Source organism: Emergencia timonensis (assembly GCF_900086585.1).
Taxonomy (GTDB): domain Bacteria; phylum Bacillota; class Clostridia; order Peptostreptococcales; family Anaerovoracaceae; genus Senimuribacter; species Senimuribacter timonensis.
In genome coordinates, this window is sequence record NZ_FLKM01000009.1 from 1 (window position 1) to 57,671 (window position 57,671).

Sequence of the window (57,671 nt, forward strand, 5' to 3'; positions counted from 1 at the left end):
GGCCGGAGGTGGAAGCATGGCAACATGCGGAGCTGACCGGTACTAATAGGTCGAGCACTTGACCAGTGGTTTCAAGGAGAGTGTAGGTAGGATAGACGTTGTTCAGTATTGAGGGTATCCTCAGAAACAGAATATCTGCGGAGGGATCTGCATGGCATGGTGTGAGGCAGCCGATGACGGCGAGTGCATGTACTGACGGTACATAAACGAGGCGGAGGAAGGCGGCAGCGCAGCAGGGCGGGCAGATAACCGGCAGAGAGAAATCCGGTGACAACAGCGGGGAGGGCACACCTGTTCCCATCTCGAACACAGCAGTTAAGCTCCCCAGCGCTGATGATACTTGGCGGGCAGCCGCCTGGGAAAGTAGGACGTTGCCGGTTTTCTTAAAGAAGCAAGCTACATTCGTGGCTTGCTTTTTTCGTGCTAACGGCCGCATAACCAGAACACTTGAATCTCTACTTTTCTCAAAGGTGTATTTATGGTATAATGGTTCTACGATTTTACGGCGTTGCCGCAAAGTAAGAACCATTGAATCGCATGCTGCGATTGTATATATAGAGGAATGCACGCGGTATAATGGTTCTACGATTTTACGGCGTTGCCGCAAAGTAAGAACCATTGAATCGCATGCTGCGATTGTATATATAGAGGAATGCACGCGGTATAATGGTTCTATGATTTTACGACGTTGTCGCAAGGTAAGAACCATTGAATGAAATTAATTTGATTATTTTGGGTGAAAGGGAGGTATAGTTAAATGATGCTGTTTTTAAAAGTGATATTTTGTGTACTGCTCTGTTGCCCGCTCGCTTATGTTGTAACATATCTTTTTACAAAAATCGTTGATGATGCCACAAACAAGCATTAGGAGATACATTATGGACAAAGGACTTTTTATCACTTTGGAGGGACCAGATGGTTCAGGAAAGTCAACGCAAATAGAATATTTAAGAGAATACTTTCATGGTAAGGGGATTGAAACGGTGCTTACCAGAGAACCTGGTGGGACAGAGATTGGAGAAAAGCTTCGAGATATCATTTTGGACAAAGGAAACTGCGAGATGTGTGATATGACTGAAGCGCTGCTCTATGCAGCTTCGAGAGCTCAACACGTAAATCAACTGATAAAACCATCATTAGAAGCAGGAAAAGTCGTAGTCTGTGACCGGTTTATCGATTCTAGTATTGCCTATCAGGGATATGGCAGAAAACTTGGCGATGCAGTGCGCGTTATCAATGAGCTTGCTGTAGACGGATGCATGCCGGATTTGACTTTTTTGATGGAGATTTCTCCTGAGATTGGAAAGTCGAGGATTAAATCAGAAAGCCAGGATAGGCTGGAACAAGAAAAGATTGAATTTCACAACAGAGTTTATGCGGGATACAGAGAAATCGCCAGGTTCTATCCGGCGCGATTTGCAGAAATTGACGCGGCGAGAGATAAGCTTTCTATAAAGAAAGACATCCTTAGGCGAATCGAAAAAATTTTAAACGACAGAGGTTTTTAATGTCATTACGAGACTATAATGAATATAAAAGGCTGATCGAAAGAATCAGCAAGGCAATTATAAATGCCAACGTTTCTCATGCATATATCATTGAAGGTGACAGCTGTATCGACAAAGAGGCCTTTGCTAAGGACTTTATCAAAGCCGTCCTCTGCTTGGAGGAACCGGGGTTCGGATGTGACAGATGTGTAAACTGCCGGAAGATTGACCATGATAATTATGAAGATATGTACATTCTGCGGGCAGACGAGTTATCTCTAAAGGATGCTGCAGTTTCTGGACTGCAGGAAAATCTAAAGAATAAACCCTCTGCCGGCAATCGAAATATTGCCATTATAGAAGGGGCAGACTCTATGACGCCAAGGGCGCAAAACAGATTGCTGAAGACTTTGGAAGAACCCAATCCGGGAACCATTATCATTTTGCTCTCAGAGAATACGGAGAATTTACTGCAGACGATTACGTCTCGCTGTATCATCTATCGTTTGGGGAATTTTGTACAAAGTAATCAAAACGACAAGCTGGCCTTTGCGCAGAAAATCATAGACATGGTCTTAGAAGGCTGCTATTTCTGTGATTTGAAGGAAACGCTGACCAAAGGCGTGAAAGACCGAAAGGAAGCCTTTATGCTGTTAGATGGTCTTGAGAGGCTGTTTAGCGGAGACATGGCAGGAGACGACACCGGGGCGATGAGAAAAGAAAAAATTATTGAGAATGTAAGATACGTAGAGGAAGCGAGAAGAGACTTGCTGGCTAACGTAAACTATAAATATGCAATCAGAAATTTAATTCTGAAAATTGGAGGATAAAATAGATGGTAAGAGTAGCAGGGGTAAGGTTTAAGAATGCCGGAAAAGTATATTACTTTGATCCCGATCAGTTTGAAGTAAAATTAAATGACAATGTAATCGTAGAAACCGCCAGAGGACTGGAGTTTGGCACGGTTACAATGGAGATAACAGAGATTAAGGAAGACGACGTGGTACAGCCGCTGAAGAAGATTGTCAGAATCGCAGGCGAAGAGGACGAAAAGCGTCACGAAGAGAATGAGAAAAAAAAGTCTAAGGCCTTAAACCTTTGTCAGGAAAAAATTGAAAAACATGGATTAGAGATGAAACTGATCGACGTTGAATATACTTTTGACAACAATAAGATTATTTTCTATTTCACGGCAGATGGGAGAGTCGACTTTAGAGAGCTGGTAAAAGATTTGGCCAGTGTATTTAAGATGAGAATTGAGCTGAGACAGATTGGCGTCAGAGATGAAGCGAAAATGCTGGGAGGGATCGGTTCCTGCGGCAAAAGCCTTTGCTGCAGCACATGGCTTTCTGACTTTGAGCCGGTTTCTATCAAAATGGCTAAGGTGCAGAATCTTCCTCTCAACCCGACCAAAATATCGGGTATCTGCGGAAGACTGATGTGCTGTTTAAAGTATGAAAACGATGTATATATGGAACTGCGCAAGGGCCTGCCTGACCATGGAGAAAAAGTAAAGACCAAAGACGGCATGGGAAAAGTAGTGGACACCAATATACTGGAGAGTAAGGTCAAAGTCAGACTATATACCAATGAAAAAGACGACGACGGTGAACAGAAGCTGGGAACTGATATTTATACTTACAAAAAAGATGAAATTAAGAGATTGGGACAGCACAAGAAACATAATAATAGTAATACGAATACCAACAATATTCTGGAAGAAGTCGATGAGGAGTATATCGACGAGTTGAAAGAATTAATAAAGGAATAGCAATATGAATTTACGTCTGGATGAGACCGGATTTGGAAGCCTGAAGATCTTTCAAAATCCAGAGGAATTTTGTTATGGAGTGGATGCGGTTTTGTTGGCAGGCTTTGCGGCTGAAGCAGCAGCTAAAAAGCGGCGCCAATGCAAAATCATGGATCTGGGGACTGGTACAGGGATTGTACCTCTGATTCTCTCCCACAAAACGGAAGCAGACTTTATAGGCGGTATTGAAGTACAGAAAAATTCCTGGCAGATAGCCGTAAAAAATGCAGAATACAACAACTTGACAGATCGGCTTCGTTTTTTCCACAGCGACGTCAAAGGGTTTGGCAGAGGAAATGGGAAAGGGACCTTTGACGTGGTCACTTCAAATCCTCCTTATACAGCTGGCGCAGGCGGTATAGAGAGCAGCAACAAAGCGAAGTCCATTGCCAGACATGAGACAACCGCGTCTTTAGACGATTTTGTTAGGACCGCATCAGTTTTGCTCAGGGACAAAGGGGACTTCTACATGGTTCATAGGCCGACGCGCTTGGTGGACATCTGCACCAGCTGCAGGAGGCACCATCTTGAGCCCAAAGAACTCTGTTTCGTCAGTGGCAAACCTTTTGAGAAATCGAACATCATATTAATTCACTGTACAAAGTATGGGAATCCGGAATTACGCATATTAGACCCATTATTTGTACATAATGAAGATGGAAGTTATTCACAAGAAATTCTAAAATTATATGAGAAATTACCTTGAAACGGTTGCTATTATATGGTAAAAACGGTATAATACTCCATAGACGGGATAAGGAGGTTCTGACTATGATAACAATCAATGTAAAATCAGCATTAATTTACCTGCTGTTCATTGCACTCATTATTTTGGTCATTTATCTTACTTTGTTGGCAAAGAACCTGATTAAGACAATAAAGGAAACGAATAAGATATTGGCGGATACTTCAGTCATATCTGGGATTGCGGCAGACAAGGCGACACAAGTTGATGCAATTGTTGACGACGTGCAGTCGGCAGTTTCTGATTTGTCGCAAGCCGTGAAGGGGCAGCAGAACTTCGTTGGCGCCCTTTCTAATATAGTAAAGGCAATTGGCTCTTTGGTCGCAATCTTTAAGAAAGATGCGGATGATGGAGAGACCGCCCAAAAGAGAAAAAAGTAGTGTATTCGGTTTGAAAGGAGTTTTGTTATGAAAGCAACAGGGATTGTAAGACCAGTGGATGCCCTCGGAAGAGTGGTAATACCAGTAGAACTTAGAAGAAATTTAGGAATTAAAACAGAGGATTCTTTAGAAATTTTTGTAGATGGCCAGTACATCATGCTGAAGAAGTATGAACCATCGTGTGTATTCTGCGGTGAAGTAAATGATGTAAAGCTTATCCATGGCAAGACAGTTTGTTCTAAGTGTATCGAGGAAATGAAGAAGTTATAAATTGTTAGCAAAAAAGCCTGAACAGCCAGGCTTTTTTTCATCTTTTGTTGAAATAAAGGGGAATAATTAGTATACTATTAATATGATGATTCCATCGTCTTTCAGCATCATTCTAAGGTCGGAATCATTGAATCATGAATTTGGTGGTATTTTATAGGAATATTCATGATATAATAGTTCCAGGATCTTCCGGCGTTGCCGTAAGGTAGGAACTATTGAATCATGACGCACGATTCTAATTTCAGAGGAAGAGTCATGGTATAATGAACGCACGATTTTAACAGCGTTGCTGCAAGGAAGCGTTCATTGAATCATGACATCCGATTCTAATTTTAGAGGAAGTGTCATGGTATAATAGCTAATGGAGGAGAGAAGTGGCGAAATTTTTAGTTCAGAAAAGTGAGCCATTAAATGGAGAAGTAGTAATCAGTGGCGCAAAAAACGCAGTACTTCCGTTGATGGCAGCTGCCATTTTGGCAGAGGACAAATGTGTAATCAGAGACGTGCCGGCACTTCGTGACGTAGATGTCATGAAAGAAATCTTAAAGTCTCTTGGTTCCAAAATTAAAGAAATAGAAGAATCAGTAATTGAGATAGAAACAAAAGAAATCCTGAGCAACGAGGCAGATTTTGACTTGGTTAGCAAAATGAGAGCGTCCTTTTTAGTGATGGGGCCTTTGCTTGCGAGAGTTGGAAGAGCAAAGGTTCATTCCCCCGGAGGATGTACAATCGGCGCCAGACCAATCGATTTGCACTTAAAAGGATTTGAAGCCTTAGGTGCGGAGATCATTGTAAAAGACAATTACGTAGAAGCAGTTGCAGGTGAAGAAGGACTCATTGGAAGCAGCATCTATTTGGACTTTCCAAGTGTAGGAGCGACAGAAAATATTATGACTGCCGCTGTGCTAGCCAAGGGAACAACCTACATCGAAAATGCAGCGGAAGAACCGGAAATTGTCGACCTTGCAAATTTTCTCAATAAAATGGGCGCAAGGATCAAAGGTGCTGGTACAGATACCATCAAAATCGAAGGGGTAGAGCATTTAAGAGGCTCTGAACATACGGTTATTCCAGACAGAATTGAAACTGGTACATTTATGCTGGCGGCAGCAATTACTCACGGACAGATGCTCATTAGAAATGTGGTTCCAGATCATGTGAAACCGATTACAGCCAAACTCCGTGAATGCGGCGTTACCGTAGAGATGTCGGACGAAGGCATGTATGTGTTAGCAGATGACCGAGATTTGGCTGCGACGGATATCAAGACGCTTCCCTATCCGGGTTTCCCTACAGACATACAGTCTCCGTTTATGGCTTTCCTGACAACGGTAGAGGGTTCTAGCAATGTTATCGAAACTGTTTTTGAAAACAGATTCATGCATGTTGCAGAACTAAACCGTATGGGGGCCAACATCAAAACGGAAGGCAATCGTGCGATGATTCAAGGCGGAAAAATGCTGGAAGGCGCCCAAGTGATTGCGACTGATCTAAGAGCTGGGGCGGCACTAGTTCTTGCAGGATTAGTAGCGCAGGGAACTACAGAGATTTCCGAAATTTACCACATAGAACGTGGATACGAGAAATTTGTGGAAAAATTCAGAGCTTTAGGAGCAAATATCCTCAGGCTGGAAGATTAACGGATAAACGAGCAGACCGGATACGGTCTGCTTTTTATAACATAGGAAATATTGTCCGAAGGACGTATTTCCGTATGTTTCAAAGAACGTACCTTACGAAGCGTCGCCCCTTGTGGGCGACATGAGTGCATAGGAGCGACGCTCCGTTATGCACTCGTTTTTTACTTGCTAACCGTCGTTCCCTTATAATAATGAGTCAGTATTTCTTTATAATCTTTGCCCTTTTTAGCCAGGCCGTTGGCTCCATATTGACTCATACCTACACCGTGGCCTGAACCGCTGCTGGTAATCGTAATTTTTTGCCCTTTGAAGGATATTTTGAACCTTGCCGAATAAAGTCCTAACGCACTTCTCACATCGGCCCCAGAGATGATTTTCTGGCCTACTTTGATGGATTTTACTCTCCCGCCCTTAGAGTGAGACTTGATTCGAATATTTGAGCGTTTAATCTTGCCGAAATTGAGTTCTGGCATATGCTCCTTTATTTTGGAGGAAAATGTGCTGATAGACATGGTCTGCTTTTCCTTTTTATGCGTGGCGCCCGGTTCATAAGAACTGGATACGCTGACGAGATAAGGAAAGGAGCCGGAGAACACTTCTTCCGAGTTTTCGGTCTTACCGGCGCTGGAGGCAAAGTAAAGTGCGTGGGATGCCAGCTTACCGTCATATAAAAGCACCTGGCCTTTTGTTTCGTTTACCGCGTCTTTGACCTTGGCAGAGATATTATCGCTTCTATATACCTGACAATGTACGGTGTCGCATAATTTTGCACCTGAATTGATACGCCCCAAAGCATACGTACGGCTGGCTACAGACTGCGCTTTCAGCGCTTCAGGTTCAAAGGCAGAGGGCATTTCTGAGGCGGTGACACCTTGGACGTATTTTTCAAAGGGAATGGTCTCATATTTCTTTTTCTCAGTGATGTAGACCTTCACTGTCTTGGGTATTTCGCCTTTATAGGCGATACCGTCTTCGTGTTCGACGAGGCTGGGGAATAATTTGATGCTGACATAAGGCAGAAGTACGACGAGGAACAGCATACTCGCTATGTAAATTGCCACATGACGCATATTGATTTTTCTTTGGTGAAACATAAAGCTTATCCTCCTGCTTTAGTTTATGCTGATGTGGACAAAATAGACGTAAAAGTATATAATTAAATGGACAATGATTTATTCAAACGAAAGGAAGTATAAATGGCTGATATTAAATTCCTGGAACTGCTTTCAAAAGACTATCCCAACGTCAAAGCAGCTACAGCTGAAATTATCAATTTGAGTGCAATCCTTGCATTGCCAAAGGGAACAGAGTATTTCTTAAGTGACCTTCATGGGGAGCACGAGGCGTTTATCCATATGTTGAAGAGCGCTTCGGGTACGATTAAGAGCAAAATAGACGAACATTATGGCGGAGTACTCAGCGAGTCAGACCGAGACGATCTGGCAGCGCTGATTTATAACCCGCAAGCTGAAATAAATAGAAGAAAGAAGGGGGAAGGGGATTTTAACAAATGGTGTACGACGGTGATTTATCGTCTAGTCACCATCTGCAAATCAGTTTCAACCAAATATACGAGATCAAAGGTGAGGAGAAGGCTGCCTAAGCATTTGGATTATGCCATGGATGAGCTGCTCCACGCAGACGACGAAGAAAACAGGGCTCACTATTACAGCGCCATTATCAGTACGGTAGTGGAGTCCGGCATTGCAGAAGATTTCATCATTGAAATGGCCGACGCCATCAGCAATCTGGCTGTGGATCATCTACATATCATAGGTGATATCTTCGACAGGGGCGCTCACCCTGATACGATCATGGACTTCTTGATGAATTATCACGATGTGGATTTTCAATGGGGAAATCATGACATCGTATGGATGGGAGCAGCCACCGGCAACTGGGCGTGTATTGCCAATATCCTGAGAATGAATATCAGCTATAATAATTTTGACATGCTGGAAATCGGCTATGGAATCAATCTAAGGCCGCTGGCAGTCTTTGCAGAGAAAGTTTACGGCAACGATCCTTGCGAATTCTTTGCACCCCATATTCTCGACAGAAACCAATACGACCCTATCGATGAGAAGCTGACTGCCAAGATGCATAAGGCCATCGCTATCTGCCAGTTTAAAGCGGAGGGGCAGCGCATTATGGCCCATCCTGAATACAAGCTGGATCAGCGACTGCTGCTCGATAAGATCAACTGGCAGGAGGGGACGGTAACGGTGGAAGGGAACGTTTATCCACTGCGTGATACCAACTTCCCCACTGTCGATCCAGAAAACCCCTATGCATTCACAGAAGAAGAGCAGGAGGTCATGAACTCTCTGGAGGCTTCGATTTTGAATTCTGATAAGCTGCAGGAACACATCAGGTTCTTATACAGTCATGGTGCGTTATATACTAAAGCAAACGGGAATCTGTTGTACCACGGCTGTATTCCAATGACCGATGAAGGGGAGTTTGAAGAGGTCGAAATTAACGGCAGCCGTTACAAAGGGAAAGGACTGATGGATTATCTGGATGATCAGGTAAGAAAAGCTTATTTTTCTCCTTCAGAGGCCAAGGAAAGCGGCAGGCTGGGGGATTTGATGTGGTATCTCTGGCTGGGCGGCAACTCGCCGCTTTTCGGCAAAGATAAAATGACCACCTTTGAAAGACTGTTCATCGCTGACAAAGCTTCTCACAAGGAGCATGTAAGACCGTATTACAAGTTGATTAAGGAAAGAGGTCCTTGTGAAAAGATTCTCCGCGAGTTCGGATTGGATCCGTCCCGTTCGAAGATTCTCAACGGTCACGTACCCGTCAAAATCAAGGACGGGGAGAGTCCGATCAAAGGAGGCGGTCTATTGTATGTCATCGACGGAGGAATTTCCAAAGCTTACCAGAAGCAGACTGGAATTGCAGGGTATACATTTATCTTCAACTCCAGGTTTATGGCCTTGGCTGAACACAAGCCGTATAAACCATTAAAAGAAGATGGAACGCAGGAGTTCCAGTCTCCGGTCGTAAAGACGGTGGAGGTGCTGCCTGAGAGGATGATGGTTCTCGATACTGACCAGGGCGTTGAATTGGTAGAGCAAGTGGATAACATAAAACAACTGGTAGAGGCGTATCGCAAGGGTATTATCAAAGAACAGTATTAAAAGCAAGAAAAAAGCAAGGTGCTTGTCGGCGCCTTGCTTTTGTTAGTTTATTTGCTTGGTTTGTAATCTTTTCTGCAGATTTCTTCATCGTTAGGGTCTACGCAGACTACCCGAACCGTAACGCCTTCAATTTTTGTTTCTTTTTCCAGTGTGTCTGCCAAAGTCTCATAGTTTGATGACAATGTTTCTAAGTATTGCTCAAGGTACTCTTTGATTGCATTCATATCCTCGCCTTTGTACATATCCCCGAGCTTAAGTGTATAGATTACCTGGTTTTCTTTGATGTCTATCGTCGCGCTCATTCCTGATTGTGCAAGGGTTACATTGGCTTTGTCAAGTTCCGAATCCATCGCCTCCTGCTCTTTTGGATTATCGTTAATATATTCCTCAAGTGTTGGTGTTCCACCACATCCGGTGAGCAGTGCCATGACTGATAGGGTCAGTATCAACATTAGGCTGGTTAATACAACTTTTGGTGTTCTTTTCTTCATATCGCTTTCTCCTTTGTATAAATAATGATACGTTCAATATTACCAGATTTTTCTTACAAAATTGCCAATAGTGCCGTTTCTATTTAAATCCTTCATTATTTACCTGCATCAAATTCTCTGTTGTAAATCTCCGAATCATCGCCATTCTTATAGGTTATACGAACCTTTACACCCTTAATCTCTGATTTTTCCTCCATTTCTTTTGCAATAGATTGGAAGGTACTAGCGGCTGTGTCTAGATATTTTTCAAAATACTCCGCCATTGCGCCTTTTTCTTTGTCAGTAAAAGTCTTATCATATTTAAATGTGTAAATAATAGTGTTTTCTTTAACTTTTGTAGATACATCCATCCCTTTCTGTGAGGACTGATTTAACTTTTCTAGCTCTTGTTTTGCTTCATTATTGTCATTAATATACTCTTCTAAAGTTGACGGACCTCCGCAGCCGGTAAGTAAAGCCATTACAGACAAGGTTAGTACGAGAACGACACTTGTCAGCAAAGTCTTAGTATTTCTTTTCTTCATATTACTTTCTCCTTTGTATATAAATATAATTGTATTCATATTATAAATTTGGGACAGGTTTTTTACAAGACTTTTTTCTAGCTGGAATTTATTTCGTATACCCAATAACCATAAATTAACCATATTTTAAAAATTTACAAATAACCTTTGACAAATTTACTTGTTTTATATATAATAATATAGTACGAATTAAATAACAAGTACATGCGCCATTAGCTCAATTGGATAGAGTCGCGCACTACGAATGCGAAGGTTGGGGGTTCGAGTCCCTCATGGCGCACCAAAAATATCCCAATACCATCAGGTGTTGGGATATTTTTATGTGCGAATGACGAAAAGGGGACTCGAACCCGAAAGGGCGCGAACGTGAAATGAGCCAGCCCGGTGAGCTGGCGAATAGAGAGCGGGGCGCAGCCGACCGAAAGGGGAGGCAAGGCCGATGGATGCGAAGCGTCCATAAAGTCCCTCATGGCGCACCAAAAACCCTGTAATTGCAACGATTACAGGGTTTTGTTTTGCTCGTATTTAACTAAGAAATCATTTGTTACACCATTTTTACAACATCTCTCTGCCGATTAGCCTTCTTTCCTAATTATCCCCGAAAGTAATTCCACCGCTTTTTTCTTCTCATTTGCAGATACATTGATATAATATTTAGCACTCTGATATTTATCATCTCCCTCTCGAATACGTCGCTGCATCAGCATTACAGAAGCTCTATAACAGCCTTGATTGCCCTACGTCTGCACTTCAATCCATAAATAAGTTAATGCGAAGATTTTACAAGTATGTGGCCTAATGAGGATAAAATCACATATATTATGAGTCATTATGATGAAATGATTACAGAACTTAAAAAAAAGCCGAGTCTTAAACCTTTTTTGGATATGACGTTTGCCCCATTTCCTGAAGGAGAATTTACGGTTGAAGATGTATTATCTATGGTAGTCAGATTTTATATACAGGCTCTTCAGGAAAAAGAAGAACGAGGATTTCGACGATATAAAATTCAACAACTTTTTATGAGCATAGTCGAAGATTATCTTCCTAAAATGGATAAGATGCGTACAATAGAGGGAGCATATAAAGAAATTAAAGAACAAGACCCTGATACGGCTATAACAAAGTATCGCATCAGAAAAACCGTCACAGAGGGGTATGTTCCAAGTAGAAAGGCGGGCAATAAATATCTCGTCAATGTTGCGAAATTACTTGGTTACTTTGCCAGTGATTCCTTAGGCACTAGGCGTAAGTTTGATGAATATTTAAAAACCACTAGTAATGCATAGTATATGGTAATATATAAGGGGTAACGATTTTGTAATCAAGTCTACATATCAAAACTTGCACTGACAGGTATCAGCTTTGATACTGACTTATAATTTAATTCTAAATCTTAGTATCGTTTCTGATACCATTGCACCAAAAAAACGATACCGCAGCCTGGAAATTTCATTTAAGGTTAGTTGTATTCTACAGAAACAATTGACGTAGTAGTACGAGTATGATATGATGGACTTGTCCGAAAGGATATAGGAACAGAATAGGAACGAAAGCGGTTAGCGTCTTGACATCAAAAGGTATGGCGATTAGAAGGAAGGAGACGCTTTATGATAAGAGTGACGATTACCATCAAAAGGGTAAGGATTACGATAACCATAAAAAAATAACCGCCTCCGTAGCAAGTGTGCGGTTATTTTTTAACTAAACATAGCTAACCGTTTTCAACGGTCTTCTTTCTGTTCCTATTATACCACTGAAAGGAAGTGGTTGCAATAACAAAAACTAAGACAAGTACAGAGGTGAAACGGCGATATAACGAGAAAGTTTATAAAAGAATTGTAGCAGATATACCCAAAGAAACCGCAATTAGATTTAAAGAGAAGTGCGAAAAAACAGGTATATCTCAGAGAAAAGTAATTCTTGATGCCGTTGAAGAGTTTTTAGGGGATAGCAAATAGTCCCTAAAAACTATACATACTCGTACTAGTATGTATAGCACTTGTCTTAGCAAAAAGAAAGGAGGTATAAACTAGTGAAAATCAGTGAAATTGCTTCTACGATTGAAGAACTTAGTTATGATGCCAGAACAATAAACAGCATACAGGAAGTCTTTTTTCAAGCAATCTTTCGTGGAGAGACAACACCTGAATCCTTTGATTGGGCTTTTGATGCTTTTGGAAAGTTCGCGTTCTGCTTTTCAAATAAGATGGCGAAATTAAGAGATGACACCTATGAACAAATGTCAAAGGAACGGAGTGAAGAGATTGTAGAAAATTAAAAGCCCTCAGATAAAGCAGTAATGCACATATCAGAGGACTATTTGGGGTAGTATCAGGTACACCCTTAATTCACACTCTGAGTGTACCTTTTCCCTCCCCAAATTGTCAAGAGAAATGTTAAGAATTGTTATGGTACAAAACCGACGAATAGCAACGTTTTGAAAGGTAACGCACGCAAAAAACGGCTAAATTGCACATTTTAACGATGTTGTAAAGCGTTGTACAAAACAACATAACGGCGAACGTTGTAAAAGTATGATGGTTTTTGATTGTAATAGGAGATGCTAACATTTGCTAACATAGAATAAACCCTACAAAACCCAACATTGGCGTAATAAAAAACCTGTCAAAACCTGATATCCGTACACATATAGCAGAACTTCATAAAACTTAAGGCATTGCAAATATTAGGTTATAAAGGCTGTACGAAAAACGGCAAAATACTTTAGGTCATAAAGATAATTTTCTGAAGTTTATAAATATTTCCCTACTATAAAAAAGCTTGTACCTATTGATATATCTAAGATTCATTTATAAAAAGTTACACCATTTTTACAACAAAACTTGCCATATCAGACTCTAAATCACGATAAAACAGTACAAGATAGTAAACACTAATAACAGAACATAAGTGTTGAAATTTCAACATAATATTGGATATAGTTGAAATTCAAACATTAGCATAATTACATCAAGACCATGCGAAGGTTGGGGGTTCGAGTCCCTCATGGCGCACCATGCATTATACGTTCCTTTTTATATATGTAATGGCTAAAAATAAGCACCACCTTTGTTGCGAAATAACTATAATTTATTGCAAATTTAATACAGACAACGCATTGTTTTTAGTATATTCTAGAAATAAAGGGATGATATTATTCAATCAGCTACTGCCTATCGTGTTGTTCGAAAGGAGAAAAAAATGAAGAAGAGGACGTTAATGAAAAAGATATGCGTTTTTGCAATGCTTTGTGTACTGACAATGACAATGTTTCTGGAACCATCTTTCGCAGGGACGTATAAAGTGAACGATGGTGGAATAGAGACTGTGGCATCAATTCCACGTTCTGATGCATGTGATAAGATGACAATAATGTCGCAAATGACATGGACGCTTCCTGAGACTTTGTATTATTGCACCTTGCAATCAGGAGGCGCATTAACCAAAGCATCAGAGGTCAAGTTGTATAAATATAAAGATGGGAAATCGGCAAATGGCGTAATTACACGTAAAGGAATACCTTATTCCCAGGTTGATAGGGAATATAGTTTTCCATCAGGAACTTTTACGCTAAACTTTGGCAATAAAACGCTCATTGATGATGGTATAACTTATCGATCGGTTCATGGAACGGACTGTGCTTCATCGGTTGCATTTGCATGGAGGAAAGGAACAGGAAATAATAGTGCATCAAGTAATTTCCTGAAGAGAACTAATACAAACCATGCAATTTATACAACAGAAAACATGTTTAACGATGCCGTAAGAGAAAGTACAGACACCTATACAGGCGATTTTCTCAAAGTAGTAGGAGATTATGGGAAATATAATAAAAAAACGGCGGCTAATACTAGAAATGTAGTTGATGCTCTTTCTGCAGCAGGTAATTATGGGGCAGGTAAGGACATATACAGCGAAGTATATGCGAAGATAAAACCAGGTGATGCACTGCTGTTTAGAGGTAGCAGTGGACATGTGCGTCTGGTTACAGGCGTTCATATCGTATATACAGATACAGCAAAGACACAGGTTGATCCTGAAGCAAGTTATGTTAATTGTATTGAACAGACAGGATTTAGAAAATATAAGAAGGATGCGGATGCAACTGAAAAGAAGATAGCCTCTAACTGGTCGACATCATGGATTCCAAATGAAGAGACCGTTCAAGAGGGAACCTATGCAGGACAAAAGAAATTTACGGGAATGTATACTTTTAACCAGCTTACAGGCAAGACCCCAAGTCCGACAGTAAACGGAGGTGACTCGTATAATCGTTATATTCCTATCAGACTGAATGTTTGGAGTTAAATAAAGATACACAAAAGAGACAGGCCCAACCGGCCAATGTCATTAAGTTAGTGGAAAGTAAAAAAAGACTTCATACTAAAAAAAGTATGGGTTTTTTTTTTCTTTAGGCTATTGACAAACCTCGCAAAATGTGCGGCCGCTTTTACCAGCAAAGAAACGATGGTAAAAGCGGCCCTTGTAATTAGTAGATCATTCAAATCAAACAAAATTACAAGGAGGTTACATTATGAAAATCGATAGTATTTACCAGAAAATCGGGTCTTGCATCAAACAAATTGACGCAAGCAAAGAAAACCATGTGCATTGTCCTGCAAAGGACTTTACCCGCAGCAGAAAAATTTCTTTTTCTGACTGTATGATGTCCGTTGTCTGTATGCACGGCGGAACCCTCTTCTCTGAGATTTTGGAATATTTTCCCCGTAATATGGATGTGCCCACTGTGTCTGCATATTTGCAGCAACGGGCAAAGATTAAACAAAGTGCTTTCGGGGAACTGTTTAACGCCACCATAACCCTGCATCAGGAGGCAAAATCTTATCGGGGGTACAGGCTTTTAGCCGCTGACGGAAGTGATGTGCAAATCCCTACAAATCCTAATGATACGGACACATTTTTCCCCGGCACCAATGGGCAGAAACCATATAACCTTGTCCATCTTAATGCCCTTTACGATATTTTATCCAATACTTATCAGGACGCCGTGGTACAGGACAGACTCAAATTTGCCGAACATGAAGCGTTGAATCAAATGGTGGACCGCTCTCGGATAACGCGGGCCATTTTAACTGCAGACCGTGGATATGAGTCCTGCAATATAATGGCACATCTGCAGGAAAAGCGCTGGCTCTACCTGATACGGGTGCGGGACATCGATAAAGGCGGAATCATCAGCAGACTTGATCTTCCTGGCGATGAAGAATTTGATCTCGATATCGATCTGCAGATGACAAGGAAAGCCTCGAAGAAGACGAAAGAACTTTTTGAGGATAGAAATCATTATCGGTATATACCGCCTAATTCAAGACTGGATTATCTTCCCCTACGCTCAGAATATACCCAGGATGCCGCTTTTTACCGGATTCCTTTTAGGGTGGTGAGATTTAAAATTACACATGGCCAATACGAAACCGTAGTAACAAACCTCTCGGCAAGTGAATTTCCAGCATTGGAACTGAAAAAGCTTTATGCTATGCGCTGGGGAATTGAAACCTCATTCAGAACATTGAAATACAATGTGGGGATGATTTACTTCCATTCTGTCAGAAAAGACCTGGTGCTGCAGGAACTTTTTTCAAGATTGGCTTTTTTCAATATTGTGGCGGTTGTATCAGAAGGACTTTGCAGCACGCACTCAAGCAGGAAATATCCATATAAGGTCAATGCGGCAAAAGCGGTCCTAATATGCAGAAAGCTATTCCTAAATCAGATTTCCCCACATTCCGCTTATCGGTTATTGTTAAAATCCGTAATACCAATACGGAAAGACCGCAGCTTTGAGAGAAAATCACATTCAAGAATAGCAATCAACTTCATTTACAGGATATCATAAATCCGGGCATCTGCATACTGGTTTTTCTGCCATCTGTGTGGCTTTTTTGGCATGCCGTAAAACGAGTATGCGGATTTGATTTTGCTAAAGTAAAAAGACCCCATACTTTTTTTAGTATGAAGTCTTTTTTTACTTTCCACTAACTTAATGACATTGCCCAACCGCCTGTCTTTTTCATCTTTGATATAGCGGTGAACTGAGAAAAGGATTATACTATTGTATTATAGATGTGAGGCGGCAGATATTACTTGAATAAGGGGGGCAGTCAGATGAAAATCATAGAATATGAAACACAATATCAGGATGCAATTTTGGAGATTTCATTGGAATGGTTAAACAAATACGACATATTAGAAGAAGTTGACATAGAAATGCTGAAATACCCAGAAAGAATCTTGGAGAAGGATGGGCATATCTTTCTTGCGCAGGAGGAGGATGGTGAGATTTCCGGCATGGTCATGCTGGAAAACCACGGCGAATCTTGTGAAGTCCTTAAATTTGGCGTTCGAGAAATCTACCAGGGCAGAGGCATCGGGCGCAAGCTGATGCGTGAGGCCATTCATGCTGCTAAGGCTGAGGGGAAGAAAAAGCTGACTCTTTGTTCTAACCATCAGCTTTCATCAGCTTTGCATCTGTATCAAGAAATGGGATTTTGCTATGTCGACCGTGTGCCAAGCTGCTTTGTAATGTCGGATGTTTTTATGGAGGTGGATTTAGGTCTTAAATAGAAATGTTAAGGGATGATTTTATCTGATGCAGTGATGAGACTTATCCGTTTAACTTGAAATTCACTGCCGTTTGTCTCCAGAACGGCCATGGTTATATCGAGACGAAAACGGCGCTTTCCGCAGCTTCCAGGATTGAGATAGAAAAGACCGTTTTTTCTCTCCTCTTTATATTGATGGGAATGACCAAAAATAACCACGTCTATTTCAGACAGATCTGGGGGGAGGTCCTTTTTGTCATGAACCATAAAAAAGCGAATGCCGTCTAACTGAAAGCGTAAAGTTAGAGGGAGTTGATCCGCCCATTCCTTATCATTATTCCCTCTGACGATATAGAGCGGCGCCAGGGCTGACAGTTGGTTAAAGAGATCCTCTGTATCGATGTCGCCGCTATGAAGAACCACATCACATGTTTTAATGATCTCGACAACCTCTGGGCGCAAAAGCCCATGAGTATCAGATAATACAGCTATTTTCATCATTATGCTCCTAGATTTTAGCTTCTTTTGTCGATTTATTCTGCTATTATTATACCCAAAAAAGACCTGTCGCACAATCTGAGCAACAGGTCTTTTTTTTATATCACTTTATATTCTTTCAATAACTTTTCTATATCAGTGCCTTCAATTTTCTTCAGCACTTCTCTTAGGGCCAGCTTTTCTTTAAATCCCAGACCTTCCATTTCGGTAATCTTTTTGCCATCCCTCAGCTGTACAGTGGCGTTGAGCAGGTCGCGGATATCGTAGACGCTGCCCCAGACTTCAGGAACACCCCGGTCGATGTCCAAAAGGGTGTAGACAGCCTCCATGCCAGTACGCATGGAATATTCTGTCGTAAAGATGGTGTCGCGCTTTGTCTCAACAAACTGTCCGAGAAATGCGAAATTGACACTGCCTTCTGGCACCACCTCTGGCCTGTCGCCGGCGGCACGAGGCATAAAGAAGGCTGTGATATAAGGCATCATGCAGGGAACCGTGTTGGCGCTGTTTTCCGCCATCTCTTCGATTTCGGCTTCTGGCACGCCCAGGTGATACAGCCATTCCATGCAGATCTCTTTTCCTGTGCACTCGCGCATCGGTTTCTTGACAAAGTTTCCCGCCTTGTCGCTGAACAGCCCGTAAATCCAGCCTACAAGCTGATCCTTTGGCTGCGTGCGGAATTGCGGCTGTCTGTTGAAAGTCCAGCTCAAGAGCCAGTTGGAATCTTTGACTGTGACGATGCCGCCAGTTACGACCTTTCCGCTGAATGGGTCGCGTTTACAGATGTCTTTGATGTAAGGCACAATTCTCTGATCGAGGGTCGTCACCGTTGCTGACATCCAGTTACTCTTTTCCGGATCGTAGCAGAACTTGTCGGGGTTGCCAAAGGCTGAATCCTGTGCTGCGATTTTCCGCCACATATCCCAGCCGCCGCCTTCTTTTATTTTGCTGTTAAACGGAGCAGAGGTATTCTGGGAGCCGATGGAGGAATTCTCCACACAGCCGCCGTTGGTGATAAAGACCAGATCCTCTTCAGTGAGATCGATGGAGTCTTCTTTGCCTTCGAAGAGAATATCGATACGCTTTGCAGCTTTTTTATCCGGTTGGATATCAAATTCTACGTTAACTACCTTCGTGTGATAGTGGAACTGCACATTATAGGATTCCAAATATTTAATCATAGGCAGAATCATGGATTCGTATTGATTGTATTTTGTAAATCTCAGCGCTCTGAAATCAGGAAGACCGCCTACGTGATGGATATACCTGCGGATATAGAGTTTCATTTCCAGCGCACTGTGCCAGTTCTCAAACGCGAACATGGTGCGCCAATAGAGCCAGAAGTTGGAGCTCAGGACTTCCTCGTCAAAGATTTCATCGATGCGCTTGTCGTAGAGTTTTTCATCGGGAGTGAAGAAAAGCTGCATGATTTCCATCGCCCCTTTGTCTGACAGCCCGAATTTACCGTCGGTATGGGCATCCTCTCCACGATTTATAGTGGCGCGCATCAGAGAATAATTCGGATCTTTTTTGTTGAGCCAGTAATATTCATCCAGTACGCTGACCCCTTCAGTTTCGATTGACGGAATGGAGCGGAATAAATCCCACATACATTCAAAATGGTTATCCATTTCACGTCCGCCTCTCATGACATAGCCCACATTGTCAAATTTATAGCCGTCACAGGCGCCGCCCGGCAGAGCCTCTTTCTCTAAGATGTGTATGTGTTCGCCTTTCATCTGGCCGTCGCGGACCAAATAGCAGGCTGCCGTCAAAGCGGCCAGACCGGAACCAACGATATAAGCTGATTTATTGTCCACACCTTCTGGTTTTACAGGGTGTGCAAAAGCTTCATAATTTCCACTTGCGTAATACATTTGATTACCTCCTCAATTATCTTTATTCGATGGTCTTAGAATAAATCACTTTAACTGAGGCGGCAATCAACAAAAAACAGCCGATGATAAAAAATTAATCATCGGCTGCTGTTTGATAAGTTTTGTTTGTTCTAAACCTACTGAGCGCCTTTTTGATGTCGCCCTGGAGGAGCACAGCCAGTCGTTCTATGATTTGCAATGGATCTGCTTTCATTCCGTTCTTAATCCAATCTAAAATCAGACCGACAAAGGCGTATTTGTAAAAATCGGCAATAAACTTTTTATCGTCATCTCTCACCTCCAGACCGGCGGCATTTTCCTCAATAACACCAATCAAAAGATCGTAGGTTAATTTGTAAAGATAAATTTCAATCTGCTCTCTGTTTACGGAGTGATAGATATTCATGACAATCTGTTTGTTGTCCGAAACTGCGTTAAAAATCTGCAGAAACCCTTGCTGCCAGGTATTGTAAGTCTTTTTTCCGTTGAGAACCTTGTTGGCTTCACGAATCCAGGACCACTCTAACAGATCGTAGATATCCTGGAAATGATAGTAAAAGGTCATCCGATTGACGCCGCAGTGTTCCGTGATATCTGAGATTGTGATTTTGTCCACAGTCCGGGTTTCCAAAAGAGTTTTTAAGGAGTCAGCCAGGGCATTTTTCGTCATCTGCGCCATGAAGTTTATTCTCCCATCTCAGCCAACTGTGCGTACTTGGCATCAATCTCTTTCAGCTTGTCTATGATGCTGATCTTCTGTGGACAGTGAGACTCGCAGGCGCCGCATTCAATGCAGTCTTTTGCATTTGGCGTACATTTGTTGTATTGACCGGAAAGGGACCCCCAAATCCAGTGAAAACCTTTGCTGGCAGCTTCATTGTACATCTTGAAGATCTCCGGGATTTTGACGCCGGAAGGACATTCGTAACAGTAATTACAACCGGTGCAGGGCACCAGAATATCCGCTTGAAGGACTTTGACGGCTTCTGATATCGCTTCCTTTTCCTTGTCAATCATAGCCGGGCCATTAAAGATCTCGATATTTTCCTTCATCTGCGCCAGTGTTGACATGCCGGAAAGGGTGCAGAGGATACCAGGCAGTTCGTTGATAAAGCGCAGTGCATAGGAGGCGTAGCTGGCGCCAGTATCGGTACCGTCCAGCACTTTCCGGGCTGTTTCGCTGAGAGGGTTAGCCAACATGCCGCCGCGCAGAGGCTCCATGACGACGACAGGGGTATCAAATTCTCTGGCAATTTGATATAGTTCTTTCGCTCCATACAAATCCCAATCCATATAGTTGAGCTGGAGCTGGATAAATTCCAAATCCTGACCATAGTCAGTGAGAACCTGTCTCAAAAGATCAGGGCCGCAGTGAAAGGATGCGCCCAGGTGACGGATGCGTCCCGCCGCCTTTTCTTCCCGCAGGTATTCGATCATGTGCAGGCGCGGCACGTTCGGCCAGCTTTCCTCGTCCAAACTGTGCAGCAGATAAAAGTCAAAGTAATCTGTTCTGCACTTTGAAAGCTGGCCTTCGAAGATTTTACCCGCATCATCTTCGGTGCTGCAAAGCCAGGTGGGCAGTTTGTCAGCTAAATAGTAGCTGGTTCGCTGGTGTTTGGCCAAGGCAGCCCCTACAAAATCTTCTGATTCACCTTCGTGATATTTGTAGGCGGTATCGATGTAATTGATGCCGTTGGCTAAAGCGTAATCGATCATTTCCTGTCCAGCAGCGTAGTCGATTTTTCCCTGGTCGTCCATGGGCAGACGCATGGTGCCGAATCCGAGACGGGATATTTTTTTGTCCTTGAATTCTGTATAGTTCATATGTAGGTACCTCCTTCAGTATAAAGCCATTATACATGATAGTTTTGTGCGGGTAAATAGGCTTGCTTCTGAAACTTGGTTCACGAGGGGGAATCCGCGAAATATTTTGTCCAATTATAGAGGAAAACAGTGTATAATGAAAGGGAGATAAATTTAAATCAGAAAGTAAGACGAAAGTATGAATAAAACAAAGAGCATATACATCATGATTTCCCAGACCAATACAAGATTTGCCCGTCTTGTCCGCAAATTTGGCAAGACCCATTACAACCATGCGGCCGTTGCCCTCGACGAGGAGCTGGAACAGCTGTACGCCTTTGCCCGGCCCAAGCATAAGGCAGTTTTGCTTGCGCGCCTGGTGAAAGAAAATGTTCACCGTTACACATTAGGGAAAGAACAGACCGTCAATGTGGTAATCTTTAAAATAGACGTGACAATGCGGCAGTATTTATGGGTGAAAAATACCATTGAACAGATTTATGCAGACAAAGAATACATATACAATCTGCTGTCAGTTTTGTCCTACCCTGTTTCGAGAGGGTTTAGCACATATAAGGCTTTCTCCTGCATTGAATTTGCCATGTTCATTTTGAAGGCTCTGAGTTATGATATTCCCAAGCCACTGTACCGCTACAAGCCGGATGACCTGCTGCCTTTGCTGTACAAGGATATTTGCTATCAAGGAGACATTTTGGAATACAAAGAGGACAGCGGATATGATTATGAATACTTTTCACCGTGGACTTTCCACCTTTTCTGGGACAGCGTAATCACTTTAATGTGGCTCTTTATGCGTACCTTTGTGAGAAGGCAGAGAAAAGAAACGAAATGATGAAGGAGGTTACAAGGTGAGTAAAAAACACTTAAATTTGTCAGTACCCCAATGGCAGGGAAGTGGACAGGATTACAGCATCTATCATGGCGCTTTTGCCCTGATGGAAAACTATCTTCAGGGTTTTGCATTGACCCAGGCTGTTATCACCGATCAGCCCATCACTCCTGTCAAGAATGACATTCTCGGTTATGATGAAATTTTGGCGCAGATGAAGCAGATCAACGAGCTTTTGAAAATGGAAAAACCAGATACCATTTTCACCGTCGGCGGCGGCTGCGATGCGGATCTGAGCGCTATGGCGTACTTAAACAGCGTTACCGATGGAGATATGGCTCTGCTCTATATCGATGCCCATGGAGATTTAAACACGCCAGAGTCGTCAAATAGCAAGCTGTTCTACGGCATGTCCCTGCGCGCCTTGCTGGGAGATAGCGCTGCGGAAATCGTTAGAAATCTGCCGTCGACCCTTACTCCGGAACAGCTGGTCATGTGTGCAAATCGGGCTTTGGATGCAGAAGAGGAACGATATATTCATGAAGAGGGGATCGTCTCTCTTTCGGTGAAAGAAATTGAAGATGATCCCACAGCGGCAGCAAAGTGTCTTAAGGATAAAGGCTACCAATCTGTCTATGTCCATATTGATTTGGACGCTCTCGATCCTGAAGAGTTTCCCTATGCGCCGGTTCCTGAACCATACGGACTAAAAGCGCAGACCTTTATCAAAATGCTTTTGGCTGTTGCTGAGCAGTGCCACATTGTCGGGCTCGGTCTATTGGAATACAGCGGAACCGAAGACAGTCCCCGATCAGAAATCATAGAAAAAATTGTTGAAATCGGCGTACAGCTTTAAACGCTAGAAAGAGGACTTGTGTGAGAGAAATAGATTTAGAGACGTGGAATCGTGCCCATCTGTTCAGGCAGTATCAGGGCGCTGATCTGCCTTACATCATCATCAGCGCGCGGACAGATGTGACAGGACTCCTCAAATGGTCAAAAGCAAATCAGGTATCTTTCTATTTTGCGCTAGTACACATAGCGACGCAGACGGCTGACAAAATAGAGAACTTTCATTACCGCTTCGACGGAGATAAGATTCTGCGAATTGATCACAACGTTCCGCTTTTAACCCATATGAGAAAGGGGGAGGATCTGTTCATCATGCTGGAAGGAATGGTGACAGAGGATCGTCTGCAGTTTTGCCGCGACTTGAGAGAAAAAGCCGACAACCAGTACTATAATAGAAGGGAAACTGTCTTTCACAGACACGATATGATTAGCTTTTCCTGTATGCCATGGATTGACTATACTCAGTTCGTACGGACGATTATCAGAGATGGTGAGGATAATAATCCCAAATTATCGTGGGGCAAGTATACTACAGATGAACAGGGCAGAACGACGCTGAATTTCTCTGTGCAAGTTCATCACGGGCTTATGGACGGCTATCACGTGGGCATGTTCTACCAGGAATTGCAGAAAGCGTTAGATGCAATAAAATAGAGGGCTGTCACATACAGCCCTCTTACTTTTTCCGATAGAAAAACCTTTTTAACTCGCTTTTGCGTCAGGAGCATTGGCATACTTATTAAAGTAGTCTTTTGTAAGCTTCACAACGGTACCGCTTAACAGGAACAGGGCAATCAGGTTCGGTATTGCCATGAGACCGTTGAAGGTTTCAGCTATACCCCAGATTAATCCCAAGTCGGCTGTCGCCCCAATAATGGCAACCAGCGAATATACGACCATAAACGGTTTGATGATTTTGGTGCCGAATAAATACTCGATACATCTTGAACCGTATAATCCCCATCCCAGGATGGTGGAGAAGGCAAAGCAGCACATGGCTACAGCCGTAAAGACTGATACCCAGCCTCCATAGGTGGCGACGAAGCCGGAAATGGTCAGTTCAGCACCTGCTGCAACACCGTATTCAAAGTCGGCACCGCTGCAGAGTATAATCAGTGCAGTCAATGTGCAGATGACGATGGTGTCTACAAAAACTTCGAAGATACCGAAGAGCCCTTGGCGGACAGGATACTTGGTATCAGCTGAGGCATGGGCAATCGAGCCTGTTCCCAGTCCCGCTTCATTAGAAAAAATACCTCGGGACACTCCCTTTTTTACGCTCATGAAAACCGTTCCAACAACACCGCCTGTGATGGCTGACGGATCAAAAGCGCCCTTGAAGATCATACCGAATACGGCGGGTACATTTTTGTAATTGACAATGACAACACCCAGCGCCATGAGAATATAGAGCAAGGCCATAAAGGGAACCAGCTTTTCCGTCACGCTGCCGATTCGTTTGATGCCGCCTAACAGAACTAAGGCGACCAGACCGGCAAGGATGATCCCCAAGACCAAATTTACTGTGCCCATAGAATCGGCAGATACGACGTGATAGTTGCTCAAGGCAGAGTCTATGGAAGCGATGATGGTATTGACTTGCGTTGCATTGCCCGTGCCGAAGACGGTCAGGACACCAAAGACAGAGAAAAGGGCTGCCAGCCAGTGCCATTTCTTAGAAAGGCCGTTTTTGATGTAATACATCGGGCCGCCGACCCAATCGCCGTCTTTGTTTTTTTCTCTGAAATGAACTGCAAGGGTGACTTCGGAAAATTTGGTGCACATGCCAAACAGTGCAGAGACCCACATCCAGAAGATCGCTCCGGGACCGCCGATGGCGATGGCGCCGGCGACGCCGGCAATATTACCCGTGCCTACAGTAGCAGCCAAAGCGGTGCACAGCGATTGGAACGGCGTCGTGGCGCCATCAGCCGCTTTTGTTTTGTGCAGCGCTCTGCCAATGGTGTTTTTCAGCGCATAGCCGAATTTTCGCAGTTGGATGAAATGCGTCCGAAAGCTTAGCACGAGGCCCACTCCCAGAATGCAGATCATCGCAGGGACACCCCAAACAAAGTCGTTGACGTATCCGTTGATCGTTTCGATGAATGATAACATATAATTCCCCTCCATTGTTTTACCTTTATTGCGTAAAAGTAATGATTCATGATAATAGATAAATATTCAAATAGTTTATCATATATTTACAAGAAATGGAAATGTTTTTTATAATATAGGAATTTCGTCCGGAGGACGTATTTTTGTGTGTACAAACGATTATTAGATCTGAAGCAAAAATTGTCCAAGCTGCAATTATTTTTATAATCTGGTTCTAAAAGATGTCCATGCTTTCATAGTGTATTAAAGTGAAAATTTGGCCGAGCCTTTCGGCAACAAAAAAATATATTTTGACACTTTAAAGCGCTTTCGCACCTGACAGTCGAAAAGTGTTGAAAAAAGGCAATTTTGAATTTTGGGGACGAAATGTACATCAAAAAAAACTTTGAATTTGCAAGCGATAGAAGCATTTTATGGTTGACTTTAAATACATGTGGGAGTAATATAGAAATGATGTTGTATACAGAATAATCTTTTTGAAAACCTGCTATATGACAGAGAATGTATTCGCTATGAATACTAACCAAGATACGATTGCAGAGGTAGTCGAAAAGATGAGATTATTTCTGTTATTTGTGCCCTGGAAGCTTAACAAGCAGAAAGGTCCGCACCTAAATATAACTATCTGCAGAGAGGTTTCTCGGCAGTAGAGAAGGAGAGAGTTATCAAGATGAGAAAACTAAAAACAATGGATGGAAACACCGCCGCAGCACATGTATCATACGCATTTACAGAAGTTGCAGCAATTTATCCGATTACGCCATCTTCGCCTATGGCAGAAAGCATGGATGAATGGGTTTCCCAGGACAGGAAGAATATCTTTGGTGAAAATGTAAAAATTGTAGAAATGCAGTCTGAAGGAGGAGCAGCAGGCGCCCTTCACGGTTCCATCGCAGCTGGTTCTTACACATCGACATTCACAGCTTCACAGGGTCTTCTTTTGATGATTCCGAACATGTATAAATTAGCAGGCGAACAGACTCCTGCCGTATTCCATGTTTCGGCAAGAGCACTGGCTTCCCACGCATTGTCCATCTTTGGCGACCACTCAGACGTAATGAGCTGCCGCCAGACAGGTTTTACAATGCTGGCATCCAACAGTGTACAGCAGGTTATGGACCTGGGCGCAGTCGCACACCTTGCCACGATTGCAGGCAAACTTCCGATGCTTCACTTCTTTGACGGTTTCAGAACATCACATGAGAACCAGAAGATTGAAACATGGGATTATGATGAATTAAAAGAAATGGTCGACTGGGATGCTGTCAAAGCATTCAGAGAGAGAGCTTTAAACCCAGTACATCCGCACAGCATGGGTGCTGCAGAACAGCCGGAAACCTTCTTCCAGCACAGAGAAGCATGTAACACAGCTTACCTGGAAACAGCAGACATCGTTGCAGAATACATGGATAAAGTAAACGCAAAGATCGGCACAGATTATAAGCCGTTCAATTACTATGGCGCTCCAGATGCGACAGAAATTATCGTAGCTATGGGTTCTGTCTGTGAAGCAGCAGAAGAAGTAGTAGATCACCTGCTCGCACAGGGCAAGAAGGTCGGTATCATAGAAGTTCACCTTTACAGACCTTTCTCTGCTAAATATCTGCTGGGCGTGCTGCCTGAATCCGTTAAGAAGATTGCTGTTCTCGACAGAACAAAAGAGCCGGGCGGCGTCGGTGAACCTCTGTACTTAGACGTGATTTCCGCACTGAGAGGAACCAAGTTCGAAGATGCTTTGATCGTAGGCGGTCGTTACGGATTAGGTTCTAAGGATACACAGCCGGGAGACGTTCTCGCTGTATATGAAAATCTGTGGAGTGAGAACCCAAAGAAGGAATTCACCATCTCCATTACAGACGACGTAACAAACCTATCACTGCCAGTCAAAGAGAATCCAGATGTTGCTCCTGAAGGAACAAAAGCATGTAAGTTCTGGGGACTGGGTGCTGACGGTACAGTAGGCGCTAACAAGAACAGTGTCAAGATCATCGGTGACTACACCGACAAGAAGGTACAGGCTTACTTCCAGTATGACTCCAAGAAGTCAGGCGGCGTTACCATTTCCCACCTGAGATTTGGAGATAAGCCGATCAAATCAACTTACTACGTAAAACAGGCAGACTTTGTCGCCTGCCATAACTCCGCATACCTGCAGCAGTACGACATGGTTCAGGACGTAAAACCAGGCGGATTCTTCCTGCTGAACTGCGTATGGAGCGACGACGAATTAGATAAGCACTTACCTGCAAAGGTAAAGAGATACATCGCTAAGAACAACATCCAGTTCTACACTTGTGATGCTGTATCCCTGGCAAAAGAAATCGGGTTAGGCGCCAGAAGAACAAATACCATTCTTCAGGCTGCATTCTTCAAACTGGCTGACATCATTCCTATCGACGATGCGGTCAAGTACATGAAGGAAGCCATCGAAAAGACATACGGCAAGAAGGGCGAAAATGTAGTCAAGATGAACTGCGCCGGTGTTGATGCTGGTGTCAACAACGTACATAAGGTAGAAGTTCCTGCAGCATGGGCTGATGCACCGGACGATGCACCTCGTGCAAAGATGGTAGGACGCGACGACTTACATACTTCTTACTTGAACGACGTACTGATTCCGACAAATACATTGACTGGCGACGACGTACCTGTATCCAAGTTCACTGTAACTGCAACTGGTTTAGTTCCAGCAGGTACAGCTGCATTTGAAAAGAGAGGTATTGCAACAGACGTTCCGAAGTGGACAAAAGAGAACTGTATCCAGTGTAACTGGTGCTCCTTCGTATGTCCGCACGGCGTAATCAGACCTTTCGTCATGGAAGAAAAAGAAGCTGAAGCTCTGAACGGCGATGTATTAGCAATGAAGGGCAAAGGCGTAGAGGATAAATTGTTTACCCTTGGAATTTCCGCTCTGGACTGTACTGGATGCGGCTCCTGCGTACAGGTTTGCCCATCCAAGACAAAGGCTCTGGAGCTGGTTGCAGCTGATGACGCAATCGTCAAGGAAGAACAGAAGAAGTACGACTACTTATTTGCTAACGTTGACGAGAAACCGGTTCCGTTCAAGGAAGATTCCGTCAAGGGTTCTCAGTTCAAGCAGCCGCTGCTCGAGTTCTCTGGAGCTTGCCCGGGATGTGGAGAATCTCCATATGCAAAACTGATCACACAGATGTTCGGAGACAGAATGTTCATTGCAAACGCAACTGGATGCTCCTCCATCTGGGGATGCAGTGCGCCAAGCACACCTTACACAGTGAACAAAGAAGGAAGAGGACCGGCATGGGCCAACTCCCTGTTCGAAGACAATGCTGAGTTTGGATTTGGTATGGCTATCTCCATGCAGGCACGTCGTAACGAGCTGAAGTCTGCTGTTGAGAGAGTGAAAGCTGCTGTCGGCGCTCCTGCTGAAGAGTGGATTGCTTCCATGAACGACGCAAAAGGCGCAGAAGATGCTGGAAAAGCATTGGTAGAAGCATGCGAAAAGATTGCTGATTCTAACGAAGACGCTAAATACGTCGTTGAAAATAAAGACCTGCTGCCAAAACCATCCGTATGGATCTTTGGTGGTGACGGATGGGCTTATGACATCGGTTACGGTGGATTAGACCACGTACTGGCTTCCGGCGAGAACGTAAATGTCATGGTATTCGATACAGAAGTTTACTCCAACACTGGCGGACAGTCATCAAAATCAACTCCAATCGGCGCAGTTGCAAAATTTGCAGCTTCCGGTAAGGCAGTTAAGAAAAAAGATCTGGCACAGATCGCTATGGCATACGGCTACGTCTATGTAGCACAGATCGCTATGGGCGCCAGTGCAGACCAGACAATCAAAGCGCTCCGCGAGGCGGAAAGCTATGACGGACCATCCCTGATCATCGCTTACGCTCCTTGTATCAACCACGGTATCAAGATCGGCATGAGCAAGACTATGGAAGAGATGAAGAACGCTGTTAACTCTGGATATTGGAACCTGTTGAGATACAATCCGGTTCTGGCTGAAGAAGGCAAGAATCCGCTTTCCATCGACAGCAAGGAACCGACAGAAAGCTACAGAGACTTCATCATGGGCGAAGTTCGTTACAACTCCCTGAAGCTGAAATTCCCTGAAAGAGCAGAAGAACTGTTCGTAAAGGGTGAAGAAATGGCAAAAGAGAGATATGCACGTCTTCTTGCTCAGAAAGAAAGCTTTGAAAAATAAAGCAAGCTGATTCACTGAAGTTTAGGCGGACCCGTAAGGGTCCGTCTTTTTGTTCAATAGGAAATATCGATTTCCTATTAAACAAAAAGAGGTGTGCAGAGGGGATTCCCCTTGCGAGCAGGAAATTGTACTCTAGTATAATTCTTAAAAATTCTTAAATTTGTAACGAATCACGATACCCTATGGTAAAATAGAAACATATTTAAAACGTTGCCGCAGGGTAGTGTTCACTGAATCATGTGCTACGATTCTCAATTGAGAGGAATGCACATGGTAAAATGATTCCCAGGTTTAATGATTATATCAATCTGCAGATTTGTATAATATGGGGTAGGGATGAGTGACAGGAGGATAACATGATTCATATTGCAAATGCCACTGACAGTATCAGAGGGGATGCTGCCAAAAAATTGATAGATTTCTGTTTGAACAACAGCAAGTACATGATTTTAGCGCGAACACATAAGGAAGAAATTCCTGACCTGGATACTTTGATTGACAGCGCCATAGCAAGAGAGCGGCAATATTTAAAGGATAGCGCGGCAAAGATAGACAGGATGGATGACTGTGAGCTGCGGCACGAAACTGGTCTGCGCAGTAAAAGTGCTGTTTTGAAGCAAATGACGGAATCAACGAAAGAACGGATTCGGATGATAGAGGAATACAGGCGTTTGAAATATGAGGAAAAGGACCAAGTCGTAGAGAATCTTACAGCCTTTGGCATTGTAAAAAAGTTGATTTCCATCGGCTCTCTGGCCACCTTTCCAGGCATATTTGATCTGTGCTATTTTAGAGTCAGCGACGAACTGATGAGTCCTTTGGAGCAAGATGTTTTTTCCTACCCCATCTCTTTTGGCGGTTATGATTTCGAAGACGCTGCTTTTGAAGACTGCCAAGGAAAGGTGTGGATGACGATTTGTTCCCGTGAGCGCAGTTTTGATATGAGACTGACAGATGAAAAATATAAACTTTTCGAAGGGCTGCGAATATGCCATACGATAATTTAAAGGGAGTTTTGACCATGAAGAAACCGATGATTGCCGGGCTTGTTACGGCAGATGATGACTACAAAGACTACTGTAAGGCTTTTGAGGAACTGGGGCAAGAACCTTTTATCTCTTTAAATCTGCAGGACTTGGATCTGGCAGATGCCTTGATTCTGCCAGGCAGCGGACAGGATATGAACCCAAAGCTCTGGGGCAGCGAGGATCAATGCTCTAACGACATCAATGATGCATTAGACGCTGCCCAGTGGGCGCTCATGGACAGCGCGGTGAAAAAAGGCAAGCCCATCTTGGGCATCTGCAGAGGTATGCAGTTTATCAATGTGTATTTTGGCGGAACTTTGATACAAGATTTGCCTTGCAGTGCCAGCCATAAGGCAGCTACGCCCGAACAATATCACGACGTTTTGCATTTGCCGGCAACCTTTATGGAGGCTTTATATGGTGAAACCTCAGAAGTGAACACCCGCCATCATCAGGGCATTGGACGAATCGGAGAGAATCTACAGGTCGTATCCATCTGGAATGATGGAGAAGACAGTGTGGTAGAGGCCATCGCCTGTGAGCAGCATTCTATTCTGGGCTTACAGTGGCACCCGGAGAAGATGTTTCTCTACGGAAATGAAAATCAAAGAACGGATGCGAAAAAACTGCTGCAGTGGTTTTTGACACTAGAAGGAGAAAAATGAGAAGAGTTTTGACAGCAGTTCTTATCTTAGCATTGGCGGTCGCTATGACGGCATGCAGCACGGATGAGCACAAGGCGTTGGAAAAGACAGAATCGATCAGCAAAAAAGAAGCGGAAGCAGCTGTTTTGGAGCAGGTACGGGCAGAAGAAGAGCGGGAGGTGGAACTAGTCTCACTGACGGATATAGGTGGAACCTGGTTTTCCCTCATCTGTCTGAAAGAGGGGGATGAAATCATCGTAGAAGATGGGTACCTAGGCGAAAAAGAAGGCGCCTATACTTATCATGGATTTAATAAAATTGCATTTTATTTCGGAAAAGGAAAGCGGTTTTTTAATGCTGACTGGAGTCGTGAAATAGATGGTAAAACTATCTATGTGTCGATCAGCAAAGAAATGATAGTCAATGAGCGACCACACTGGAATAGCGGTGCTCACAGAGTGAATGACGATGTGGACATCCATTACAGCGTAGAATGGGATTGAGGAAAGGAAGTGATAGATTTGATTCAAATTTACACTGGCGATATAACACTGCTGAAAGTTGATGCCATTGTTAACGCAGCCAACAGCTCTTTGCTGGGCGGCGGTGGCGTAGACGGAGCCATTCACAGGGCGGCGGGCAGGGAACTTCTTGCTGAATGTCGGACTTTGCAGGGCTGTGCTACCGGTGATGCGAAGATTACCAAAGGGTATCATCTGCCTGCAAAGTTTGTGATTCACACGGTAGGTCCGGTTTGGCATGGGGGAAATCACGGAGAAGAAGAGCTGCTGAAGAGTTGCTACCGCAGGTCACTAGAGGTCGGGGAGGCAAACGGCTGCCGGAGCATCGCTTTTCCAGCTATCAGTACGGGCATTTATGGTTATCCCAAGGAGAAGGCGGCCAAAACGGCTGTGGAAGCGATGAAAGAATACTTTGCAGAACATCAGGAAAGCGTTATAGAAGATGTGATACTCGTTTCCTTTGATGCAGGAACAGAACAACTCTATCTGGAGTTGCTTTGAAGGAGGTTGCTATGAATTATGTGGACGGAACGCCAGCAGAGTACAATATTTTAGGTTTTGTATATCTGGGGGCCATTATCGCACTTATCGTTTACTTGTCAGTACTTCATATCAGGCGAAGCAAGAAAATCTACCATGCAAGGGAGGAACGCAATCAGGAGCACCGCAGAGACGAATAAAGAATGAGAAATAAAGAGGCTGACTGCCATGGTGCATACCATCGGCGGTCAGCCTCTTTTTTATGCTGCGTCGGATTTGGCGTTCTTTTTCAAAGTAACGTCCGGTTCACTTGGCAGCTTGAACAGCGGAATATATTTATCAAGACCTGTAATTGTCAGTATCAGCAGTGTGGCTACGGCGAACATCGCCATGAAATTGTATCTGATAAAATCTGTGTTGGCAAATTGAAACAGCGGATATACGTTGACTGCAATACCAGCGTAGAAGAACAAGTATACGTGCCATGGAATCAACTGAGAGCCAAATACCCCCATGGCGTCTCCAAAGGTAGCATTTCTCAGCTTAATTTTGTACATATCCTCTTCGCTGGCCTCGATATTCTCTTCTGCGATTTCTTTAATAATCGGCCCCACGGTTACGATTTGCGCCATTTCGTCGGCTAGTATGGCATTCCCGGCAAGGGAGAGCACGCCATTGCAGAACATCAGCTGCCTTACATTGTGTGAGATTTTCACGATTAGATTAGAAAGCGGGTCGAAAGCGTGCATTCTGCCCATAATGCCGCCGAAGGCCGCTACCCACATCATCATGACGATCACCCAGGAACCGGCATCAGCGAAACCGTCCATACACATATTTAAGTAGTCCTGCAGACCGCTGCCTGTGAAAGCAGTCGTTCCGGCAAAGCCTCCCAATATGTAAGAAGAAAGAATGCCGGTGCCAATGCAGGCGAAGGTATTGATTCCAACTACCGCCAACACGATAACTAGAATCAGCGGAATAATCATGTACCAGGATACTCCGTTTTCTACTTGATTTAACAGGTCAATGGCCTCTGGCCGTTCCTGCGCCAGGTAATCCAGTGCACTCTGCGGTACGGAGGCCATGACGCCAGAGGCTTCCACTTTCCCTGTCGGCAGTCCCATGACAATGGCGGCGATAAAAGTTGTAATTGCAGCCAGCGTGAGACACATCACAGACCATACGCCCTGTGAGCGAACACGGTCGATAACCTGAACCCCTTGAATGCCAGATGAAACAATAGTAGTATCTGAAATGAGTCCGATATTGTCGCCGAAGCAAGCGCCTCCAGCGATAGCGCAGGTTGTCAAAAGCAGACTTCCGCTTTCGATGCAATTTGGGTCCACGATGTGTACCAGCCAGAGAAAGATTGGCGAGCAAGCGGCAAAGGTTCCCCAAGATGTGCCCGTTGCAACGGATAAAACCGCTGTTACCATTAGACCGGTGACGGCTGTCGTTCTAGCGGTCACTCCCAGTGACAGTGCGATGTTGACCACAGAGGCGCCAACCCCTGTTTTCATAAAGGCGCTTGCCATGGCATAGGCAAACATCAGAATAAAAAGTGCGACGATGATATTGCTCACACTTTTGATGGATGCGTCGAGACAGTCTTTAAAGGTGAGCTTTTCTGTCAGGTTAGCGACAATCACCGCTACGATAACGGAAAGCGGCGCCGCTATCAAAGCATCCTGCCCCGAAATCATCAAACCGGCTAACAGGACGACTGGTAAAAATTTTACAGTAGCTTTTAAGATTTTCATTATATCCCCTTTCTTGAAGTAAATGTCATCTTGATATCCTATGCGGCTTGAACAGAAAAATTAATTGTACAAAAGTTTAATCATGCAAAATCGGACTAAGCTTTAAGAACTACATTTTAAATGGAAAGGAAAAAACCGCCTCACTTTACATATCTTTAACAAAATCATGATTACACTCTTTACATTGATTCGGTATAGTATTCTTGCAATCAAGAAAAACTAATAATTAAAATATATCAAAAGGAGAAGAAAGAAATGAAAAAGTTAAAGAAGATTTTGGCGGTATGTTTAGTAATGGTACTGATGGGAAGTTTATTCACCGCATGCGGCAACGATGATGGCGAAGGAACCGATGCAGGCGACAAGGATATCCACGTAACTTCAAGAGAAGAAGGATCTGGAACAAGAGGCGCATTCATCGAACTTTTCGGAATTGAGCAGAAAGACGAAAACGGAGAAAAGATGGACCACACAATTGATTCCGCAGAGGTTACAAACAGTACATCGGTTATGATGCAGACCATCGCCGGAGACGATGACGCAATCGGTTACATTTCACTGGGATCATTAAATGACACTGTAAAGGCTTTGAAGGTGGATGGCGTAGAGGCGACACTGGACAATGTTAAGAGCGGCGATTACAAAGTATCAAGACCATTCAATATCGTGACAAAAAAAGACGCCAGTGAAGCGACAAAAGACTTCGTTAACTATATCATGAGTGAAGAAGGCCAGGCAATTGTTGAAGAAGAAGGTTATGTCAGCCAGGAAAACACAGGCGCCTTTAAAGGTAAAGCTGTGAAAGGCGAAGTAAAGATCAGCGGTTCATCCTCAGTTACTCCATTGATGGAAAAACTGGCTGAAGAATATCAGAAGATCAACAAGGACGTAAAAGTCAGCGTACAGCAGTCCGACTCCACGACAGGTGTGACCGATGCAACAAAAGGGGTTAGCGATATCGGAATGGCATCAAGAGCCCTGACAGACGAAGAAACGGCAGCAGGTGTCGATGCAAAGGCAATCGCACTTGACGGAATCGCAGTCATCGTAAATTTGAACAATACCCTCGATGAAATCACATCAGATTCTGTACTGAAAATTTACACTGGAGAGATCACCAAGTGGTCAGAAGTAAAATAATGAATAGAAGTTTGAAACAGAAAAATTCCAAGCAGGCTAAAGCCGGGGAATTTCAGTATGGGACCTATCATCCATCTTCAAAGAAGATGGGGTTAGGTCTCCAAGAAAAAGCAATGCAGCTGGTATTTTTACTGGCTGCATGTGCTTCAATTATAGCAGTCATTTTGATCTGCGTTTTTATGTTTGGCAACGGAGTTCCAGCCATTGGAAAAATCGGTGTCGTTGAATTTCTTACTGGCACAGTATGGAAACCGCTTAACGATACATATGGCATTTTGCCGATGATTATCGGCAGTATCTATGTAACTGCAGGCGCTATCGTTATCGGTGTTCCAATCGGCATTCTCTGCGCGACCTATATGGCAAAGTTCTGCCCGCCAAAACTGTATAAGGTGATGAAACCGGCAGTAGATCTGCTGGCCGGGATTCCGTCCATTGTTTATGGTTTCTTTGGCCTGGTAGTAATCGTACCACTGATGCAGGACCTCTTTGGCGGAACGGGCAAAGGGATTCTTACCGCATCCATCATGCTGGGAATCATGATTCTGCCGACCATTATCAGTGTGTCAGAAAGCTCCATCAGAGCCGTACCGGAGAGTTATTACGAAGGATCTTTAGCTTTGGGCGCAACCCACGAGAGAAGTATTTTCTTTACGATTCTGCCGGCGGCGAAATCAGGAATTATGGCTGCCGTCATTTTAGGTGTTGGCAGAGCCATCGGTGAAACTTTAGCGGTATCCATGATTATCGGTAACCAGGCGATCATACCAGAAAGCATTCTCAGTGGAGCCAGAACCATGACGACCAATATTGTTTTGGAGATGGGTTATGCTTCGGGGATGCATCGAGAGGCGCTGATTGCAACAGCAGTGGTTCTGTTTATCTTTATCCTGATTATCAACCTGCTGTTTTCTATTATCAATAACAGGAGGGAAAAGCAATGATAAAACGTTACAGAGGGCAGCCCTTGTCTCTCTTTTTAAGAATCATCGTAGACCTTGCCGCGGCTATTACAGTTTTTGTGCTGATTGCAGTTGTCGGCTATATTTTGGTGAAAGGGATACCGAACTTAAACTTATCGATGTTTGCGTGGAAGTATACGACTGATAATGTATCTATGATGCCCGCCATCATCAATACGCTGTCAGTGACGGTCGTGGCACTGCTTATTGCGGTACCTTTTGGCATTTTTTCAGCCATTTATCTGGTGGAATACGCCAAAAGGGGAAATAAACTGGTCAACCTGATCAGACTTACAACAGAAACCCTTTCAGGAATTCCTTCCATCGTATATGGACTTTTTGGTTACTTGATGTTTGTCGTGGCTCTCAAATGGAGTTATTCTATTATGGCGGGCACACTGACACTGGCAATCATGATATTGCCTCTGATTATGAGAACGACAGAAGAAGCTTTGAAAGCTGTGCCGGATTCTTTTAGAGAAGGCAGCTTCGGATTAGGGGCGGGCAAGCTGAGAACTGTCTTCCGAATTGTTCTGCCGTCAGCCGTTCCTGGTATTCTCGCAGGAGTGATACTGGGAGTAGGCAGAATTGTCGGTGAGACAGCAGCTTTGATATATACAGCAGGTACGGTTACAGGTGTCGCATCGGGTCTCTTCTCCTCGGGCAGAACCCTTTCAGTGCACATGTACGCACTCCTCTCGGAGGGTCTCTATACCAATCAGGCTTATGCGACGGCTGTCGTCCTGCTGATCGTGGTTATCATCATTAACGCAATCTCAGGTTTGATAGCGAGAAAGGTGACGAAAAGATAGAAGGGAATTTAAATGGACAAATTTACAATAAATCAATTGAACTTATATTACGGAGACTTTCAAGGACTCAAGAACGTCAACTTACATTTACCGGCCAATGAGGTGACCGCTTTTATCGGGCCATCCGGATGCGGCAAATCGACGCTTCTTAAGACATTGAACAGGATGAATGATCTGGTGGAGGGCTGCAGAATAGAAGGAGATGTGCGCCTGGATGGAGAAGACATCTATGGAGAAATGGATGTCAACAATCTGAGAAAAAGGGTTGGCATGGTTTTCCAAAAACCAAATCCCTTTCCGATGAGTGTTTATGACAACGTTGCATATGGACCGAGGACTCATGGCGTCAGGAATAAAGCGGAATTGGACGAAATTGTGGAACGTTCTCTGAAAAATGCCGCAATCTGGGATGAACTGAAAGACAGGTTGAAAAAGAGCGCTCTCGGCCTCTCTGGAGGACAGCAGCAGAGACTTTGTATCGCGAGGGCTTTGGCGGTAAATCCTGAGGTACTTTTGATGGATGAACCGACCAGCGCCTTAGATCCGATTTCGACTGCAAAGATTGAAGACCTGGCCTTGGAACTGAAAGACCGCTATACGATTATCATGGTAACACACAACATGCAGCAAGCCCTTCGTGTTTCAGATAATACTGCATTTTTTCTATTAGGCGAAGTCATCGAGTATGATAAGACGGAAAAGCTCTTTTCTGTTCCATCTAACAAGAAAACGGAAGAATATATTACAGGGAGGTTTGGCTGATGAGAAATAGATTTGACGAGCAGCTTGCGCTGCTCAACGTGGAACTGATAAAAATGGGAAGCTTATGCGAGCTTGCAATTTCCAATGTAATCAAAGGACTGCTGGATGACAACGACGAACTGCTGAACCTGGTCACCGATACGGACAGTGAAATCGACGAAAAGGAAAGGGAAATTGAATCCATGTGCCTGAAATTGCTGCTGCAGCAACAGCCAGTGGCAAAAGATCTGCGCACCATTTCTTCTGCCCTGAAGATGATTTCTGATATGGAGCGAATTGGAGATCAGGCGTCTGATATTGCCGAAATTGCTGGCTATATCGAAGGGGAAGATGCGAAAAATCACACCCATCTAAAACATATGGCGCAGGCTGCCGCACAGATGGTGACGGAGTCCATCAAATCCTTTGTTGACAAAGACTTGAAGCTGGCCCATAAAGTGATGAAGGATGACGACGTAGTTGATGACCATTTTGACGAAGTAAAGAAGGATATCATCAACTTGATCAGGGACGGGGGAGCCAGTGCTGAGTTCAGCCTCGACCTTTTGATGATAGCCAAATATCTGGAGCGAATTGGGGATCATGCGGTCAACATCGCTGAGTGGGTGGAGTTTTCCATTACGGGTGAACATTTGAGCGAAGAGCTGAGGAATAGAATGGAATTGTGATAGTAGGCACTCTGCAGAAAGCAGGGTGCTTATTTTTCTGGCATACGTTGAAAAGACCATGGATATACAGTATAATGAACTAACTGATAGATGCAACCTAATAATAACTTTTAGACAGTGACAAATGAGAATTTGGGGAGGTGTAATAATAATGAACTACTTTAACGAGAATAAAGAAGCTTGGGAAGAAGCGTTTGATCATCGGCATCCCGGTTGGGGAGAAACAAACTACCAGAAGCTGCTGAATGAAAAACTCCCCTTTTTCTGTCCCGATATGGCAGAAGAACTCAAGCAAATTGATTTCAGCGGCAAAGACATTACACAATTTTGCTGCAACAATGGTCGTGAATTGCTTTCACTTATGTGCCTTGGTGCAAAAAGTGGGGTTGGGTTTGATATAGCCAAAAACATTATTGCTCAAGCTGCCGATACCGCAGAAAAGGCGGGCATCCAGAACAGCAAATTCGTCTCATGCAATATACTGGATATTCCCGAGTGTTATGATAATTCTTTTGATTTTGTACTGTTTACAATCGGTGCCATCGCTTGGTTCAGTGATTTAAACGCCCTTTTTCAAAAGGTTTCCTGTTGCCTGAGGTCGGGCGGCATCCTGTTCCTGCATGATTTCCATCCAGTTATGAATATGCTGCCCATGCCCGGTGAGCCTGAATTTGATGAACAGCGCCTAAATCAGACTGCCTATTCTTATTTTAAGAAAGAGCCGTGGATTGAGAATGAGGGTATGGGCTATATGTCCGAACATTATGCTTCAAAAACCTTTACTAGCTTTTCTCATACTCTGTCGACTATTATTAACGCGATCAGCAACGCTGGGCTGTGTATTATGAAATTTAATGAGTATGATTATGATGTTGGCTTATCGGATGTATATGACAAAAAGGGCTTTCCGCTTTCCTATCTGCTGATGGCTGAAAAACAATAACAGATTACTAGGTTTCTCTATTGCTGTCTGCTTTAATTTGCATTATTGACAAAAGCGGTTTTGGCGTAAAACTTATCCTTAGCAGGAGAAGTTTAATGCTGTAAATTCATCTATACGTCTGACACGCTATATTGGCAAGCTGTTAATATACTAAGCCGATAACCTTTAGTTTATCTTTTTCAGTTTAGGAGTTATCAATGACGAATATCATGGACTATCTCAAGTGGCGCGGCGATTTGCCCCTTGAGAAGATACCGCTCTGCGATGTGGACTATCTAGTACTCTGCAGAGTGGCTTACATCAAAATGAGGGGAATCGTGCCGGCTTCTTTTTTTGAGACAGCGATATGTCTTGCTGATATGGCGGAGGAGGTTATCAAACAGAATCTTGCTGCCAAGGAGGACGCCGCGCTTTTAACAACGCTGCAGCGCTGTATACGATTTCAAAATTTAAAACTGCTGGGTCATGTGGATATTTTTGATGATGACGAACAGGAGCAGTTTTCTGCTGTAACGGTGCTGCTTCCAGATGAATCTATGGTTATCGTGTTCAGGGGAACCGACAGCACGATTATCGGCTGGAAAGAGGACTTTAACATGGGGTTTGCCGACAATGTACCAGCACAGCAGGATGCTGCAGAATACGTAAAGAATGCCTCGGAGCAAATGGAGGAGATACTGATCCGCCTTTGCGGACATTCCAAGGGCGGCAACCTGGCGGTTTATTCGGCAGCCTTTTGTACAGAAGCGATTCAGCGAAGAATTTTGGAGGTCCGTAATTTTGACGGCCCCGGATTTAACGAGAAGAATATTCACTATCCTGGCGTTAAGAGAATCAGCATGCGGACGCGCACTTACTTGCCCCAATCGTCGGTAGTGGGAATGCTCTTGGAACATGAAGAGGAATTTACGATCGTACACAGCAAGAGCATCGGTATCTTTCAGCACGATCTCTATTCTTGGGAAATCGAAGGCGGAGGCTTTGTGAAGGATTCAAAGACCACTGGCAGCAGCCAGTTTATCGATTCTACTCTAAAAGAGTGGCTGGGCAGTATGAGCCGCGAAAAAAGAGAGGCCTTTATCAACGGTGTTTTTGCCTTGTTCAGCAATTGCGACGCCAAAACTCTGCGGGAACTCTGGAAGGGAAGGAATGCGGTGACGATTTTAAAGACCTTGGTTTCCATTGACGAACAGACAAGAGCCGTCATGCTGGAAGGACTTTCTATCCTAAAGGCATCGGCAAAGAAATCGCTCACCTTGATGCTGGATAACAAAGAAAAATGACCTTAATAAAAGGGCGGCATGCTGCATTGGTGTAAACCACGATGCAGCATGCCGCCCTTTTGTGTTGCAGAAGTTTATCGACAGAAAGTTACATGCAGTTTATGCAATGTCTTCTGCTTCTCCGCTTGTCTTCTTCTTCAATCTTACCTTTGGTTCTTTAGGCAGTCCGAACAGCGGAATCAGCCTGTCAGCGCCAGTAAATGTCAGAATTAACATGGATAATACGGCAATCATTGCCATAAAATTGAATTTGATGAAATCGGTGTTAGCGAATTCGTACAGTGGGTATACGTTAATGGCGATACCGACGTAGAATCCAAGATATACGTGCCAAGGAATCAGCTGGGAACCGAATACGCCCATGGCGTCTCCGAAAGTTGCATTTCTCAATTTCAGCTTGTACATATCTTCTTCCGTTTCCGCTTCCACATTCTCTGCGGTAATTTCTTTGATAATCGGTCCGACTGTTACGATCTGAGCCATTTCGTCAGAAAGAATCGCGTTGCCAGCCAGACAGAGGATTCCGTTGCAGGTCATCAGCTGTCTGACGTTGTGGGAGATTTTCACGATGAAGTTTGAAAGCGGTTCAAATGCTTTCATCTTGCCCATGATGCCGCCGAACGCTGCAACCCACATCATCATGACGACGACCCAGGAGCCTGCGTCTGCAAAGCCTGCCATACACATGTTCAGATAACCCTGAAGGCCAGTAGTAACATCTTCTGCACTACTGAGGATTGGGTACAGAGAAGTCGTACCTGCGAATAAACCTAAGACGTAAGCGGAAACGATACCGGAACCGATGCAGGCAAAGGTGTTTACACCGCTGATTGCCAGTCCGATAACCAAAATCAGAGGAATAATCATGTAGAGAGCGACACCGTTCTGTACCTGATTGAGCAGGTCGATGGCTTCTGGCTTTTCTTGAGCCAGATAGTCCATTGCACTCTGCGGAACGGAATCCATTACACCGGATGCGGCAACGGATTCACCAGGCAGTCCCATTACAATGCCAGCTACGAAGAAGGCGATGGCTGCCAAAACAAGACACATGACGGACCAGACGCCCTGGCTCCTGATTCTGTCTACCACCTCGACACCTTGAATACCAGAGGATACGATGGTCGTATCGGAGATCAGTCCGATGTTGTCTCCAAAGCATGCGCCTCCTGCGATAGCGCAGGTTGTCAGAAGTAAGCTGCCTGTATCGATGCAGTTTGGGTCTACGATATGCACCAGCCATAAGAAAATCGGCGCACATGCAGCGAACGTACCCCATGAAGTACCAGTTGCTACGGATAAAATTGCGGTGACGACGAGACCGACGACTGCGGTGGTCTTCGCTGAGATACCCAGTGACAGCGCGATATTTACTACGGATGCGCCTACACCGGTGGACATGAACGCACTGGCCATAGCGTATGCGAACATTAAGATAAATAGAGCAACTGTGATGTTACTGACGCTTTTTGTCGCTGCGTCAATACAGTCCTTGAAATTAAGTCCTTCTGTGACTTTGGCAATGATGACTGCCGCAACAGCTGCGATAGGTGCTGCAAGAAGTGCATCCTGCCCTGCGATCATCAAGCCTGCTAGTATGACAACCGGCACGAACTTGACTGTGGCTTTTAAGAATTTCATTCTCTTTTCTCCTTTTTTACTTAATTAATGATGAATGTGGAAAAAAATCCGTATAATAATAGAGCAAGTACTATGCCAAGATTGAAAAATATTTAACAATCGAAAAAGGGGGAAATATTGGGGTTACTGTCGGGTAATACTTTTTCCTTATGGTAAGTATGACCCATATGTGGTATTTTACCGTTAAAATAATACCAAAAATGGGTCAAATGAGTTGACTTTTGATTACAATTGGAATAGCATTAGAAGAGTACGGAAGATAGTAAAAAAGTCTTAGGAGTGATAAACATGGATAAGAATTACGGCCTGGACCGTGTGTTGGAACCGAAAGGGTTGACGCCAGCCACAGCCTGGAAGATAAATAACGATCGAAATCTCCATTCAAAGGAGGCAAGAATCAATTTAGAGCGCATTCATCTGGAATGGGATAATTTCCAGCAGATTGTCAGCAGCTGCGGTTTTGACGAAGACAAAATTAAAGCTAAAATAATGGACCTGGTGGAGAAGCGGGGGAAATTGCACAACCCGTTTACTGGCACAGGCGGTGTTTTGATTGGAACGATCGAAGAAGAGGCCGAAGATTTGGTCTCAGAAAACGATTTGAGAGTGGGAGACCGCATTTACTGCATCACTTCCTTGAGCTGTCTGCCTCTTCATATTGAAAGCATACAGGAAATCGACTATAACTATGGCCAGATTACCTGCCAGGGTTATGCCATACTCTTTGAGGCCTCACCTGTCTATAAGCTGGAGAAGGGACTGCGTCCGGATTACACCCTTGCGGCTATCGATGAAGCGGGGACCCTCTTTGGCGCTTACAATATTGCCATCGAACATCAGAACAAGAACATCGTCATCATCGGACGCAACGTCTATACTACCATGATGTACTCAGCGGCTGTGAGAGAAGCCATCGGCCCTATGTACAACGTTATTGCGGTCATGGACAAATACGCCAAAGAAAGCTTGACGCAGGAAGAAATTGAGACGGTCATGTACCCTTTGATTAAAGAGACCTATTTTGTGGATTTGACGGAGCCGATTAAATCCTTTCAATCCATGATAGGCAAAAACCCTTTGGTCGGAGAGGCGGATCAGGTTATCATCGCGGAGGATATCTTCGGTGCAGAGACTTTGGCCGTCATGATGGTAAAGCCTTTCGGCGACCTCTACTTCACGGCGGTGGAAAATCACTATGCGGAGGCGCAGATTGTAGCGGAGTCCATGGGCAAGATTATGACCATGTATGCCTTTGATCAGTACATCAAAGACTATCCCGACTTCACGATCAGGGTCGTCAAAAACATTCAGATGAAGCTGGATGAAATCAACCGTCTCTATGAGAGTAAAAAGAGAAAAAATAAGCTGACCCGCAATCGGGCCAAAAGCATTATGATTACAAGCGCTGGCAAAGAAGACGATTTTGTTTATCAGAGCCAGGTGACCAAAAGCATGATAGACGAGGTCATGAACATAGCCAAATATGACTGCAATGTCATCATTCAGGGGGAAACCGGCGTCGGAAAGGAAAAAGTGCTTTCCTTGATTCACCAGAACAGCGAGCGTCACGGCAATCCCTGCATCAAGATTAACTGCGCAACCATTGCCGAGAGTCTGGCAGAATCAGAATTCTTCGGGTATGAAGCCGGTGCTTTTACGGGGGCCCAGGCCAGCGGAAAGCCGGGTTACTTTGAAATGGCCAACAACGGAATCCTCTTTCTCGATGAGATTGGCACTCTGTCCATGAATATGCAGTCAAAGCTGCTGCGGGTTTTGCAGGAAAGTCAATTTTACCGTGTAGGAGGAACCCGGCAGATTTCTGTCAATGTCAGGGTCATCGTAGCAAACAACGTTCCCCTGAAGGACTTGGTAGATAAAGGGAAGTTCAGAGAGGATCTGTACTACAGACTGAATATCTGCAAGATTGACGTGCCGCCTCTGCGTGATCGCAAGGACGACATCCTCTGTCTTGCACAGAGCTTTGTTTCAAACTGGACAAAAAAGTATAAAATAGAAAGAGAGCTTTCGCCGGAGGCTCTCAGCGCCCTCTACGATTATTATTGGCCGGGGAACGTCAGGGAACTGGAGAACGTCATCCATCGGCTGGTCATCAGCTGCAAGGATATAATCATCTCGGGTGAAATAGTGGACGATATTCTGAACGAAAACGCCTACGGCGATATGATCGTCAGTGTAAAGAAAACCTTTAACAGAAGCGAGCATATGGACTTTCATCAGCTGATGGAGCAGCAGGAGAAGCAGATTATCGAATATGCGCTGAAGAAAGAGGGCACCACCAGAAAGGCGGCGGATCTGCTGGGACTTCCACAGACCACTTTCGCCAGAAAGAAATTGAAACACGGGTTATAAGATATGAAGAACCATTTACGAATTTACAATGAAATAAAGACCGCTTTCCTAGATAAGACTTTTTTAAAAGAACTGAACATGAAAAGAAAAGAAATGGAGAGTTGCCTCTTGGAGGCGCGGTGGATTGATATGGCGGAGGAGCTGGCAGAAAGTACTGACGAGCAGGGGCGCTTTCCGGCCAAAATGGTATTAGAAGCTTGCGAACATTATATTGACGAGCTGCAGCCTGTACCAGAGCAGGGTTGGTTAGCCCACTGCTACAGATATGTACTCAGCCAGCTATTTCCAGAAATGGGTGAACCAGAAGGCGCAGCAGAATACAGGCAGGGCAGGATTTATCTGCTGCAAATTCTTCGTGCCGTCTATGCCTGCGAAAGCAAAGTTCTGCCTTTTGATCCTACAAAGGAAATGCGTCTGCTTTCCGACCACGAGATTGAAGCGCAGGGTTATACTCCGGAGTACAACAAGCTGCGCAAGCTGATACATAATAAATATGTCTACGAATTTATGCGTATCGGTGTGGATATTACCCCCTTTAACACCTTAGGCCATATCGGCGGCGTCCATTATGTTGCCATGTTTGCAGGACGGCAGCTAGCCCGTACCCAGGTTCCTGTCGATTTGGGACTCGTTTCTGGCGCGGCGGCAGGCCACGATATCGGAAAGTATGGATGCAGAAAAAGTGAAGAAAAACGAATTCCCTACCTGCATTACTACTATACGGATCTATGCTATAACCGCTTCGAAATGCCTACTATCGGCCACATCGCAGCGAACCATTCCACCTGGGACTTGGAACTGGAGAATCTGTCTGTGGAGTCATTGCTTTTGATTTACGCGGACTTCAGAGTCAAGAGCAGCCGAAATGATCGAGGTGAAGAAGTTGTTCGCTTCTACAGCCTGGACGAGGCCTTTGATGTAATCTTAGGCAAACTGGACGATGTGGACGAAACCAAGCGGCTCAGATATCAAAAGGTCTACGACAAACTGAAGGATTTCGAGAACTACATGATGGAGAGGGGCGTCGTGACCCAGCTGCCAGCTGATTTTAGAGAACCTATGGACGAGAAGCCACAGGAGACAAAACGGCAGATCGCTTTATTAAACGGACAGGATTTGGTAAATCAGCTGAAGTTCAGCGCCATCGATCACAATATCCGTCTTATGAGCCGCTTTCACGTAGAAAGTGAATTCGGCAACCTCATCGAAGCGGCAAGAAGCGAGCGGCAATGGAAAAACCTGCGCACTTATGTCAGCATCTTTGGCGAGTATTCAACCTATATGACGGAAAAGCAGAAGCTGCTGACGCTGAAATTTCTCTATGAGCTGTTGGCACATAAAGAGAGTGATATCAGAAGTCAGGCGGCGGAAATCATGGGCAGAATGATTGCAGGCTTCAGCGAAGAGTATAAGAAGGAAGTACCGACCGATATCACCCTGCCGGACAGACTGGTAAACAATTTGTCACTTTGGGAAAAATACCTGCATGCCATTATTTTTCCGGATCATAAGTTGACAGACCAACATAAAAAATGGATTTCCAACACATTGGACAGCTTTTCAAAGGCGCTGCTGAGCCATTGCAAGGTCTCCTGCAGACACAATTACTTTGATATACTGCAGAAGTTCTACGCCATGAAAGTTTATGATGAGGGCACCGTCATGGTGCTGCTGGATGCAGGGCTGGCCATAGAGCGGGAACTCTGCACTGCCGCCTTTACGGAGCAGCTGAAACTGTTTTTAAAAGAATCTTTCGGCGCTTACAGCAAAAGTGTGGATATTGCAGTGCTGAAAGCCAGCCGTCATTATTTTGACGGATATGGGGACGACCAGTATGAGAGAGAGATCAGAAAGGTCATGAATATCCCAGAGGACGGCGAAGCCTTTGATGAAAACTTGGCAGCCATGTTTCTGGACGATTTGAAAACTGGCACGCCGTGGATTCAAAAAGTGGCGAACATTTCTTTCATGCTCAAGCATGTTGAACAGGCAGGCGATAGAGGCCGAACCCTCCATGTGGCAACCCATCTGGCTAATTTAGTAAAGGTCAGCGAAACCATTACCGTGAGAAAAGCGGCGGGCGCGGGACTTTTGTCCATCATCGGCAAGATGCCGCTGGAGCAGAGAAATGAACTGACGGTGGAACTGTTCAACGGGCTTGAAATTGGAGACTATCAGTTTTCAAAGTACATTCCCGATTACCTGGGCATCATCATGCTCTATCTGCCGCCGAAGGAGCTGGATGAATCCATCGACGAACTGCAGAAGATTCTGGAGACTGGCAACGAAAAAGCGGCTTCCTCTGTGATAAATACTTTGGGCGTCATGGTGGAGAACTACAGCATCTATAAAGGAAAATTTATGGAGCCGACAGATATTCGTGAGAAACGCAGGTTTCGGCTGCTGAATTTAATTATCAAGGCATTTGCAGGCTATAACGATGTCTGCTCTCAGGAAGCCTTCTGGACCTTAGGCATTCGTATCTTCGGCGGGAAGGTGCTGAACCTGGCAGAAAAAACGGAAATCTTTAAACATTGCTATAAGAAGATTATGTCACTGCTCTATGAGAAGAAAGAGGGGGAACTGGATTTCTACAACGATGCCGCAGTGCTGAATCATATTTATCGTTATATTTCCCAGTACCAGGCTGAAGTGGGAGCTTTTGAATTCCCTCCAGTGAGAAAGGCCGCTTTCTTCCCGGGAACCTTTGATCCCTTCAGCCTTGGACACAAGGCCGTAGCGACTACGATCAGGAATATGGGCTTTGAAGTCTATCTCGCCTTGGATGAATTTTCATGGTCAAAAAACACCCAGCCGAGGCTGCAGCGCCGGAAGATTATGACCATGTCTATCGCTGATGAAGACAATATCTTTATCTTTCCAGAGGACATTCCAGTCAACATCGCCAATCCGGCGGACATCAAGCGCCTGAAAGAAACCTTTGCCGGAAAAGAGCTTTACATCGCAGTGGGTACTGACGTCATTAAAAACGCATCGTGTTACAAGGCAGCGCCTGTGAAGGACTCCATTCATTCTTTGAACCATATCGCCTTTGCCCGCGAGTCCAACGAGCAGGGGAAAAGCCGGGGCGAGGAAAAACGATATCCCATTACGGGTGAAGTGATCAATCTGACCTTGAAAAAATATTATGAAGATATCAGCTCGACGCGGATCAGAGAAAACATCGATCTCAATCGGGACATCTCCAATCTGATCGACATCGTGGCGCAGAATTATATCTATGATAGGAACTTGTATTTGAGAGAACCGGCTTACAAGCATATTTTGCAGGCAAAAGAGATTCGGATCAGCACCTATGAAGAAAGAAGCGCGGCCTGTCTTGCGCCGATCAAAGAAGAACTGGTACACAGAGGGTATCATATGGACCGCCTGTCTGCGTATCTGGATCGGCCTGGCGTCCGCACCATCTACATTGAAAGCGGCGTGCGAAACAAGAAGATGGCGGCCTTTGCTGCCGCCCACAGAGTGGAAACCAGCCAACTGCTGGAAGAATTTGCAGATCCGTCCATTGCGGCCCATGTCAGAGAGCAGGCTGCCGGCAGCATCGCGGTGATCGGTGCCTTCTTTTCAGGGAAAAATCGTACAATATCCAACGTCAGTCAAATCGTACTGACGGAGATCCTTACGGAACTGCTGGCGAGGGACTTTGCTTATGTAGTCTATCATCCTGTGGATAAAGCGGGCATGAACCAGAGAATCGTGGACGTTCTGCGCAAGCAGGGATTTGTCAATATTGCAGATCCAGGCAGCGAACAGCCGATTTACGCCGTGGACATGAAGTCGCCGATTGTCATCTTCCGCGATGTGGAGACGGTAATAAAAAATCCGCTCAACAAGAATCCGGAGGTTTTGAAGGTCATCGACGAGGCTCACAGCAGGCTGCTGCGGACACTGACTGCGATTTACCATGGACAGCTTGTTCTTTCCTTTAATACCGGCGCCATACATCACAAGATTATCAACAAGGTGGCAGCGCTAAATCAGGTGTCGGCAGAGACCGTCAGCAGCAAGAGGGGACCGTATATGTCGGTGCCTTTCGGCAAGGCTTTAGCCGATGTGGTGGTGCCCAATACAGTGACCAAAGCGCTGCATACAGAAAAATATTTTTCAAGTGATCTCAAACACTTTACCATCGCAGAGGCAAAGCATCACGCTGTTCTCGACAATCAGGCCAGAACGATAAAATCCTTTGATCGGCCGATCATTCTTATTGACGATCTGCTGCACAAGGGACATCGCATGAATATTCTGGACCCGATTCTCAAACAAAATGATGTGGAGGTGAAAGAAATCATCGTCGGCGTTTTGACCGGCAATGCCAGGGATTTAATGACGGTGAGAAACAGGAGTGTGGAAAGCGCGTACTTCCTGCCAACCCTAAAAGTATGGCTCAACGAGAGAGATTGTTATCCGTTTATCGGCGGCGACAGTATCGACAAGGACGCGGACGTATCTATGAATTTGCTTCTGCCCTATACGACTCCCGTCTTTATCCTGAATGGAGACGCTGATGCAGTCTTCGAATATTCCAGAGTCTGCCTGGAAAACGCGAGAGAAATTCTGAAAGTACTGGAAAAAGAATACCAGTCTACTTTTGAGAAGAAGCTGACGCTGAAGAGGCTGGGGGAAGTCATCACTTATCCGAGAAGACCTGACGTAGGCGAAGGCATCAGTTACGATGAAAATCTGGCTCCGTCGGTCTATGTAGAAAATGACATTGAGAAACTAATCAGACTGAGATATAAACGTTAGAGGTAAAAATGAAAAGAATTGAGGACTTATTAAAGGAATCAGGGATTACAGGCGGTATTCCTCTCGACTACTGTCCTGTGAAACTGAAGGAAAAAAACAGAGTGAATCTGTTGGCTTTGGGGGACGTAGGCACGACTGTACTGATAGGCTTGCGGCTGCTGGGCGCCGACGTGATTTCGATCATCGGCATCTGTGACATCGATGAGTCAAATATGGTTCGCTGTGAACAGGAGATCAACCAAATCAATTATCCCTTTGAAACGCAGGGACTTCCAGAAGTGAAGATGGTCGGAGAGGAAGACCTCTTTGACTGCGATGTTCTGGTCTTCTGCGCCAGCAAAGGCGTGCCGCCCCTCGGGGCAGCAGGCGATGTGCGAATGGCACAGCTATCTGCCAATGGCGAAATAATTGCCCGTTATGGGAGACTGGCAAGAGAAAGGGATTTTAAAGGTTTGGTCGCTGTAGTGAGTGACCCGGTAGACCCACTGTGCAGAGCTTTTTTAAACAGCGCAAAATTGCGGCCGTCTCAGGTGCAGGGTTATGGTCTGGGGGTCATGAACGCCCGCGCACTGTATTTTGCAGGAAAAGATCGGCGCTTCAGCCACTATGCTGCGGAAGGCCGCGCCTTTGGCCCTCATGGTGAGGATTTGGTCATTGCCGATAGTTTGACGGCTTACGACGATCAATTGTCCAGGGAGCTGACGGCTTTGACTGTGGACGCGAATATGAGAGTGCGGGAGCTGGGGTTTAAGCCGTACATCGCTCCGGCGCTGTCCTCGGCAGCAATTTCTATCTTACTGACCCTGCGGGGAGAGTGGCATTACAGTTCTCTCTATCTTGGAAACGAAGACAAAGGCGCCTTTCTGGGCATGAAGAATAGAATGAGAGGAAGCGGACCAGAATATGAGGATGTGCCTCTCTGTGAGGAACTGTATGGGCGCATCAAAGACGCATATGAGAATTTGTGCGAGATAAAGTAATCAGTAAAAGAGGCGATGGAAAATGTTAACGGTGATTAAACCTTTCTGCAATGAATTTCATAGAGAAAACCGGATGGACCTCATTCTCTCCGAAGCGCTTGCCACAGTCGAGACAGAATATCTACTTACGGCGAAAGAACTGGAAGCGTGTGATCTGCGCGGCAGGAAAATCCTTTTTGCCGTCTGTCTGTCTGAAGCGGGGATCAATATGGAATATTACAGGATATTGGAGTATTTCAGACGAGCGCCAGGCTGCCTGACTGGATGCAGCGGCGCTGTGATCGTCGATGGAAGCGGAGAACTTTTTACCAAAAGTCTGGCTCGCAGACTTGTATTTTCAGCTAACGCAGCAGGCTGCGCATTTATCAGCAGACCGCTGGTGGAGGCCACAGGCTCTCTCTATAATTTTAAGGTAATCAGCAAGGTGCTGGGCACGGATCTGCTAGGCGCATATCAGATGCTGACAGAACGCCTGATAAAGAGATTGTGTGACTTCGAAATGTTGAAAATACGTCATCCAAATGTGCTGGCAATTCACGCCAGCAGCAGAAAGACTTCTAATAGCCTGATGCTCTGGGAAAAAGTGAAGAGTTATTTAGACGAGTCCATCAAAGTGACAGAAATTTCCCTCCGCAACGGTCAGCTGTTGGACTGCAGAGGCTGTAAGTATGAGGAATGTATGCATTTCGGAGAAAAAGGAGGCTGCTTCTATGGCGGCGTCATGGTGGAACAGGTATATCCGGCCATCATTGAATGTGACTGCCTGGTTATGATTTGTCCAAACTACAACGATGCGGTCAGTGCAAATATTACTGCCTTTATCAACCGACTGACTGCAGTTTTCAGAACCCATGACTTTTCAAAGAAAAAAATCTTCGCTCTGGTGGTATCGGGCTACAGCGGCGGCGATATCGTGGCGGAGCAGATCATCAGCGCCATGAACTTTAACAAGAACTTCATTCTGCCGGCTAAATTTGCTCTGGTGGAAACGGCTAATGATCCCGGCAGCATTTTGGACGTGGAGGCGCTTGAAGAAAAAGCAGGCATTTTCGCCAGACAAATCAGAGCATAAAAAAAGAGATCGATATTTCGGTCTCTTTTTTACAGATTAGTCTATTGGCGGGAATTCGAAATCCTTGAGCGCATCGTGCATATCCTTAAACTGCGCTTTGATGTAATCTTCAATTTCTTTCACGTCTACCTCGACATGATGCCTTCTTGCATACTCCACCATCTCGCTTCGGAGTACGAGGAAATCAATTTCTTCGTCTGCGTAACGAATCGCTACATTGGCAGCGCCATGGGAAAAACCTTTCCTTAACATTTCTTCTTTGTTCATGTTCAAGTACCTCCATACTTTTTAAGAGATGATATGTTCTATACTTATACTATAGCACTCTTTGGAAATAAAATCCATAAAATATGAAAAAAGACCGCGATGCGCGGTCTCTTCATTAATTCATCATCTTTGTCTGATAGGTGAAATCTTTGGTGGTCTCTTTCATCTGAGTCATTTGCTGTCCGATGAAGTTCTCAATCTCTTTTTCAGATACTTCAACGTCGTTTTTCTTTGCGTACTGAACCATGTAATTTCTGATGACGGCGAAATCTACATCTCTATCGACAAAACGTACGGCTCCATTTGCGCTTGCCTGGTTAAAAGCTCTCTTTAACATTACTTCCTTACTCATTATTCTTACCTCCGACACATTTTTCTATTTGCCGATATAGAAAGCATAAATCGTGCCAAATTTATGAAATTAATAGAAATAAATAGAAGAAATAAATATTCACTGCAATTCCAAGGACTTACAGCCGCCCTTTTTTTGTGTGATTACAAAGGCTTTGCCGTTTTCATATCGATTAGAAGAAAACTTGAGCCAAAAATGGATCAATCTGTGAACCGTTCTACCATAAATGAAACTTTTTTTTTCCAGCAATTTAGTGTATAATGGAAAAAGACTCTTTAGCGATGTGGAAGGGAGAGTACGTATGGACATTGATAAATTGATTGTAGAACATCCTATGATACAGAATATGATAAACTGTGAAGAGGTTTTCTGGCTTAACGAAAAAGTCGGTCAGGAAACAGAATTGCCTTTTGACATGAGTGATATAGAGGATGCAGAGAAGCGGCTTGCCAGATTTGCACCCTACATCAAAAAGGCTTTTCCTGAGACGGAGAGCACAGACGGCGTCATTGAATCACCTTTGGTGGAGATCAGCAGGATGAAGAAAGTCCTTGAAGAAACTTTTGACAAAGAGATACCGGGAAGACTATTTTTGAAATGTGACAGTCATCTGGCCGTTTCTGGTTCGATCAAGGCCAGAGGCGGTATTTACGAGGTCCTCAAGCTGGCAGAAAAAATTGCCATAGATCACGGCATGCTGACAGAAGCAGACGATTATTCCATACTGACAGAAGAAAAGTTTAAGAAGATCTTCAGTGAATACAGTGTGGCTGTAGGATCTACGGGAAACCTGGGTCTCAGCATTGGAATCATCAGCGCCAGACTGGGGTTCAAGGTCACGGTACATATGTCTGCCGATGCAAGACAGTGGAAGAAGGAACTCTTGCGGCAGAGAGGGGTCACGGTTATCGAGTACCAGGACGATTACCAGAAAGCTGTAGCGGAAGGCAGAAAAGGAGCAGAACAGGACCCGATGTGCCATTTTGTGGACGACGAAGGCTCCAGTGACTTGTTCCTGGGTTACTCTGTAGCCGCCAAAAGGATTGCAGAACAGTTTAAACGGCAGATGATCGTCTGCGACGCGGACAATCCTGTATTCGTATATATTCCCTGCGGTGTCGGCGGTGCGCCAGGAGGCGTTGCCTTTGGCCTGAAACAGGTATTCGGGGAGAACATACACATTTTCTTCGCAGAACCTACGCATGCGCCGTGTATGACATTGGGCATGCTGACGGGGCTCCACGACCAGATTGCAGTCACCGACGTGGGACTGGACGGAAAGACGGCAGCGGACGGGCTGGCAGTATCCCGGCCATCCAGACTAGTAGGAAGTGTGATGGAGACCTTGCTTGACGGCTGCTTTACGATCAGTGATGAGGATTTATATACCTTCTTGGCAAAGCTGGCAGATACCGAGGACCTTTTCATTGAGCCTTCGGCCTGCGCAAGCTTTACCGGCCCTGGACATGTGCTGTCTGCAGAAGGGTATCTGATTAAGAACAATCTGAAAGACAAGCTGAAGAATGCGACGCATATCCTCTGGGCTACTGGCGGAAACATGGTGCCGGAAGAAGAGATGAAAGCATATTATAGCATGGGAAAATAAAAAGACCAAAATTAGACCTGACGCACCGAAGATGGAAACTTTTCGGCAGGGGTCTTCAACATTAAAAAACAGAGCGTATGGAAATACACGCTCTGTTTTTTAATGCTGAAAATAAGAAGTTAACATGTGGAGACAGGACAACTGTCTATTTTACTGAATCTAAGTTAAGTACTATTCTCATAATTTATACTCTTTAATTTTTCCATACAGGGAGGCACGAGATATACCGAGAAGCTTGGCAATTTCTGCGATACTGTTATTTTGTGAGCCATATTGATCCAGATACCCCTGAATGATTCGCGATTCCTCGAACTTCAGCTGTTCTTTTAAGGTAAGCTGCGGATGAGCAGCGTTTTCATTGATGATTCCTGCCGGGCAGGATTCTGCCCCCAAACAGGATGCTTCCGCAATGTTAACAGCATACTCAATGGTATTCTCAAGTTCACGGACATTTCCCGGCCAGGAGTAATTCTTGAGAATCTGAAGAAAGGCTTTATCGATGCCAGTAATGTGCTTATTCAGTTTATCATTGTATTTTACAATGAAATGAAAGACAAGGTCGTCAAAATCCGCCATTCTTTCTCGAAGGGGAAGCACTTTTATAGGCAGGATGTTGAGTCGATAATATAGATCTGATCTGAATTTGTTTTCATCGACGAGTTTTTCAAGATCCTGATTCGTTGCAGCGATAATTCGAATATCCAGATTCGTGGGATGGTAGCCTCCAAGGCGAATGACTTTGTGTTCCTGCAGCACTCGAAGTAATTTAGCCTGCAGATGGAGAGGCATATCCCCTATTTCATCGAGAAAGATAGTCCCACCGTTGGCAATCTCAAAAAGACCGGCTTTTCCTCCTTTGCTTGCACCAGTGAAGGTGCCTTTTTCGTAGCCGAAGAGTTCACTTTCTAAGAGGGTATCTGGTATCGCGGCACAATTGATCGTTATGAAGGGCTGCTTATTGCGGGGGCTCAAACCGTGCAGGCTTCGTGCAATCAGTTCTTTTCCAGTGCCGGTCTCTCCGCGGATGAGTACAGTAGATGTACTGGCGGCAAATTGACGGATTTTAGATTTTAGTTCTGCAGTCGTAAGACTTTTCCCTAAAATACAGTCCAAAGCATTCTCCTGGGGTGTATCTGATGCGATGTACTGCCGGACGCCATCGAGGGTTCTCAAAAAGAATAGAAATTCTGTCATATCATCTTGATTGTCATCAATCACTTTGCTGCTGACAATCATGCGATTCATTTTGTCATTGACGACGACAGGTAATTCTTCATGATTAAAAGTTACACCATTATCAAGTACGCTCAAAAGGGGGCTGTCACCAGTCAGAAAGTGATATATATTAGGCGGTTCGTGAGCAGAATCTAACCCGAAGAATTCATAGAAAGCGTCATTGCATATCCGTATATCGCCATTTCGATTACAACTGAATGCAATACAGTCTAAATGCTGGAACATAATATTCATCATATTGGTAATATGTTGATATTTTATACTGGCAGTCTCTGAATTTCCAGCATTTATCATCAGATCAAGGATGGTTTGCAAGAATGTGATCACTTGGTTTGTTCTTTCAAGATAAAACTTTTTGCTGGTTTCTGAAAATACAATCATGCTGAGATATCCGTTCCAGTTATTTTCTATATGAATCGGTATAGAAATTTCGAGAGTCTGGTAGCAAGTTGAAATGTTCGGACAACCCTGACAAAGTGGGTTGTCTCGTGGATTATCGATAATCATTGGCGTGTCACTGCGAAGCAGTTCTTCTATATAAGGAGTATAAGCCCGATTATTTTTGGCCTGATTATATTTTTCGGTAGTTCCAATCAGCTTGCCGCTTGGGTCGACGATTACAACCTCCACATCAGGATACATTTCACTTACCGCTGTCACTACATTCTTTGCAATGTGTTCGATAAACAATTCTATTTTCATAAGTATAAATCACCCTTTTCTCTTTACAGAACTTAAACGCCGGTTAGCTAAATTTAAACACAAAAATAGAAAAAGTACAAGTCTTCATTCTGTCCAAAATATTGGAAAAGAATTGCATTTTGTCCAAAAAAATAGAACGCTTCTATTTTAAAGCGATTTATCGACTTTTTGCGGCGGTGAAAAGATTGAACATTGACGCAACTGTCCAAAAATATGGACGAACATGTTTCAGCTAGACAAGGTGACTGGTTCCCATGAGTAGAATTATTCAGATGAGAACTATTGTTGAAACTTTGGGATTCATGCCTGGGTGTAATGCTGATATTCTTGGCAAAATCAGGTGTTTAAAGACTTTGGCACAGATGTTGCTCTTAAATAATGTATCAATAATCTTAAGATGGAGGAGATCAGTGCATATGAATAAGGATTTAAATAAAAGATACGAAGAAGTCAGAACAGTGCCGATCACAGGCAGAGTTAGACAACTTAGGCAGGCTGTTCTGGATGCAAAACCGATTCTTTGCAGCGAAAGGGCGCTGATTGTAACGAAGTGTTATCAGGAGACGGAGGGTATGCACTTTATCGAAAGAAGGGCTCGTGCTCTGTACCGGATACTTGACGAGATGACACTGCGGATTTGGGATGGAGAGTTACTCGTGGGAACACTTGGAACCAATGGGAGACGGTCCGCTCCGGTATTTCCTGAGTTCTCAATAGAGTGGATGAAAGACGAACTGGATAACCTTTTAGAAACGAGAGAACAAGATACATTTGAAGTTCCGGAACAAGTTAAAGAGGATATCAGATCAATTTTCCCATACTGGGAGAACAAGTCGATTTATCAGAAGTACAGAAAACTGTTGCCGGAGGATACGAAAAAAGTACGGGATGCATATGTTTTCAGCCGGGATCTTTTTGAAAGAAACGGCTATGGGCATACTGCATACCAAGCTGAGAAGATTATCAAAATTGGACTGAAAGGTTTGAGAGCGGAAGTAAAAGCAAAGTATGCTGATTTGGATTTGACAAAGAGAGAAGATTTTGACAAAAAGCTGTTTTACGATGGGCTGCTGATCTGCTTTGATGCGATTACGAATTATGCAAAAAGATACAGTGATAAAGCCTTGTCTATGGCAAAAATAGAAAGTGATCCAAAGAGAAAGGCTGAACTATTCAAAATCGCAGATGTCTGCAGTTGGGTTCCAGAAAATCCAGCCAGAGATATATGGGAAGCGCTGCAGGTAGTAGAATTCATGCAGATTGTGCTGCAGCTTGAAACTAGTGGGGATTCTGTATCGCCGGGCAGAATGGATCAGTATCTATATCCATTTTATCAGAAGGCCATGGAAGATGGTATCTATACGATTTCACAAATTCAGGAGTTATTCGACTGCATCTGGCTGAAGTTTAACGAGATTGTAAAAGTGCAGGACACAGAATCTGTACACATTCATCCAGGATTTCCGATGACACAGAATGTTACCGCGGGAGGCGTCACCAGAGAAGGCAGGGATGCGACGAATGAACTCAGTTACATCATGTTGACATGCCAAGAGCATATCAGACTGCAGCAGCCGCAGTTCACGGTGAGATATCACGATGATACACCAGAGGATTTTAAGCTAAGGGCGGCAGACGTCATTGCATATGGAACTGGAATGCCTGCCCTCTTTGGAGACCGCGGCTGTATTGCATCTATGAAGCGCTTCTTTCCGGATATGCCTGTTGAAAACATGCGTAACTACTCCATTGTCGGATGTATAGAGCTGGCGCCAGAGGGGTTTCAGGCAAGAGTGAATGGAGGCTTTCTGAATCTAGCAAGAGTGGTGGATTTGGCTATGAATGATGGTGTGGACCGGCTTACCGGAAAGCAGCTTGGCCCGAAGACCGGAGATCCTGCCAAGTTTCAGACTTTTGACGACCTCTTTACAGCGACAGAAAGACAGATGAAATTTATCATTCATCATCAAGTTGTGAACAATCTGGTTGTGGATTATGTGCAGAGAGAAAATACCCCGCATCTCTTCCTTTCTTCCCTGGTTGACGGCTGTATCGAGAAGGGCAGAGATCTTACCTGGGGAGGCTCCAGATGGGGCAGTACGCCGATTTTGCTGGGAGGGATTGCTACGGCGTCCAATGCCCTTGCTGCAGTAAAAGAGAAGGTCTTTGACAAAGGACAATTCTGCATGGAAGCGGTCAACGATGCTCTCAATACAAATTTTGAGGGTGATGAGGCGGAGAAAATTCAGGAAGAACTGTTGGCAGCGCCGAAGTATGGGAACGATGATGATTTTGCAGATGCGATGATGAAGAAGATGACGGACGCTTTCTTTGCCATCATTGAGAGTCATAAAGATATTGACGACAGAAACTATTCATCCTTTACCGTAACCCTGGGCGGAACCGTGCCG

General features: G+C 44.4%; 50 protein-coding genes, 1 tRNA gene and 1 rRNA gene (1 of these 52 running past the window's edge). 39 read left to right on the forward strand and 13 right to left on the reverse strand.

The window, feature by feature from the left end; translation table 11 throughout:
* The first annotated feature begins 263 nt into the window (after nt 1-263).
* From rrf to murA, 8 genes are all read left to right on the forward strand, one after another.
* A 5S ribosomal RNA gene (gene rrf / locus BN6539_RS10965) occupies nt 264-380 on the forward strand.
* A gap of 498 nt (nt 381-878) precedes the next feature.
* Nucleotides 879-1,508 (forward strand): dTMP kinase, encoded by a 630-nt coding sequence (tmk, locus tag BN6539_RS10970; protein WP_067538280.1) that lies wholly within the window; start codon nt 879-881, stop codon nt 1,506-1,508.
* Nucleotides 1,508-2,317, forward strand: coding sequence for a hypothetical protein (locus BN6539_RS10975; protein WP_067538282.1), 810 nt, complete (start codon nt 1,508-1,510; stop codon nt 2,315-2,317). Before tmk ends, BN6539_RS10975 begins: the two co-directional genes overlap by 1 nt.
* 5 nt (nt 2,318-2,322) lie before the next feature.
* A complete protein-coding gene (locus BN6539_RS10980; RefSeq protein ID WP_067538284.1) occupies nt 2,323-3,258 on the forward strand; it encodes a PSP1 domain-containing protein in 936 nt (311 codons plus the stop codon).
* A gap of 4 nt (nt 3,259-3,262) precedes the next feature.
* Nucleotides 3,263-4,003, forward strand: a complete 741-nt coding sequence (locus BN6539_RS10985) for a tRNA1(Val) (adenine(37)-N6)-methyltransferase (protein ID WP_067538286.1) — start codon at nt 3,263-3,265, stop codon at nt 4,001-4,003.
* 65 nt (nt 4,004-4,068) lie between these two features.
* Complete coding sequence (locus BN6539_RS10990) at nt 4,069-4,422, forward strand: hypothetical protein (RefSeq protein WP_067538288.1); 354 nt, start codon at nt 4,069-4,071, stop codon at nt 4,420-4,422.
* Between the two features lie 27 nt (nt 4,423-4,449).
* On the forward strand, nt 4,450-4,692 hold the full coding sequence (locus BN6539_RS10995; protein ID WP_067538295.1) for an AbrB/MazE/SpoVT family DNA-binding domain-containing protein: 243 nt from the start codon (nt 4,450-4,452) through the stop codon (nt 4,690-4,692).
* Between the two features lie 374 nt (nt 4,693-5,066).
* Entirely contained in the window at nt 5,067-6,332 is a 1,266-nt protein-coding gene (murA, locus tag BN6539_RS11000) for a UDP-N-acetylglucosamine 1-carboxyvinyltransferase (RefSeq protein WP_067538298.1), read from the forward strand.
* A gap of 161 nt (nt 6,333-6,493) precedes the next feature.
* Here murA and spoIID read toward each other — a convergent pair whose 3' ends face one another.
* A complete protein-coding gene (spoIID, locus tag BN6539_RS11005) occupies nt 6,494-7,426 on the reverse strand; it encodes a stage II sporulation protein D (protein ID WP_082907476.1) in 933 nt (310 codons plus the stop codon).
* Nucleotides 7,427-7,528: 102 nt separating this feature from the next.
* Here spoIID and BN6539_RS11010 point away from each other — a divergent pair, with 102 nt between their 5' ends.
* Entirely contained in the window at nt 7,529-9,478 is a 1,950-nt protein-coding gene (locus tag BN6539_RS11010; protein ID WP_067538301.1) for a fructose-bisphosphatase class III, read from the forward strand.
* Nucleotides 9,479-9,525: 47 nt separating this feature from the next.
* Here BN6539_RS11010 and BN6539_RS11015 read toward each other — a convergent pair whose 3' ends face one another.
* Together BN6539_RS11015 and BN6539_RS11020 are read right to left on the reverse strand one after the other, a co-directional pair.
* Nucleotides 9,526-9,969, reverse strand: coding sequence for a DUF4854 domain-containing protein (locus BN6539_RS11015; protein WP_067538304.1), 444 nt, complete (start codon nt 9,967-9,969; stop codon nt 9,526-9,528).
* 95 nt (nt 9,970-10,064) lie between these two features.
* Entirely contained in the window at nt 10,065-10,493 is a 429-nt protein-coding gene (locus tag BN6539_RS11020) for a DUF4854 domain-containing protein (protein WP_067538307.1), read from the reverse strand.
* 206 nt (nt 10,494-10,699) lie between these two features.
* Here BN6539_RS11020 and BN6539_RS11025 point away from each other — a divergent pair.
* From BN6539_RS11025 to BN6539_RS11050, 7 genes are all read left to right on the forward strand, one after another.
* Nucleotides 10,700-10,776: transfer RNA gene (locus tag BN6539_RS11025), tRNA-Arg, on the forward strand.
* Between the two features lie 505 nt (nt 10,777-11,281).
* Complete coding sequence (locus tag BN6539_RS11030) at nt 11,282-11,782, forward strand: hypothetical protein (RefSeq protein WP_067538310.1); 501 nt, start codon at nt 11,282-11,284, stop codon at nt 11,780-11,782.
* A gap of 477 nt (nt 11,783-12,259) precedes the next feature.
* Nucleotides 12,260-12,454, forward strand: a complete 195-nt coding sequence (locus BN6539_RS22755) for a hypothetical protein (RefSeq protein ID WP_207645096.1) — start codon at nt 12,260-12,262, stop codon at nt 12,452-12,454.
* A 74-nt stretch (nt 12,455-12,528) separates the two neighbouring features.
* Nucleotides 12,529-12,774, forward strand: coding sequence for a hypothetical protein (locus tag BN6539_RS11035; protein WP_067538313.1), 246 nt, complete (start codon nt 12,529-12,531; stop codon nt 12,772-12,774).
* A gap of 923 nt (nt 12,775-13,697) precedes the next feature.
* Nucleotides 13,698-14,804 (forward strand): hypothetical protein, encoded by a 1,107-nt coding sequence (locus BN6539_RS11040; RefSeq protein WP_067538316.1) that lies wholly within the window; start codon nt 13,698-13,700, stop codon nt 14,802-14,804.
* A gap of 226 nt (nt 14,805-15,030) precedes the next feature.
* Entirely contained in the window at nt 15,031-16,353 is a 1,323-nt protein-coding gene (locus BN6539_RS11045; RefSeq protein WP_067538319.1) for an IS4 family transposase, read from the forward strand.
* Nucleotides 16,354-16,622: 269 nt separating this feature from the next.
* Nucleotides 16,623-17,081 carry a GNAT family N-acetyltransferase gene (locus tag BN6539_RS11050; RefSeq protein WP_067538322.1) on the forward strand — a complete coding sequence of 153 codons (459 nt, stop codon included), beginning with the start codon at nt 16,623-16,625 and terminating at the stop codon, nt 17,079-17,081.
* A 5-nt stretch (nt 17,082-17,086) separates the two neighbouring features.
* Here the strand turns inward: BN6539_RS11050 and BN6539_RS11055 are convergent, their stop codons facing one another.
* From BN6539_RS11055 to BN6539_RS11070, 4 genes are all read right to left on the reverse strand, one after another.
* A complete protein-coding gene (locus BN6539_RS11055) occupies nt 17,087-17,560 on the reverse strand; it encodes a metallophosphoesterase family protein (protein WP_317870000.1) in 474 nt (157 codons plus the stop codon).
* A 95-nt stretch (nt 17,561-17,655) separates the two neighbouring features.
* Entirely contained in the window at nt 17,656-19,434 is a 1,779-nt protein-coding gene (locus BN6539_RS11060; protein ID WP_067538329.1) for an oleate hydratase, read from the reverse strand.
* 94 nt (nt 19,435-19,528) lie between these two features.
* Nucleotides 19,529-20,113 (reverse strand): TetR/AcrR family transcriptional regulator, encoded by a 585-nt coding sequence (locus BN6539_RS11065; protein WP_067538332.1) that lies wholly within the window; start codon nt 20,111-20,113, stop codon nt 19,529-19,531.
* Nucleotides 20,114-20,118: 5 nt separating this feature from the next.
* A complete protein-coding gene (locus BN6539_RS11070; protein WP_067538335.1) occupies nt 20,119-21,258 on the reverse strand; it encodes an aldo/keto reductase in 1,140 nt (379 codons plus the stop codon).
* A 178-nt stretch (nt 21,259-21,436) separates the two neighbouring features.
* Here BN6539_RS11070 and BN6539_RS11075 point away from each other — a divergent pair, with 178 nt between their 5' ends.
* From BN6539_RS11075 to BN6539_RS11085, 3 genes are read left to right on the forward strand one after another with little or no spacing between them, the layout of a single operon-like run.
* A complete protein-coding gene (locus BN6539_RS11075) occupies nt 21,437-22,090 on the forward strand; it encodes a hypothetical protein (protein WP_067538338.1) in 654 nt (217 codons plus the stop codon).
* A 16-nt stretch (nt 22,091-22,106) separates the two neighbouring features.
* The gene (locus BN6539_RS11080) at nt 22,107-22,943 is read left to right on the forward strand and encodes an arginase family protein (RefSeq protein ID WP_067538342.1); all 837 of its coding nucleotides are present in this window, start codon (nt 22,107-22,109) and stop codon (nt 22,941-22,943) included.
* A gap of 20 nt (nt 22,944-22,963) precedes the next feature.
* A complete protein-coding gene (locus BN6539_RS11085) occupies nt 22,964-23,593 on the forward strand; it encodes a CatA-like O-acetyltransferase (protein WP_067538345.1) in 630 nt (209 codons plus the stop codon).
* A 48-nt stretch (nt 23,594-23,641) separates the two neighbouring features.
* On the opposite strand, the gene BN6539_RS11090 is transcribed toward BN6539_RS11085, so the two are convergent.
* Nucleotides 23,642-25,054 (reverse strand): alanine/glycine:cation symporter family protein, encoded by a 1,413-nt coding sequence (locus BN6539_RS11090; protein WP_067538348.1) that lies wholly within the window; start codon nt 25,052-25,054, stop codon nt 23,642-23,644.
* Nucleotides 25,055-25,724: 670 nt separating this feature from the next.
* On the opposite strand from BN6539_RS11090, the gene nifJ reads away from it, so the two are divergent.
* The 6 genes from nifJ to BN6539_RS22350 all read left to right on the forward strand — a co-directional run bounded on the left by nifJ (nt 25,725) and on the right by BN6539_RS22350 (nt 32,128).
* Complete coding sequence (gene nifJ, locus BN6539_RS11095; RefSeq protein ID WP_067538351.1) at nt 25,725-29,255, forward strand: pyruvate:ferredoxin (flavodoxin) oxidoreductase; 3,531 nt, start codon at nt 25,725-25,727, stop codon at nt 29,253-29,255.
* Nucleotides 29,256-29,611: 356 nt separating this feature from the next.
* Entirely contained in the window at nt 29,612-30,262 is a 651-nt protein-coding gene (locus tag BN6539_RS11100) for a hypothetical protein (protein WP_067538355.1), read from the forward strand.
* Nucleotides 30,244-30,948 carry a gamma-glutamyl-gamma-aminobutyrate hydrolase family protein gene (locus BN6539_RS11105; RefSeq protein ID WP_082907478.1) on the forward strand — a complete coding sequence of 235 codons (705 nt, stop codon included), beginning with the start codon at nt 30,244-30,246 and terminating at the stop codon, nt 30,946-30,948. The genes BN6539_RS11100 and BN6539_RS11105 overlap by 19 nt, the downstream gene beginning before the upstream one ends.
* Entirely contained in the window at nt 30,945-31,430 is a 486-nt protein-coding gene (locus BN6539_RS11110) for a hypothetical protein (RefSeq protein ID WP_067538359.1), read from the forward strand. Before BN6539_RS11105 ends, BN6539_RS11110 begins: the two co-directional genes overlap by 4 nt.
* An 18-nt stretch (nt 31,431-31,448) precedes the next feature.
* On the forward strand, nt 31,449-31,949 hold the full coding sequence (locus tag BN6539_RS11115; protein ID WP_330385079.1) for an O-acetyl-ADP-ribose deacetylase: 501 nt from the start codon (nt 31,449-31,451) through the stop codon (nt 31,947-31,949).
* Nucleotides 31,950-31,960: 11 nt separating this feature from the next.
* A complete protein-coding gene (locus BN6539_RS22350) occupies nt 31,961-32,128 on the forward strand; it encodes a hypothetical protein (protein ID WP_156524178.1) in 168 nt (55 codons plus the stop codon).
* A gap of 60 nt (nt 32,129-32,188) precedes the next feature.
* On the opposite strand, the gene BN6539_RS11120 is transcribed toward BN6539_RS22350, so the two are convergent.
* Nucleotides 32,189-33,691: a Na+/H+ antiporter NhaC family protein gene (locus BN6539_RS11120; RefSeq protein WP_067538362.1), complete on the reverse strand. Its 1,503-nt coding sequence runs from the start codon at nt 33,689-33,691 to the stop codon at nt 32,189-32,191.
* Between the two features lie 255 nt (nt 33,692-33,946).
* Here BN6539_RS11120 and BN6539_RS11125 point away from each other — a divergent pair, with 255 nt between their 5' ends.
* From BN6539_RS11125 to BN6539_RS11155, 7 genes are all read left to right on the forward strand, one after another.
* Nucleotides 33,947-34,831 (forward strand): substrate-binding domain-containing protein, encoded by an 885-nt coding sequence (locus tag BN6539_RS11125; protein ID WP_067538363.1) that lies wholly within the window; start codon nt 33,947-33,949, stop codon nt 34,829-34,831.
* Nucleotides 34,831-35,775: a phosphate ABC transporter permease subunit PstC gene (gene pstC / locus BN6539_RS11130; protein ID WP_330385080.1), complete on the forward strand. Its 945-nt coding sequence runs from the start codon at nt 34,831-34,833 to the stop codon at nt 35,773-35,775. The genes BN6539_RS11125 and pstC overlap by 1 nt, the downstream gene beginning before the upstream one ends.
* Complete coding sequence (pstA, locus tag BN6539_RS11135; RefSeq protein ID WP_067538364.1) at nt 35,772-36,605, forward strand: phosphate ABC transporter permease PstA; 834 nt, start codon at nt 35,772-35,774, stop codon at nt 36,603-36,605. Before pstC ends, pstA begins: the two co-directional genes overlap by 4 nt.
* A gap of 12 nt (nt 36,606-36,617) precedes the next feature.
* Nucleotides 36,618-37,367 (forward strand): phosphate ABC transporter ATP-binding protein PstB, encoded by a 750-nt coding sequence (gene pstB / locus BN6539_RS11140; protein ID WP_067538366.1) that lies wholly within the window; start codon nt 36,618-36,620, stop codon nt 37,365-37,367.
* On the forward strand, nt 37,367-38,035 hold the full coding sequence (phoU, locus tag BN6539_RS11145; protein WP_067538368.1) for a phosphate signaling complex protein PhoU: 669 nt from the start codon (nt 37,367-37,369) through the stop codon (nt 38,033-38,035). Before pstB ends, phoU begins: the two co-directional genes overlap by 1 nt.
* Before the next feature lie 151 nt (nt 38,036-38,186).
* Complete coding sequence (locus BN6539_RS11150) at nt 38,187-38,978, forward strand: class I SAM-dependent methyltransferase (protein ID WP_067538369.1); 792 nt, start codon at nt 38,187-38,189, stop codon at nt 38,976-38,978.
* A gap of 197 nt (nt 38,979-39,175) precedes the next feature.
* Nucleotides 39,176-40,261, forward strand: coding sequence for an Mbeg1-like protein (locus BN6539_RS11155; RefSeq protein ID WP_067538370.1), 1,086 nt, complete (start codon nt 39,176-39,178; stop codon nt 40,259-40,261).
* A gap of 99 nt (nt 40,262-40,360) precedes the next feature.
* On the opposite strand, the gene BN6539_RS11160 is transcribed toward BN6539_RS11155, so the two are convergent.
* A complete protein-coding gene (locus BN6539_RS11160; RefSeq protein WP_067538372.1) occupies nt 40,361-41,902 on the reverse strand; it encodes a Na+/H+ antiporter NhaC family protein in 1,542 nt (513 codons plus the stop codon).
* Between the two features lie 288 nt (nt 41,903-42,190).
* Here BN6539_RS11160 and BN6539_RS22925 point away from each other — a divergent pair, with 288 nt between their 5' ends.
* The 4 genes from BN6539_RS22925 to BN6539_RS11180 are packed head-to-tail and all read left to right on the forward strand — an operon-like array spanning nt 42,191 to nt 51,097.
* Nucleotides 42,191-44,272, forward strand: coding sequence for a sigma-54 interaction domain-containing protein (locus BN6539_RS22925; RefSeq protein ID WP_067538373.1), 2,082 nt, complete (start codon nt 42,191-42,193; stop codon nt 44,270-44,272).
* Between the two features lie 3 nt (nt 44,273-44,275).
* The gene (locus BN6539_RS11170; protein ID WP_067538375.1) at nt 44,276-49,045 is read left to right on the forward strand and encodes a nucleotidyl transferase family protein; all 4,770 of its coding nucleotides are present in this window, start codon (nt 44,276-44,278) and stop codon (nt 49,043-49,045) included.
* Between the two features lie 8 nt (nt 49,046-49,053).
* On the forward strand, nt 49,054-50,025 hold the full coding sequence (locus tag BN6539_RS11175) for a lactate/malate family dehydrogenase (RefSeq protein WP_067538377.1): 972 nt from the start codon (nt 49,054-49,056) through the stop codon (nt 50,023-50,025).
* A gap of 22 nt (nt 50,026-50,047) precedes the next feature.
* Complete coding sequence (locus tag BN6539_RS11180; RefSeq protein WP_067538378.1) at nt 50,048-51,097, forward strand: flavodoxin family protein; 1,050 nt, start codon at nt 50,048-50,050, stop codon at nt 51,095-51,097.
* 36 nt (nt 51,098-51,133) lie between these two features.
* Here the strand turns inward: BN6539_RS11180 and BN6539_RS11185 are convergent, their stop codons facing one another.
* A complete protein-coding gene (locus tag BN6539_RS11185) occupies nt 51,134-51,364 on the reverse strand; it encodes a hypothetical protein (RefSeq protein WP_067538380.1) in 231 nt (76 codons plus the stop codon).
* Nucleotides 51,365-51,479: 115 nt separating this feature from the next.
* A complete protein-coding gene (locus BN6539_RS11190; RefSeq protein WP_067538381.1) occupies nt 51,480-51,716 on the reverse strand; it encodes a hypothetical protein in 237 nt (78 codons plus the stop codon).
* 63 nt (nt 51,717-51,779) lie between these two features.
* Between BN6539_RS11190 and BN6539_RS22760 the strand changes: the two genes are divergently transcribed.
* Both BN6539_RS22760 and BN6539_RS11195 read left to right on the forward strand, forming a co-directional pair.
* Complete coding sequence (locus tag BN6539_RS22760; protein WP_207645097.1) at nt 51,780-51,977, forward strand: hypothetical protein; 198 nt, start codon at nt 51,780-51,782, stop codon at nt 51,975-51,977.
* Between the two features lie 40 nt (nt 51,978-52,017).
* Entirely contained in the window at nt 52,018-53,322 is a 1,305-nt protein-coding gene (locus tag BN6539_RS11195) for a D-serine ammonia-lyase (protein ID WP_067538382.1), read from the forward strand.
* A 177-nt stretch (nt 53,323-53,499) separates the two neighbouring features.
* Here BN6539_RS11195 and BN6539_RS11200 read toward each other — a convergent pair whose 3' ends face one another.
* A complete protein-coding gene (locus BN6539_RS11200; protein ID WP_067538384.1) occupies nt 53,500-55,260 on the reverse strand; it encodes a sigma-54 interaction domain-containing protein in 1,761 nt (586 codons plus the stop codon).
* A gap of 416 nt (nt 55,261-55,676) precedes the next feature.
* On the opposite strand from BN6539_RS11200, the gene BN6539_RS11205 reads away from it, so the two are divergent.
* Nucleotides 55,677-57,671: the 5' portion of a glycyl radical protein gene (locus tag BN6539_RS11205; RefSeq protein ID WP_067538385.1), read on the forward strand. It continues 429 nt past the right edge of the window; 1,995 of the gene's 2,424 nt are visible here — the first part of the coding sequence; its start codon is at nt 55,677-55,679; its stop codon lies beyond the right edge, outside the window.

Coding starts and splice junctions, on each gene's coding strand:
- BN6539_RS11185 (WP_067538380.1), bottom strand. CDS start 51,364: ATGAACAAAGAAGAAATGTTAAGGAAAGGTTTTTCCCATGGCGCTGCC.
- BN6539_RS10990 (WP_067538288.1), top strand. CDS start 4,069: ATGATAACAATCAATGTAAAATCAGCATTAATTTACCTGCTGTTCATT.
- BN6539_RS11125 (WP_067538363.1), top strand. CDS start 33,947: ATGAAAAAGTTAAAGAAGATTTTGGCGGTATGTTTAGTAATGGTACTG.
- BN6539_RS11150 (WP_067538369.1), top strand. CDS start 38,187: ATGAACTACTTTAACGAGAATAAAGAAGCTTGGGAAGAAGCGTTTGAT.
- BN6539_RS11070 (WP_067538335.1), bottom strand. CDS start 21,258: ATGAACTATACAGAATTCAAGGACAAAAAAATATCCCGTCTCGGATTC.
- BN6539_RS11170 (WP_067538375.1), top strand. CDS start 44,276: ATGAAGAACCATTTACGAATTTACAATGAAATAAAGACCGCTTTCCTA.
- BN6539_RS22760 (WP_207645097.1), top strand. CDS start 51,780: ATGAAATTAATAGAAATAAATAGAAGAAATAAATATTCACTGCAATTC.
- BN6539_RS11030 (WP_067538310.1), top strand. CDS start 11,282: ATGTGGCCTAATGAGGATAAAATCACATATATTATGAGTCATTATGAT.
- BN6539_RS10980 (WP_067538284.1), top strand. CDS start 2,323: ATGGTAAGAGTAGCAGGGGTAAGGTTTAAGAATGCCGGAAAAGTATAT.
- phoU (WP_067538368.1), top strand. CDS start 37,367: ATGAGAAATAGATTTGACGAGCAGCTTGCGCTGCTCAACGTGGAACTG.
- BN6539_RS11075 (WP_067538338.1), top strand. CDS start 21,437: ATGAATAAAACAAAGAGCATATACATCATGATTTCCCAGACCAATACA.
- BN6539_RS11060 (WP_067538329.1), bottom strand. CDS start 19,434: ATGTATTACGCAAGTGGAAATTATGAAGCTTTTGCACACCCTGTAAAA.
- BN6539_RS11050 (WP_067538322.1), top strand. CDS start 16,623: ATGAAAATCATAGAATATGAAACACAATATCAGGATGCAATTTTGGAG.
- BN6539_RS11090 (WP_067538348.1), bottom strand. CDS start 25,054: ATGTTATCATTCATCGAAACGATCAACGGATACGTCAACGACTTTGTT.
- tmk (WP_067538280.1), top strand. CDS start 879: ATGGACAAAGGACTTTTTATCACTTTGGAGGGACCAGATGGTTCAGGA.
- BN6539_RS11055 (WP_317870000.1), bottom strand. CDS start 17,560: ATGATGAAAATAGCTGTATTATCTGATACTCATGGGCTTTTGCGCCCA.
- BN6539_RS11065 (WP_067538332.1), bottom strand. CDS start 20,113: ATGGCGCAGATGACGAAAAATGCCCTGGCTGACTCCTTAAAAACTCTT.
- BN6539_RS11190 (WP_067538381.1), bottom strand. CDS start 51,716: ATGAGTAAGGAAGTAATGTTAAAGAGAGCTTTTAACCAGGCAAGCGCA.
- BN6539_RS22925 (WP_067538373.1), top strand. CDS start 42,191: ATGGATAAGAATTACGGCCTGGACCGTGTGTTGGAACCGAAAGGGTTG.
- BN6539_RS11040 (WP_067538316.1), top strand. CDS start 13,698: ATGAAGAAGAGGACGTTAATGAAAAAGATATGCGTTTTTGCAATGCTT.
- BN6539_RS11105 (WP_082907478.1), top strand. CDS start 30,244: ATGCCATACGATAATTTAAAGGGAGTTTTGACCATGAAGAAACCGATG.
- spoIID (WP_082907476.1), bottom strand. CDS start 7,426: ATGTTTCACCAAAGAAAAATCAATATGCGTCATGTGGCAATTTACATA.
- BN6539_RS11175 (WP_067538377.1), top strand. CDS start 49,054: ATGAAAAGAATTGAGGACTTATTAAAGGAATCAGGGATTACAGGCGGT.
- BN6539_RS11015 (WP_067538304.1), bottom strand. CDS start 9,969: ATGAAGAAAAGAACACCAAAAGTTGTATTAACCAGCCTAATGTTGATA.
- pstC (WP_330385080.1), top strand. CDS start 34,831: ATGAATAGAAGTTTGAAACAGAAAAATTCCAAGCAGGCTAAAGCCGGG.
- BN6539_RS11010 (WP_067538301.1), top strand. CDS start 7,529: ATGGCTGATATTAAATTCCTGGAACTGCTTTCAAAAGACTATCCCAAC.
- BN6539_RS11200 (WP_067538384.1), bottom strand. CDS start 55,260: ATGAAAATAGAATTGTTTATCGAACACATTGCAAAGAATGTAGTGACA.
- BN6539_RS10985 (WP_067538286.1), top strand. CDS start 3,263: ATGAATTTACGTCTGGATGAGACCGGATTTGGAAGCCTGAAGATCTTT.
- BN6539_RS11155 (WP_067538370.1), top strand. CDS start 39,176: ATGACGAATATCATGGACTATCTCAAGTGGCGCGGCGATTTGCCCCTT.
- BN6539_RS11180 (WP_067538378.1), top strand. CDS start 50,048: ATGTTAACGGTGATTAAACCTTTCTGCAATGAATTTCATAGAGAAAAC.
- BN6539_RS11160 (WP_067538372.1), bottom strand. CDS start 41,902: ATGAAATTCTTAAAAGCCACAGTCAAGTTCGTGCCGGTTGTCATACTA.
- BN6539_RS10975 (WP_067538282.1), top strand. CDS start 1,508: ATGTCATTACGAGACTATAATGAATATAAAAGGCTGATCGAAAGAATC.
- BN6539_RS11020 (WP_067538307.1), bottom strand. CDS start 10,493: ATGAAGAAAAGAAATACTAAGACTTTGCTGACAAGTGTCGTTCTCGTA.
- BN6539_RS11110 (WP_067538359.1), top strand. CDS start 30,945: ATGAGAAGAGTTTTGACAGCAGTTCTTATCTTAGCATTGGCGGTCGCT.
- BN6539_RS22350 (WP_156524178.1), top strand. CDS start 31,961: ATGAATTATGTGGACGGAACGCCAGCAGAGTACAATATTTTAGGTTTT.
- BN6539_RS11100 (WP_067538355.1), top strand. CDS start 29,612: ATGATTCATATTGCAAATGCCACTGACAGTATCAGAGGGGATGCTGCC.
- BN6539_RS10995 (WP_067538295.1), top strand. CDS start 4,450: ATGAAAGCAACAGGGATTGTAAGACCAGTGGATGCCCTCGGAAGAGTG.
- pstB (WP_067538366.1), top strand. CDS start 36,618: ATGGACAAATTTACAATAAATCAATTGAACTTATATTACGGAGACTTT.
- BN6539_RS11120 (WP_067538362.1), bottom strand. CDS start 33,691: ATGAAAATCTTAAAAGCTACTGTAAAATTTTTACCAGTCGTCCTGTTA.
- pstA (WP_067538364.1), top strand. CDS start 35,772: ATGATAAAACGTTACAGAGGGCAGCCCTTGTCTCTCTTTTTAAGAATC.
- nifJ (WP_067538351.1), top strand. CDS start 25,725: ATGAGAAAACTAAAAACAATGGATGGAAACACCGCCGCAGCACATGTA.
- BN6539_RS11195 (WP_067538382.1), top strand. CDS start 52,018: ATGGACATTGATAAATTGATTGTAGAACATCCTATGATACAGAATATG.
- BN6539_RS11045 (WP_067538319.1), top strand. CDS start 15,031: ATGAAAATCGATAGTATTTACCAGAAAATCGGGTCTTGCATCAAACAA.